This is a genomic window from Pseudarthrobacter sp. WHRI 8279, assembly GCF_040224115.2.
Lineage (GTDB): Bacteria > Actinomycetota > Actinomycetes > Actinomycetales > Micrococcaceae > Arthrobacter.
Map to the genome: position 1 here is coordinate 57,672 of NZ_CP168163.1, position 56,261 is coordinate 113,932.

A 56,261-nucleotide genomic window follows, 5' to 3' on the forward strand; every position below is an offset into this window, starting at 1 on the left:
TGTGGCGATTCGATGGACAGACAGCGCAGCGAAGCACGGCATCGACCAGAGCGATGCACTGTTCGCAATGCAGAACTTCCTCTACCGGATCGAAAAGTTTGACGAACCGCGCATAGAGGGCGGTCAACGCCCGGACCTGTTCATCAACCCGTCACGAAACCGCCAGATGATGCTTGAAGTCATGGCGATCATCACCCCGCCGGCAGACATTCTGATCTTCCATGTGATGGAAGCCCGGAGGAAAATCATCGACATTGCAGAAGAGAGGCAGTGATGACCAGGACCAACGAACCAGCACTGACCAGCCAGGAACAGGAACGCTACCACCGGCTGGCAGAGTCGGCCGAGAACATGGATACCCTGCCCGAAGGCGCCGTGATCACCAAGAGCAACGGCCCAGGAGCCGGCCAGGCACTACTGGAAGCCGCTCTCGGATCACCGGAAGCCGTGCAACGCTCCGTGGGCCGTCCTTCACTAAGCGGCAAGGCAGCCCCGGCGCCAGTGCGCTCCTACCGGCTGACGGAGGAACTACTGCGCGAGCTGGGGGAGCGGGCCGAAGCTGAACACCGCAAACCCAGCGAGATTGTGCGCGAGGCACTGCACCAGTACCTGCACCGGGCATCTTAGGAGCCAGGCCCGCTTAGCTCTCCTGCCGGTAGCAGCCCAACCATCCCCATATCTCGACACCGCCACAGTCGCTGCGGCCCGTACCGCCGAGCTGGGGGGGACCATCGAGGGAGGCCCTAGCTGTATTGACCTGAGAGGTTAGTAACACGGCTGATCGGTGGCTGACCTTTGAGTGAGGTGTGGCCTCGATGATGATTGTAGTGATGGAGCCAGCCGGCGAAAGCAGCAACACGCTCGGCCTCTGAGCGGTACGGGCGGGCGTAGGCCCATTCATCGAGCATGGTGCGGTTGTAGCGCTCGACTTTGCCGTTGGTTTGAGGCCTGTAGGGGCGGGTGCGTTTGTGGCTGATCTTCGGGCCCAGCGCGTCCTGGAACGCGTAGGACCGGTAGCAGGAGCCGTTGTCCGTCAACACCCGTTTGACGACGATTCCGTGGGATTCGAAATAAGCGTTGGCGCGGTCCCAGAACCCGGCGGCGGTGTCCTTTTTCTCATCGGCCAGGATCTCGGTGTAGGCGAGCCGGGAATGGTCATCAACGGCGTTGTGCAAGAACGCGTAGCCCGGTCGCCGGTTCGCCGCCGTTCCGGTCTTATTCCGCCTGCCGGCGGCCCTGCCCAGGCTCCGGTGACGCCGCCGTCCGGGATCCGCCCGAGTTTCTTGATGTCCACGTGGACCAGCTCCCCGGGTCTGTGGTGCTCGTACCGGCGGATCACTCTGCCGGTTGCCCTGTCCAGCCACGACAGCCTGGCCAGCCCGTACCTGGACAGGACCCGGTGCACCGTGGACGGGTGGATCCCCAGCAGGTAACCGATCCGCGCCGGACCCCAGCGGCGGTTGACCCTGATCGCGATGATCCGCCGCTCCCGCTGCGGACAGGTTCTCCGGGGTGAGGTGCGGGGCCGGCTCGACACATCCTGCATGCCCGGCTCGCCATGCTCGCGGTAGCGGGCCGCCCACCGCGCCGCAGTCGTGACGGATACTTGGAAACGCTCAGCCGCCCGACGCAGCGGCCACCCATCCTCGACGATGCACCGGGCCAGTCGGAGCATGCCCTTCGGCGTCAGGATCGCGTTAGCATGGGACATTGAAGACCTCCTTGTGGATCGGACTCTTAGACAAGCCCCACTCCACTCGGAGGTCTTCTTTTTGTCACCTATCCACGCCGCGCGTTCCTAACGTTCGTGGTCAATACACCTAGCCGGCCTCCCTGCCAAGGAGTGAGATAAGCAACGCAAACGTTCAACGCCACCGGCCCGCCGAGAGGGCAAATGGTGGGTTATCGAGATTCCAGAACTTGGGCAAACCACCCAGGCCCGGAACGTCGCAGAAATTCAAGAAATGGCAACGGACCTCGCGGCCATTATCCGAAACGTGGACCCCTCAGAGGTTCAGGTCACCGTCGGCATCAACGCTAAAGAAGCACGCACTAGATACGCCCAGGATCAACGCAGCTATCTCTCATCCGGCGCGGCAGGAGTACCCGGGCCGCCCCACACCCAGCCCTCGCGCTGGTTACTCTCATGAAACGTCAGTAGGCTGGAGGACCGCACCACCCCCATATGGTGCGAGTGATGAGGGTTGTCCGAGACTGCGGCTCTTGGTGCCGGTGCCCTTGGAAGTTGCCCCCAGCTATCCAAGTCACCGGCACCACTACGTTAAAGCCCAGCCCGGATATCTACCCGGCCCGAGGTTTACTGATCGGTGCGAATCATGATCAGCGCGGACCCTTTCGGGATCTGCGCTTCCAGAGCTTCGCGGGCCTCATCGTAGGTTGCACCGCTGGCAGTAATCCGACTTGTCTCAGTCTCGCTACCGCTGCGCACAGTTCCCGTCAGCTCCACTTTCACACTTCACCATCTACCGCATTGGCTGTTGACTGTTAGTTCAGAATGGCGGTTTTTCACAGCTTAGTTTGGCGGTTGCTCGTCCTATAAGCCGATCCTCCAATGGACACTTAGGCCGCACCACGGCCCGCACCTGATGGCTCGTTCCTTAATGCAGCGCCTTCAGTCCAACGACGCCGACGACAATCATGGCCAGAAACAAGATCTTCAGCACAGACACAGATTCCGCACCGGTGGCCATGGCATAAACGACGGTCAAAACCGCTCCGATTCCCACCCACACTGCGTACGACGTAGCGAGGGGAAGCTCTCGCATGGCATAGGCGAGGCCGCCCATACTGAGGATGAGTGCAATGGCGAAGGCGATTGAAGGGCCTGGGCGGCTGAAGCCCTCGGACTTGCCCAAGGCAGTCGCCCACACGGCCTCTAGAACACCTGAAATAACGAGCACAATCCACGGCATGACGATCTCTCGTGGGCCGTCTTGTCGCACACCGGGTACGGCACCCATCGTCCGGGAGCCTACGTTCGAGGCTCCTTTTTAAGATCGCACGCCCGGCAAGTGGGGGCAAGCCCGGTTGCACGCGGCAGGAGTCCATGTGCCGTAACCGACGGTTTCCGAGAGGCCCTTCGGCTAGTCGGGACACGCCAGAATTGACCGCCTCGTTCCCCGTGCCCGGCTGTCTCCTCGAAATCCGTCCAGTAGGCCTTGCCGATGACGGTGTCACCGTCGAGCAGCTCGTAGCGTTGGCGGGCAGGATCGTTCCGGACCGTGATGGTGGCCTGCGGTTCCATAGTCGCTCCCTAATGTGCTTGCTTTCTGAGGTGCTTACCGGGGCTGGTGGTCGGGTCAGGCGCGGGGGCGCAGTCGGACCGAGGGCATGCCCGGGGCCGGCAGCGGGGCCGGCTGGCCGCCCGGGTAGGGACCGAATCGCGGGTAGGCAGCGCCGTCGTCGTAAATGCCGGCGGCGGGCGCGGTGGCCGGTTCGACGTCGATCTCGGCCTGCCACGCCGCGCGGTAGGCGAGGACCTCCTCGTGGGTGCGCCCAACAAAGTTCCACCACATCACGATCTGCTCTCCCAGCGGCTCCCCGCCGATAAGCACCAGCCGCACCGGGTCCGGTCCGGCCTCCAGCACCAGCGACCGCTGGCCGATGGGCAGGTAAGCCAAGTGGTCCACGGGTATCGGCGAACCGTTGAGGGTTAGGTCCCCGGCATCGAGCAGCACCCCATGCTCAAAGCCCGGATCCAGGTCCAGTTCCAGCCGTGCTCCGGGCTCCAGGGTTATCGAGGCGGCCAGCAGCGGCGGGGTGTAGGTCTTGACCGGGGAAGCGGATCCGGCGAGTGAGCCCACAAAGACCCGCAGCGCCGTTCCCTCACCCGTGACCGGAGTCGGTGCATAGTGCTCGAAAGCCGGGGGCATGTGCCGGGTTGCGTCGGGCAAGGCGTACCACAGCTGAACCCCGTGCAGGAGCGTGGTCTCTGGAGTGGAAAATTCTTGATGGGAAATCCCGCGTCCGGCGATCATGAGGTTGAGCTCGCCGGGGCGAACGAGCGCCTCGGCGCCGGAGGAGTTTCGATGGGAAATTCCACCAGTGAACAGCAGGCTGACGGTAGCCAAACCGGTGTGCGGGTGCCGGGGCACCCTCATTCCGCCGGACTGAGAGATCGGGTCGGGACCATAATGGTCCAGAAAGCACCATGACCCGATCAGGCTGCGCTGACGCTGCGGCAGGGTCCGGCGCACGGTCATTGCCCGCGGCCCGCCCAGCGGCACGTCCCGGGGGACAGTAGCTCCGCGGCGAACGGCGCGGTGCTCTCCGCGCACACGATTTCCTCGGGGTTTACATCCAGGTTTGTCACGATTCTGCTCCCGCAACGGCCGGACGGGTGGAGGTATTCGCGCGGGGCCGCACGGGATGTCGGGACAGGATCGAGACCCGGTTGAACGCGTTCATGGTGACCGCTGCCCACTGCAATGCCGGCCACTGCGCATCACTGAGCTGCAGGCGGGCCGCGGCCAGCTCCCTCACGCGCGTATCAGCGTCGGGCAGGACGGTGGCGGCCTCGCCGATGGCCAGCGCGGCCCGCTCCACGTCGGTGAACACCGCGGCCTCCCGCCACGTGGGCAGCACGGCCAGCTGCTGGCCGGTGACTCCGACCTCGCCGGCGTCGCAGCTGTGCAGATACAGGCAGTAAGCACAGCCGTTGAGCTGGGAGATCCGTACATTGACCAGCTCCACCACAGACCGGGACAGCCCCGCCTCCCCGGCCGCGGCGGCGACCTTCAGTGCCAGACCATTGAGCGCCTGCCAGCTGCCGGCATCGGACTTGTCCAGGAAAAAGAGGTCACTGGTGGTCATAGTGCTCCTTGTTCGTCGCCGCAGTCCGGAAGGCCAGGGACTAGTGGGGGACTAGTGGGACACGTCCCGGTCCTGGTCGCCGATATGGCCGGGGGCGTGGGCGTCCAGGACGCGCTGAACGAACGCACCGTATTCCTCCATGTAGTGGCGCAGGAAAGCGGCCGTGCCCTCGTCCCTGACTTCACCGTCGTCCCCGAACACATCGGCGTCGAACTTCACGTACGCCTCCGGGGCACTCAGCTGAGGTGCATCGAGAAAGCTCAACACCGTGCGCATCGAGGACTGCATCACGGCGGTACCGATATTGCCCGGGGAAGCACCGATGATGCCGGTAGGTTTCCGGGCGAACGAATTGGCCCCCCACGGTCGGGATCCCCAGTCAATAGCGTTCTTCAACGCTCCTGGGATCGACCGGTTGTACTCGGGAGAGACAAATAGGATGCCGTCGGAGGCCTCGATGGACTCCTTCAACGCCCTGCCTTCCGCCGGGAAATCGGCATCAAAATCGTAGTTGTAGAGCGGGAGGTCCCTAATAGGAATCTCGGTGAACTCAAGTTCCTCTGGGGCCAGTTTGATCAGGGCCTTGGATAATGTGCGATTGATGGAGCCGCTGGCCAGGCTTCCCACGAAGTATCCGATCTTGTACGTTTTTTCTGGCACTATCTCAATCCTTTCTAGCGTCGGCATGGCGCGCCGGCCATATTAAGGCGGGAACTCGGCAGTCCCTAGCACAGTTCAGCACAGTTCAATCCTTTCCGACAGGGAACCTCAGAACCCTTCGCCAGGCTGTGAGGCTGGCCACGACGGCCATTCGCCGGCATCGCTCAACGGAGTACCTTCGGTGGCCTCAGGGGGCGGAGGCTCCGTCGGGTTGCGCTGGGTGTCGCCGAAGCTGTATACGTCGAGTTCCATGGAGCGCCCCTAGGCCTGTGATCCGGCGGCCGCGGGCAGGATCAGGCCGGTGGCGTTGTTGCGGGCACCATCAAATCGGGCGGCGGCGTCGGCCCAGTTGACGATGTTCCAGAAGGCGTTGACGTAGTCGGCCTTGACGTTGACGTAGTCGAGGTAGAAGGCGTGTTCCCACATGTCCAGCATCAGCAGCGGGGTGGTGCCGAGTGCGGTGTTGCCCTGCTGGTCGTAGAGCTGTTCGATGACGAGGTTCCCGCCGATGGGCTCGTAGGCGAGGAAGGCCCAGCCGGAACCCTGCAGGCCGAGGGAGGCGGCGCTGAAGTGGTGGCGGAAGGCGTCGAAGGAGCCGAAGGCGTCGTCGATGGCGGCCGCGAGCTCGCCTTCGGGCTTGTCGCCGCCGTCCGGGGAGAGGTTCTTCCAGAAGACGGAGTGGTTGATGTGCCCGCCGGTGTGGAACGCGAGGTCCTTGGAGAGGCGGTTGATGTTGGCGAAGTCGCCCTGCTCGCGGGCCTCGGCCAGCTGGGCGAGGGCGTTGTTGGCGCCGGCGACGTAGGTGGCGTGGTGCTTGCTGTGGTGCAGCTCCATGATCCGCGCGGAAATGTGGGGCTCCAGCGCGGCATAGTCGTAGTCAAGGTCTGGCAGTACGTAGGTGTTCATGGTTCTTCCTCGCTGTTGAGAAGCCGGGAAACGATGAGCGGGGTGAATGTGTGTCTTACTTGCCGGCCAGGAGGCGTTCGACGCGGGGTTTGACCTCGGTGGCCAGCAGGATCAGGGATTCCAGGAAGTGCTCCTGGGGCAGGCCGCCGATGTCCATTTGCAGGAAGTGGCGCATGTGTCCCATGTGGCCGTGCAGGTCCACGATGCGCTGGGCGATTTCGTCGGGGTCTCCGACGTAGTACGCGCCGGGGAAGTCTGCCTGGGCCAGGAACTGGCGCTTGTCAGGGGCGGGCCAGCCGCGGAGTTTGCCCATTACGATGTTGAGGTTGTACCAGCCGGGGTAGAAGCGTTCCAGCGCTTCTTTCTTGGTCGGGGCGATCAGCCCGAGGGTTGCCACGGAGACCTTGATATTCCCTCCGGTGTGCCCGGCCTGCGCCGCGGAAGCGCGGTAGAGGTCTGCCAGCGGGGCGAACCTGGCGGGGGCTCCGCCGATGATGCCGTAGGAGATGGGCAGGCCCAGCTTTCCGGCGCGGACCGAGGACGGGGCGCTGCCGCCGGTGGCCACCCAGACGGGCAGGGAGCCGTTGACCGGCCGTGGCACGACGGCCAGCTCGTCGAGTGAAGGCCGGACGGTTCCGGACCAGGTCACGTTTTCGGTCTTGCTGTTGTTGATGGTCATCAGCAGGTCCAGTTTTTCGGCGTAGAGCCGGTCGTAGTCGTTCAGGTCGTAGCCGAAGAGCGGGAACGTCTCCACCGAGGATCCGCGGCCGGCGGTGATTTCCACCCGGCCGCCGCCGGAGACGGCGTCGGCGATAGCGAACTGCTGGAACACCCGTACCGGGTCGTCGGTGCTGATGATACTCGCGCCGCTGCCGAGCTTGATCTGCTTCGTTGCCGCCGCGGCGGCGGCGATCACAGAACCCGGCGATGACGCAGGCATGTCCAGGGTGTGTGCTCGCCCACGCCGAAGTAATCCAGCCCGTTCTGGTCGGCCAGGACGATCGCCTCGTGGAGGTTGCTAATGGCCTCGGCGGTGGGCCGGAGGCTTCCGTCGGAGTTGCGTTGGGTGTCACCGAAGCAGATGCCGTGGTCCCTGCACAGGCGCTGGACCCTGTTCTCACCCGCCACGATGCCCATCCCCGGGAGCTCATCGGCGATAAACCGGTATCCGAAGGCCGGGTCGTCGGCGTGGATGTCCCGGGCGGCGTTGACCAGGTGCGCATCGACCCAGTCCCGTTCCGTCACCGGGCTGGCCCTCCACCGGTAATAGCCTTGCTTGCTGAATCCCAACACCCTGCAGGTCACCGCCACGGGAACACCGTCGGCGGCAAGATCCGTGACCAGCGGGTAAATCATTTTGGGTTGATGTCCCTGGCCAGATAGGCAGCAGCCCGGCGCAGAATCTCGTTCTCCTGCTCCAACAGCCGGTTCCGCTTCTTCAGCTCCCGCATCTCGGCCGACTCCGCCGCCGCCGGGCCGGTCCCGGATTCCTTCCGTTCAGCGATGGCAATCCAGCGCTTCAACGTCGTGACCGACAGCCCGAAATCCTTAGCAATCTGCGCCAGAGGCGCCTCACCCTTACGGGCCACATCAATAACATCCTGGCGGAACTCCGCCCCATAAGCCGTGGGCATAGTCAACATCCTTCCACGAGCACAAGCTCGCTAGATCAAGGAGTCAACAAAACCGGGGGCAGTCCCGATAGCCGTGGTGGAGGCTTAGGAAGGATAACGCCGCCATGGAATCCTTCTTCTCGCTGCTGCAGAAGAAGATCCTGGATCGTCAACGGTGGCTCACACGGTGGGACTGGCCGACCTGTTCCTGCGCGAACCGTTCGGGATATCCGTACTCGATCAGGTGGGGTGACATAGGAGTGTCTGAGGCTGTGCAGGGTCAGGTTCTTGTTCAGACCGACTTCGTCCCGCAGCACCACAGAACCTGCTGTCGATGTGTCGGATGGAGATCCGGAAGTGGCCGCTCAGTGATCCAGAGAGCGTCGGAGCCGTTTGGGTGAACAATGGGCGCGCCTTTTCGACCCATTGCCGCAACCGTCCAACGCCTAATCGAACTCCGGTACCGCCAGTATTGTGTGGCGGCGCGGTGGGCCGCCTTTGAAGGCTTTGGCGAACCTGACATGCAAGGTTCCGTACGTTCCCCACCGGGGGCTGTAGGGGTTTGAGTGCAGATCGGTGAGGCCGAGCATCCGGGCCTCGGCGAGACCCGCAACCCGAAGGCGTAGACCGTCTTGGAAAACTGGGCGTTCCGCAGCGCGCCCAGGGCACCTTTCTTGCCCGCCCGGGTGATGCGATCGACGGCGGCATCCGCGTGGTTGAAGAATGCCTCAAGCTACAGATATTCGACATCGAAAATCAACCGCACCCAACGCCCCACCGGCGACCCTGGAGTGTGCCTCTATGGTTTTCGCCAAGCGGCTGATGGCAGGTTTTGTGGTTCGGGGTCTTGGTAGAGGGTCCCGTCTCTGAGCATGGCGAAGAGAACGTCCGAGCGGCGGCGGGCGAGGGCGATGAGGGCTTGGTTGTGCCGTTTGCCTTCGGCCCGTTTGCGGTCGTAGTAGGCAGCGATGGCGGGTGGGTGCAGGGCCGCGAAGCGGAGAGGAACAGGGCGCGCTTGAGTTTTTGCTCCCGCGCTGGCTCGAATGCTCGCCGCGGATGGACGTGCAGGAGCGCCGGGTGACGGGCGCTATCCCTGCGTATGAGGCCAGGTGCGCGGCGCTGGCGAAGTGTTTGCCGGTCACCCGGCGAGGATTCGACCTTGTGAAGAGGCATGGTCCGGGCGTCTTCGGCGATGATTGCCGCGTCCCGGGCGTCGGTCTTGGCCTGCCCCGGTGTAGGTCGGCGATCCTGCGCATGGCCAGGCCCGGCACCGGATTCTCTGCCCGGTGGGTACATGTACGAGCCGAAGTGGCACGGCTACCTTCACTGCATCCTGCGTTCCCGATTAAACTCTCTGAACGTCGATAACGGCCAACGCGTGTGAGGGGACCGGTCGCGGTTGCCCAGAGGTTGGGTCTGGTGGGCACTGTCTGTCGAGGCCGCAGAGGGGGAGCGCTCGGTTCTTATTTTCGTCACACTGACGCTGGCGGCGATTGTTCAATTGATCATGCAGCTAACTTCGGGCAGTGAGGACTGGCCTTACTACGCGCTGACGGTTGTAGCTGGAGTGACGATGGTTGTTATGGTCCGGCGCACGGCTGTTACAAAGCAGCGACGATGAGAATCTTGGGTCTGACACTCTTCGGCGTGGGCGCCGTCTGCTTCATGGGTGTCGTGCTCTATGCTCTTGTCGACAAAATGAGGACCGGCGTGCTGTTTCGCCAGAGAAGGATCGTCATACCACTGGCGTTCGGATCATGGCTTTTGGCAGCGATTGGAATGTGGACCTTGTTCCTCTCGCAACAACCGTAGCCAGCCCGAGACAGCTGTCGGCTCGGCGAGCATTGCGGCTGGTCAGGGCCCATTGGCCGGTGCTCCTGAGGTCGGCTGAAGACTGTGGCGGCCGGCATGGCTCTCACTTCGCGCGCAAAGCGGTTTCCGCTCGAGGAGCAGCTACGGCATAGAGGAAACGTGGCGCGACTGTGGCCCCTCCGGGAGATGACTACCGCCTCACAGCCAGGCGGGCTTGCAAAGTGCAGAGAAGCAACTGTGGTCAGGCGTGAATGGGTCAAATACCTGCTGGCCAAGAAGCAGGCCCCCAAGGGCTGGCAGTACTTCACCGTCCACGCGATCACCCACCACTCCGAAACCGCCAGCGGCTACGAGGGCAAGGTCGCCGCTGAAATGGCCGGGGTGAAGTTCGAAGAATCCAATCAGTGGGCATGGAACCCGCTCAGGGACCACGTCGCCAAGACCACCACACGGCCCGAGTTCGCACTGATTGCGCTGATCTGCGCCGGGTATGAAAAGACCATTCAAAAAGACTCGTGGCGCTCACCCAGCCAAACCCACCGGGACTACCTGAACCAGCTGGTCCTCTGGGGATACACGGCATCCGAGACTGAGCAAATCATCATCGACAGCGGCGAAAAGGCTAAGACAGCCGAATAGACCACGGCTCCTGTGCCGGGCGGCGGATCCCAAACCCCGCCCGGCACAGGCCCAATCACCGTAGGAAGACCCGGAACCTTCCAGAAGTCGGGCGGTCCGCCGCCCAGGGCGAACCACAGCAACCACTCACCAGCGGCGGACCGCCGTCCTGCGCCAGGAACCAGGAACATAGAACAGGAGCCGCGCTCCAGCAATGAGGCTGGGAAAGAACGCGGCCATCACGTCAGCTAAACCGACCCATAGATTTCTTGCAGAGAAACCCGAAAGGAGCCGGCACACGCCGGCTCCTTTCCGGGTTAACGGGGGAGCCGGAGCCCCGTGTTGATTCAGCCGGGAACGTTCCGGGGATCGTTGCCGTAGCTGTTCTTGGATCCGATCTGGCCGTCCTGGTTCTTAATGACGTGCTCCACCTTGTCGGCCTGGGCCGCGTCCCGGCCTGCAGCTTCCGCTTCGTGCTTGGTGCTGTAGCCGGCGCCGAACGCGCGGTCAGCGCCCTCGCGCTTGTTCTTCCACGAACCGTCTTCGTAGTACGTCTCGATGTCGCCCTGAGCCACTGCACACTCCCTCTGCCGTTCCGGATACTGACACCCGCTGCAAAGCGCGGGTAGCGAAAAGCCCCGCAACACGATGAAGTGGCGGGGCCTCCCTGGCAACCACTCCGCCTGATGGGGGACAGGCGGAGAAGCTGACACCAACCTAATAGAAAGCATGCTTACTGTTCAAGTTGCCGTGCCCTAGAGCGTGTCTCCTAAAGCTGTCAGCCAGATGCTGATGTCCCTGAGGACTGCTCCGCCGCGGTAGGTGAGGGCGAGTTTGTCGTAACGGGTTGCCAGTGCCCGCCACTGCTTGAAGATGTTGAAGTTTCGTTCGACGACGTTGCGGCCCTTGTAGTCCTCCCTCTCAAAGGCCGGAGGTCGGCCGCCGGTGGAGCCTCGTCGTTTTCGATGGCCGATCTGATCGGATGGTTGCGGGATGACTGCGACGATGCCTCAGTCGCGCAGGTGGGTCCTGATTGTTCTGGAGGAGTAGGCCTTGTCACCGCGGACTCGGTCCGGGCGGGTGCGGGGCCTGCCCGGACCTGCGCGATTGATTTTCAGCTGGTCCATTAGGTGGGTGAACATCGGCGCGTCCCCGCCCTGGCCCGGGGCAACGAGTAGCACCAGCGGCCTGCCTTTACCGTCGACCAAGGCGTGGATCTTGGTGCTTAATCCGCCGCGGGAGCGCCCAATTGCATGATCGTCCGGCTCAGCAAACAGATTCATGTAATTCGAGCAGGCCCCCTGTGATGCGGGGAAGGTTGGTGCCGTGCTGGTGGGCACGGTTCACCGTCGAGTCGACCGAGACCGACCAATCCACCTCACCGCGGGCATCCCCCATCGTCAGCAGCGCTGCCAGGATGGTGTCCCACGTTCCGTCACCGCTGTAGCGGCGGTGCCGCTTCCAGATTGTCTGCCAAGGACCAAACTCCGCAGGCACATCCCGCCAGGCGATCCCGCACCGATACCGGTAAATGATGCCCTCGACCACCCGGCGGTCGTCCCGGAATGGACGACCCCGGCGGCCAACAGAGGACGGCAGCAACTGCACAATGCGAGCCCACTGCCCGTCAGTCAAAACAGAAGTACGAGACACCAATTAAGCATCCCGGCTAAAGGGTCCCAGATTTAGGAGACACGCCCTAGGGCCGCCCGGCGAAATTACGGCCGAGTTTCCCATGGTCGAAACCCCAACGCCGCCGACGCACCTATTTCCGGGGCCGGTGTTCTTTCAGCAGGGACGACACCAATTCACTGGGGGAGTGGGCTCTTCAGGGCGTCTCACCAAGCGGTCCCGGGAGCGGCTTTTCAGGCACATGGGGGCTGCCGCCGTGGCGAACCAGCGGGGATGACCACAGTCGCCGGCGACGAAACTCACCAACCGTTCTGTCATTTTCCGAAGCTGATTGCACAGAAGCTCCCGTGCTTATTGGAGTTGTGCAGAGGACTCTAGAGCACTGGTCTGTCGATAGTCCCCTGCAATATGGTGCTTTTGTTCGCTACTCCTGTTCAAAGGAGGAAGGCGTTGAACAGGACCAGGGTCGGATTTTTGAGGATCGGCTACAGGGCACTGCTGAGCGCCGAAGAGCTCATGGGGCCCGGGCGGTCACCGAAACTTGCCCAGGCCACAATTGCGGCAACGATGATAACCACCAGCAGAAGAGCAGCGATAAGAGTTCCGCGAGGTTTCATAATCGCAGACTAACCGGCGTCGCAGCGTAGAGGGCGTAATTTATCGCTCCCGACGTCCCGTAAGCCGATCCCTTACGCGCCAGGAACGGTTGTGCAGACGACTTCTGACATTCCGTGCAGATGACTTCGGAAAATGACACCCGTGAATCTGCAGGAAATGACCTGCGCCTAATCGTGGGGCCAGAAGGGAAGCGAAAACCCCGGAAATATGCGGTAAAAGTCCTATTCATTCAGTTGAATGATTGCTAGAATTGAGGTAGCAAGTCAGCCAGACGAACGAAACTTATTTGATACGAAATCAGGTGCTGAAAATGACTGCTTCACCCACCGCTTACACGGTCTACACCAAGCCGGACTGCCCGAACTGTGAGAAGACGAAGGACTACTTCGACTCCAGGGGCATCACCTACACGGCCGTGGACATCACCGAAGTGCTGGCAGCGCTGGAGTACATCACCGCCGAACTCGGCTACTCCCAGGCGCCCGTTGTCGTGAACAACTCCGATGACCAGGACCACTGGTCCGGCCTGCGCCGCGACAAGCTCGTCCAGGCGGCCATGAGTCACAAGGCGGCGTGAGAACCGTGACGAACTTTCGCCCGGTCGTCGGGTTCAAACTCAGCCCACGGATCCCGTTGGAGGTGGACCTGTTCCGGCAGGTCAACCCCAGCGGCAGGATCTACCCCGACGTTGTGGACCCCTACGTTGTGGAACCGGCCATTGTGGAACCCCTTATTGAGGACCTGTACGACGGCTTCTACGCCGTCGCGGACAAGGGAGGGGATGACCGGTACCTTGAGGCGATCAGCCGCGCCCCGCTCGGGGAGGGCGGTGTCTGGGACGCACACACTGCGGACCAGTACCAACCCAACGACCTCACCCACGAAGAACCGGGTGGGACTGAACCTCAGAACGAACCCACAGCACACACCGAGAACATCACCAGCACACGAGGAAAAGGAACCATCATGGCCGGCGAAACCACGATTACTGTCATTGGAAACCTGACATCGGATCCAGAGCTGCGCTTCACTCCGGTTTCCCGTGAGTTCGGGAAAACTGAAGGTACTCCGGTCGCGAACTTCACCATTGCATCAACTCCCAGGACCTTTGACGCCCAGAGTAAGGAATGGAAGGACGGGGAGACCTTGTTTCTGCGGTCTACCGTTTGGCGGGAAGCGGCAGAAAACGTCGCCGCCTCACTGGTCAAGGGCAGTCGTGTCATTGCCAGTGGCCGCCTGAAGCCCCGCACGTACGAGACGAAAGCGGGGGAGAAGCGCACGGTGATCGAATTCGAGATCGACGAAATCGGGCTGTCTCTTCGCTACGCAGCTGCGGAGGCCAAGGGCTCCCAGCCAAGAATCCCCTCCCAGGACGAAGCCCAGGTGCAGGACGAGGCGCCAGTGCAGGGTACGGCGCCGCGCATGGGCTGGAGAGATCGGGTCAAGGCGTTGAATGACGCGGCTGCCGAAGCCGGCGACAGCGGGTATGCGGACGACGATCCGTGGTTTGGCAAGAACTCCGCTGGCACGGGGAAGGCCCGGCCGGCACGCACTGCAGAATCAACGTTCTGACATTGGGGCGCGGCCCCGAGGCTCGAAGGCGGAGAATGCCGATTCCCAGGAAAACCAAGACCGTCTCCCCATACTTCACAGAAGACGATGCGGACCAAATCCGTGCCGCCGTCCAGGCTGTTGGCCACCTCGAGGGCTACGCCTCCATCACCGCACTCGTGGAAGCGGCCACTCTGCGCGAGCTGCGCCGGTTGCAGCGAAAGTACAACGGGGGGCGGAGATGGCCGGGCATCCCGGCAGGCCAGATGCGACCAGGCCAGCGAACCCGCGAGGAAATTCAACGCCAAGAGCAGGACGACTAGTTTCTCTGCCCACCTCTTCGGATGTACCTGCGTGGGGAGTCTTCCCGCTTGTCTCGCCTGGTCACCAAGCTTTGGGGCCCTGCCAGGCGGGATGTTTGCTTATTCTCAGCGTGGAAAGGTTACCGATAGGTCAGGACACCCGGAGGCTGTGCTGCTGATTCCGGGCTTCGTTGTTCCGATTGAGGAACCCTTACCGGGCATGAGGAGACGTTACGACCATTTGGTGAACGTCGAAGGGTGTTCCTGCCAAATTTGGAGCTCGCTACCCGGCGATGGCGTCGAGAGGTCGTCCGTTCTCATCGAGTGGGACACCCCTCTCGTCAACCAGGAAATCCTCGACAACTTTTCCTGAAGCTGTATCGATGATGATGATGGAGTTAGCCGGCCAGGACGGGTCAGGGGCTGGAGCGTAGTTGACGTCCGAAATGCTGGTGCTGTTAGTCGCCCGGTTGAAGGCGTCTACGACTGCGCCCGTGCGGGTGTTTACGGCCACGATTTCCTGGGGTAAGTCAGCCGTGCCGCCGTGCGCCGGCGTGGAATTCCACCACCCCTCGTAGCCGCCAATTGGACGATCGTGCACAGGCGTTCGAGCCACTGGCGATGTCTCCGCATTCGAGGAGCTTGCCTGGATGCCCACAGCAGCTCCGCCTAAAAGAATGACGGCCACACCGGCCATGCCCAATCCTAATTTCACGCTTTCCCCCTCTTTAATGTGCGACAGCAACTTGCTGCCACGGTGAAGCAACTCGTAAAACCTTGCAGTTACTGATGAACAGGCCGCTCCAACGAGCAACGACGACGCGGAGATGCCTACTTGCGGGCCGTCCCGCAAGTCCGCTTTCCATTGCTCCTCACGAACTTCCCGGAGGCGTTCTGGCGCCAGTGCCACGCACACGGCAAGGACTGCTTCGGTCATTTTCATGCGCGGAACCACTCGCCCTGAAGAATCGCCGGCGACGGCCGACTTGGCGGAGGCGAAACCTTCGCTTGGTGCGCCGCGACGTACGTTCGGGCCAGGGGGCGAGCCTCAGCCAATAGCCGGTAGTACCGCCGACGGGGGCCCTTGCGTTCCTCTGAGGAATCCCATTCCCCCTGAACCCAGCCCGCCGATTCAAGGCGATCAAGGATGGGGTAGACCGTTCCAGGCTTCTTGCCGACATCTTTCACAATCTGAAGCCCCCAAACGCTCTCGGCTGCCAACAGGGCCTCCAGGACCAGTGCGGTGGCTGGCGTGACCCGGCCCAAATTTTCCATGTACTAAATCTATCTATATAGATTTAGTAGTCAAGCGCCAGTTCGTGGTTCCTGACAGCGCCCGCGGGCCGATCCCTGTTCGGACGCCTATTCAGTTGTGAACACGCCCGGCCTGGCTTCGCCCCACTCCGCAAGCCTGTAGAAATAGTGCATGACCACGGATGAGCCTGACTACTTCCTTTTCATCGGAGACGTTGACAGCGAATCGGCCACGACGAAATTGAGATCGAGCGGTGCCACGTATCTTAAGAAGCTGCTCAGTTCGAAGCCTGAAAATTGGGCCAGGATCGTCACCATGATTACTTCGCCGCACTGTCGTGGTGTGCTGGTCGTTCTGAGACGCAACGACTACGAGGCAATGTGCCGGCCGGAATATGAAGAAGAGTCTAAGGCCCTGCTGGATGCTCTCGCCGGGCGTTCTCACGTGGTTCTCGTCCATGAAGCAGTGTTCCTCACCGACAAGCAGCGCGCGGCCAACGACGTCCCGGCAGATGAGCGTGCGAGGGAGAATGTCGTCCCTGTCGGGCTTAGCGATGAGGATCGCGCCCTCTTCGAATCTGTGAGGGAGGAATGGGAGGACCCGTTCAGAGCGATTTCCGACGCCACCCGGGAGCGCGTGAACGCCATGCTAAGGGATCGTCAACTCAACGTCTTTCCGTACCGCACGAACGTGGAACGTTCGATCATCGCGAGTGGGTTCCTGGAGGACAATGAGCGGCACTTGCTCTTCCGCTTCTACGTCCCCAGCGGTCGACTCTACGCGCAAGAGGCGGAGGCACTCCTCGGCCTCTTCCGCGAGTGGCTCGGCCAGACGGGCCACAGCCGCGTTCGTCAGGAGGGCTACAGCACCGCCGCCGGCCAGGTGTTCGAATTCTTCAGCGGGGACGGCCAGCCTGAGGGTGGCTTGAGCCGCTACTTCGAGGATTTCTCGTCCTTCCTCGGGGACTGCGTGGCCATGCCAGCGGCGGCTGTCGCCCAGCTGATCGCGAACGGCGTAGCGGAGGACGCAGCAACAATCATTGTGTCGCGGTATGCGACCAGGGCACGCCGTCTCAGCCTCGACCTCAAGCAGCGAAGGGAGGAGCGGATGCTGAGCTTAAAGCACGAACTCGAGAACATCGTCCTTGAGGTCGACGGGCTGACGAGTAGGAATGTAGAGGCTGTTTTGGACGAGATGCTTCCGCCTCCGGCAGCTATCGGGGTTATCGAGGGGCCGAGGATGAACCCAAGTCCTTCGTTGACAGTCAATAATTTCAATCCGCAGTTCATCAAAGAGGTTACGGGTTCGGTAGTCCAGAACATCGCGGGAACCGTCAACCTCGGAGTTGAAGCGAAACAGTTGCTAGAACTCATTGCGACCTTTGGCGGCCACGAGCGCGCTCAGCTGGAAACGGCGGTTCACGAGCTGGAGGACGGCGGTGCGCGAGGGGCCGACCGTGTCGCGGCGCGCGGCCGTCTCAAACGCTTCCTGGCGGACCTCGGCAACCGCGGGCTCGGCGTAGGCCTCAACGTCCTACAAAAGTACGTAGAACACAAGATCGGGGTCTCGTAAACGAAAACCTGGCACCCTTTGGAAAGATGTCCGTAAGCCACCCTTACTGCGACAACCCCCTTTTGAAGTGCAGTAGGTCCTTAGGTGTAATTGCAGAATTTAAGGTGCTGCTGGGGTAGTGGTTAGCGGTGCGAGCTCGAGTGTGTCCAGGTAGCGTTCCGCACCTTTTACGCTGAGGCCGAAGAGGTCGCAGAGGCGGCGGATGTCCTTGGTGGTGCGGGCTTCATCCAAGATGCGGTCTTCGCGGAGCGCTTGGGGGGAGAAGCCGAGGGTGGTGTTAATCCAGACGTTGCTGACTTGGGCCGTTCGCACTGCGGACTGGATGTTGATGAACAGGTGGGGGTTGATACTTCCGGGCCATTTCACGTTCCGGTAGTCCAGCCAGGCCGTGAGTGACCGGCGTGCCGGGGGTGCCAGCAGAATGGTCTGGTGGGGAAGGTAGAGCCGGCCGTCGCGGACGTCGGTCAGCAGTAGGCTACGGACCTGCTCGCTGCGTAGTGCGTGGTAGCCGATCAGCGTGGCTAAAGCCTCGCGGGCAGGGTTGTTGGATGTAAGTGCGGCCCGCATGGCTGCATCATCGATGGGCAAGGGGAAACGTGTCTCTGGCTTTCCTGTCCTGAGGTGTGTTGTTGGGTTTCCGAAGACGAGCCGTCGGGCCTTGAGAATGCGGAACAGTGATTTGAGAGCAGTCCCTGTCAAAGCACGGTCGCTGCCTTGTGCCGGCAATGCCTGGTTGATGTCGTCCCGAGTTATTTCGCGCAGGGATGTGCGTCCATCGGCGGCCCAGGTTCGGAGGACGGGAAGCAGGGACCGGACTCGGACTCGGATGGTCACATGCACGCGGGGCCGTGAACGTGGGGAGGTGGTACTTCCCTTGAGCATGACTTGGAACCAGGTATTGACTTCATCTGCCATAGCGGTCGGAAGACCTGCTGTCTGTTGGGCGTACCAAGTCACGATTGCGGGTTCCCGGTCATCCTCCAGTAGTCCTGCCGCCTCCAGTACATCCAGGATGGGCTGCCTGCTGAAGGTAACCGGATCGAGCTCGGCAACCTGGCTTGCTTTGATTGGTGCGCCGGGTGTTTCCTGAACTCGGGCGAGCACGCGGAGACCTTGTCGGGTGACGTTGAGCCGGGTTTTGCTCCAGCCGTGTAGCTCCCCGTGATCGCGGACCGCTCCCTCGAGAAACGCCGCAAAGTCGGGATCCTGTGGCTCGAACCCCGTCCGCAGTCTGCGGAGCTCCCGGGGCACGTCAACGAGTGTCAACTGGCGGTGGGCCACCGGATATTGCTGGGGGAGCCGTGCTGTTGGTGGGCGGGAGCATGCGGGCTGCCGTTTCTGCCGGGAGAAGCCGACGAAGAACAGCTGTTGTCCGTAGCGGTTCATCTCGGGAACGCTTGGTCCGGTTCCGTGGGGGCGGGCACCTACAGCATTCCTGACGCACAGACGGCAAAACCCGTCGTGGTTTACAGCCTTATCGTCGCCGCAGGAGCGGCAAGGACCGGCGTTGTTGAAGCGGCGGCGCCAGCCGCGGCAGCCTTCGCATAGCCACCCGGTTGTACGTGTGACGCCCCACCCCAGGCAGTCAAGACAGCTATCGATCGTGTGGGGTGCAAACCTGTGGCATCGTCGGCAGAGGCCGCCCGAAAAATACAGCGTGGTCGAGCCGCATTTGCGACAGGGCGGCGGAGTGAACGGCCCGCCTTCCATGCACTGGTAGCAGCGGGAGTGACGGGCCGTTGCCACCGGCCTTTCGGTACACTTCGGGCAGATCTGCGGGGCACTCACGCCGGCGGCAAGGTGCGGTTACGGCCGAGTCTGGGCGTGACCGTGCTGCCGACAGCAACGATGTTCCTCTTTACCGGGCGTCGGGCGGCGGCGGCCGCCGGTTCACGAATGAGGAGGTCGTTCGGCTCGCAGTCCAGGACATGGCAGATGATATCGAGGTCATCCAAGCGGATTGATGTGGGGTTACCGGTCCAGAGTGCCGACATCTTTCCCGCGCTGATTTCCAGGCCGGCATCAGCCAGTCGACGGCGCAGTTCTGTTGATTTCCAGACGCCTCGTTCGGCGGCTTTCATGCGCAGATTCCAACGCATCAGTTCACCTCGTTCCTGTTCCCCATCGTTGAGCCACTCGGTCGTTTGCCACGGCCCATGCTGCTTCGACATGGTTGTCGTGGACGTGGATATAGCGTGTCGTTGTGGACAGCCATTCATGGCCGAGCAGGTCCTGGATGGCCTTCAGGTCCAGTCCCCGCTCGTACATGGCCGAGGCACAGAAATGGCGCATTCCGTGCGGCGTCAGTCGCCCTGACCATTCGGGCAACCAGGTATTCACCGCCTTGGCGAATCCGGAGCGGAGCGCGTCATCGCCGGCTCGCCGGTTACGTCCCAGTTCGGGATCTCGCCGCTCACTGGGCAGCAGGGGCGCGTCCGGGTCGCTCCAATCGTCGCCGAACTGGTGCCGCACATCGATCAGCCACCAATTCAACAGATCATCAACCCCGTTTATCGCCGGGACCATGCGCGTCTTCGGTCCGCGTCCCATGCTTCCTTTTCCGAAGCGTATGTGAAGCTTTCCTTGTTCTCCCAGGTCAGGCCGCCAGTCCCGGATGTCGAGCATGACTGTTTCGTTGATCCGGAGACCCACCCGCCGCCATAGCGACGCGGCGAGGTAGTCGCGCGCCGCGGGCAAGTACTTGCGCGACTCTGGCAGAGCCTCCCGCCATTCTCTAAAGAGGGTGTCTATCTCGTTCCCGTTTGGAGGCACACGGATCATGCCGCCGTAGTCCGCCTTCGCTGGCCGGTTGAACTCGTCAACGGGCTGGACGACAACGTGGCCGGTGAGGTTGTGAATTTCGCCCTGGTACCGGGCGGAGAGGAAATCAAAGAAGCGTGCGAGCGTGCCTGCTTTGGAGTGGACCGTGCTCTTGGCCAGGCCACGGACTTTCCGTTCCCGGTTCAGAAACCTGTCGACGTCTTCCGGCGCGGCGGTCCAAACGTGGTTCCCGAGGAAACGAAGAAACGCGAAGATCACCGAACGTTCTTGAGTGATGTAGTCGTCAGTGATTCCGGAGGCGGCTGCGGCAAGAGCGAATTGGTCTACGAGCTCTTGTTCGAAGTCGTCGAGTTCTTGAGGCGACAAAGACCGGTTGGCCAATGCCGGGCGCACGACGGCAAGCTTCACCAACGTGGCCTCACTTCAGCAGGGATGAACAGAACTCAAGAAAACCATATAACCTTCAGGAATCCTGATGAAATTTCATTCTCGTCATATTCGGTTGGAAGGCCCGGGATTGCAGTTCGTTAGCGCTGGTGCGGGTAGGAGGGTGCCGTGGGAACCCGCGGCAGTTGCGACAAGTGGGTCGGCCGTAGCGAACTTCACCGTCGCTTCAACGCCCAGGACCTTCGACCGTCAGTCCAACGAGTGGAAGGACGGGGAGACGCTTTTCCTTCGGGCGTCCGTGTGGTGGGAGGCTGCGGAGAACGTGGCCGAGTCCCTGACCAAGGGCATGCGCGTGATCGTCAGCGGCCGGTTGAAGTCCCGGTCCTACGAAACCAAGGAAGGCGAAAAGCGGACCGTGATCGAGCTCGAAGTCGACGAGATCGGCCCGTCCCTGCGTTATGCGAACGCCAAGGTCAACCGCACCCAGCGCAGCAACCAGGGCGGACAGGCCGGCGGCGGCTTCGGTGGCCAGGGGAACGGCAACCAGGCATCGCAGTCAGCCCCGCAGGATGACCCTTGGGCCATCCCCGCAACCAGCAACGCAGGCAGCGGCTGGGGCAACGGCCCGGACTCCGAACCCCCGTTCTAACCAGTACACCTGTCGGAGTCAGCAGATACGCTGACCCCGACAGGCTTCACTCTTACCCTTCAATGACAGGATCCCGAATGGCCGAGAACTTGCCCACCTTTGAAGAAATGCGGGCCCGCGCTTTCGCGCTCCTGGGGGACGCCGAGGACGAGCTCCGCTCAGACTGGCAACCCGGGACCGGGCCCACCGCGGAACAAGGCAGAGCTGCCACTGAAGCCAAGCAAGCCATCGCCCAAGCCAAAGCCGCCCTCGACCGCGCCGGCCGCTGACAGACTACGAGCAAAGGACACGACAATGACGCATGCAGATAACCTCCGCGCCTGGGCAAAGGGCATGTATACGATCGAGGCGGCCACCGAGCTGCTGATCCGGGCCTTTGGGGGGAAGTTTGCTGCCCCTGGTAACCCGTGGGTCCATACAAGTGCAGAGCCGCAAGGACCCGGTCAGGTGAGTGCCTGGATCGACTTCGCAGCCATCCCGGATGAGACGGGCGTGCTCTCCGGTGGCGAGCGTCGGTTCCTGCTATTGGCCGCGTCGTTGGCTGAGGATGTCCCTGTGGTTCTGGGTGATCTGGTGCCGGGTCTTGACCGGGAAAACCTTGATCTGGTTCTGGCTGCCATTGCACACGCCGGCGGCAGTCACCAGCACTCTGATGTCCGCTTCAGCGAGGACGGTTCCATGTCGTTGGGGAAGGGTTACCTGGACAGCCTGCACCCGTGGCCGCAGGTGCTGCGTGCAGTCAAGTAACCCCGAGGTGTGGTGATGGCGAAGCCCAAGAAGATTGCGGCGTTCACGCCTTACTACACGGAAGAGCAGGCCGAGGAGGTCCGTGCCGCTTTCGTGAATGCCGGCAAGCCTGAAGAGGGTGATGCGAGCGTTTCGGACTTCATTGTCCGGGCCAGCATGCGTGAGGCGAAGCGCTTGCAGCGCAAGTACAACGGCGGCAAGCCGTGGCCTCCGGTGAAGGCCGGGGATCTGCGCCGCGGGCAGCGGACTATGGATGAGATGCAGCACCGGAACGAGGGCACCTAGCGATGGGAAAGTTGACCGAAGACATGAACCAGCCCCGCTTCCTGACTTTGGCCCAGGTCGCCGACGAGTTGAACGTGAGACAAAGCCTCGTTCAAGGTCTTATCAGGACGGGGGAGTTGCGTGCTTTTCAGGTCGGTGGAAGGGGCATGTGGCGCATTGGCCGACAGGACGTCGAAGACTACATTGACCAGGCCTACCGGCGTACCGCTGAGCGCATAGCGGCCGGCGATCTCGAAGATGGGACTGAGGCCGAGGCTCAGGAGTAGCTAGTCGGGCACATAGCGGGGCCTGATTTCTAGGCCGACGATCTGAGGTTCCCCTAGGCCAGGGCTGAAGACGGTGAAGAAATACTCGAACTCGCCGTCATTCCCCCTTGAGCTGCAGATGGCGGCGTTGCCGATGTCGTTCGATCGCCGCTTGCACGGTCGGTCCGCCTTCATCTCGAAGTCAACCCCTGATAACACTGCTGTGATGTCGTCCGCCGTGAGCTCTTTTCCAGTCTCCCAGGTCCGGTGAAGACTGGGGCATGGGTTCGTGCTGATGCACATGAACCGCTCCGGCCGGACAGTCTCCCGGGTCAGTTTCCAGTCGGCCGGGATGGCGAAGCGATCTGCCTGTGACAGCATTCGATCGGTTACTTTGTCCTCGGCGGACCGGACCACGAAGAAGGTAGTGGCAGTAAGAACCAGGATCACCGCAAAAACTAACCAGAGTTTGTGCTTCACTGAATCCCCAATCCGTGCCTGTTCCGGCCAGCCTAACCCTGTGCTTGCCCCTTCCCCAGGACACGCCCGCAGTTCTCCCGCAGAACTGCCGGTGCCTTGGCGCACCCTGGTCCCGCGGACGACCAACCCGCGCGCGTTTAGAGATAGGGAAGGCCGGCACCTATGACAGGTGGCCGGCCTTCCTCAGTTTTCTTAGGCAGACGCGCTTCTTGTGAAACCTTTTGCTGCGGCTGGTGCCGTTGCTTGGATCACGCGGGCCTGCGGTACTGGGTGGTGATGAGCGCCGCCCTGCAGCTTGTGGTTGTCACCGCCCGTTACCGGGCTGGAGGTCCCCCGAGCGCCTTACAAGCCGGCCACTGCTTGCGGTTCCGTCGCTGCCCAACCCCGCCCCGCCTGGACGGTGTGTGTCGTCCCTGCTGGAGAGACCCGACCCCTGCGATAGGTGGGTCGGCGGCGCAGGTGGTGGTCCATGGGAAAGGGCTCCGTTGGTGACTCCAGTGTTCCCAGGCTGTGCACATTCGCCGGTCCCGGCGGTGAGGTTCGTACCTTGGTGTCCTGGCGTTTGTGTGCAGCCGGTCAGGTGGGTCCCGTCGTCCACATGTGTGCGGGAAAAGCCCGAAGGTTTTAGCTTTTGCCGTGCCCATGTGGGCGAGGGGCTTAATGATCCTGCGCGGTTTCCTCGTCGGCTGAGTCGGTGTCTGCTGCGATGCCGTTGGGGGATCCGGCGGTCTTGGCCTGGGCTTTGCGGCGCCGGCCCGCGGCGGCGGGTTCGAGGCCGAGCTTTTTGAGTTCGTCAGGGCTCCAGCCGTCGCGGGTTGCTTTGACGTAGGCGCGTTTGTCGTCGCGTTCAGCGGCGGCGAGCTGGTCTTTGAGGTCGGTCACGCGCTGGCGTGCCTGGACAAGTTCTTCGACGGACTTGATGCGTGAGTTGAGCAGGGCGCGTGCCTGGTTTTTGGTCTCTTCGATGTTGATGGAAGCCATGGTGTTCGGTGTGCCTTTCGTGGTGTTGCTGTTTTAGCGTTCGAGGTCGGGGGCGCTGAGGTATGCGTGGGGTGCGCCTCCGGGTCCGGGGGAGGTGTCGCCCGCGCTGCTGTGGAGTGCGGCGCTGGGGTGTTGTGGAAAGGAGAGTTCGGCGAGTCTTATTGAGGCTGGCAGGGGCGCCTGGTCGCTGCCGATCCTTTGTTCGTGGTGCTCGATGACTTCTGCGAGTGTTACCCGGTCGCTGGAGCGGATCACGTCGGCCGTGGGCGGGATCTCCGCCGCGACCATCATGGCCAGCGTTTGGGTGTGGTGGCGTTCAAGCGGAGGGAGGGCCGCTTCGATGCTTCGCGTCAGTTCGGGAAGTATCGATTTCTGGTCCGACGTCAGCGGCGGTCCGGCATCTCGGTCGGTGTCCGGTGCGGTGCGGTGGCTGTTGTCTTCCGGGTCTGCCGGGAGGTTCACCTCGATGTTGACGGCGTGGCCGTCCTGGACGATTCGGGCGCTTGTTCCGGTTACCTGCAGGTGGCGGGTTGCGACATTGTCGATGCTCGCGCACACCTGGTCGGTGCCACCGCTGAGACGTTCTTCGGCAGCTTGCTGGCGCGCGAGGTTGACAGGGTTGAGGTCCCGGTCGACGCGGAGTTCGATATAGATGTGACTCGGGCGTGAGGCGGTCGCCTGGTGGTAGGTGGCGAGCTCAACTCGGGGTGCTGGTTCCGCCGGGTAGTCGGCTTCGGGTTCCCAAAGTTCGTCGTCTGCGTAGGGGCCGTCGTAACTGTCGACTGCTGCTAGTTCGTCTGCGATCCGCTCCTTTTCCGCGCGGGCCTTGGCAGCGGTGGTGATGGCGCCCAAGGTGTTCTGATCGGTTCGGGCTGCGTCAAGAGCTGCGATGAGTTCCGCGTCCGGAAGGAAGTCTCGGGCGACCATGTTTGCGATGTCGTCGGCGGACCAGTCTGGCCCGAATTCCACTTCCCGCGGGTTCACGACGATGCAGTGGGAGCCGTATTGGTCGGTGAGTGCGGGAATTGTCTTGTTGATGTGGTCGGAAATAGCAATGTTGGTGATGAACGGGTCGCTGTCGAGCTGCCCGTCGTTGATGGCCAGCGCCAAGTTTTCCCATGCTCTGGCCACGTCTGCGCTGTGTTCAAAGCAGCGTGTTCTTTTGGACCACCACCGGTTGGTGGGGTCGGCGTCGGCTTCGGCGTACTGCCGGCGTTGACGCGGGTCGTTCATGTCCTGAATGTAGTCCTGCCTCATTACGTCCCCCTTCGTGAATGTCGCATCGGGTTCGAGTCTATTGACTCAGGGCCGCGCGTCCGGGGTGCGACACGCGGCCGATGGCCACCGCCAACCACGCGCATTGGCGTGAAGGGCGGGAACCGCAACAGCGGCGGAGCAAGCTATACATTTACACGGGCGTAAATGGCGTGTCGCTCACAGCCCTGCGGCTGTTTGCTTGGCACACTGGCTTGTGTGGTCCCCGGTTTTGGGGTCGCTGCGCTGGGCTTTTGAAGTGCTGGGCCGTTGAGGGAATTGGGGGAGTGTGTGTCTGCCGAGAATGAGAAGCCGCGCTCCAAGCTTTCCAAGCGGCGGCGGGCGAATGCCCCGGCGGGGACGAAGAAGCGCCGCGATGTCTGGGTGACGGCGGAGGAGGAAGCGGCCTTGGTCGCGAAGGCTGCCCGGCAGAAGGTCACGGTCCCGAACCTGCTGCTGACTGCTGCGCTGTCGGAAGCCTCCGAGGCTCCAACGGAGCGCAGGGCTGCGATGGCCGAGCTGATGGCGATCCATACGTTGCTGGCGCGGGTGTCGAACAACGTGAACCAGATCGCGCGGCACGCCAACGCGGGCGATGAGTTCCCGCAGGACGCCAAGGCGGCGCTGGCGTATGTGCGCGAGGTTGCGATGCGGATTGACCGGACGATCGAGGGGCTGATGTAGGCCGATGATTCCGAACATCACCCGCGGCTCACGGATGTCCGGGCTCATGCTGTACCTGGCCTCCACCGATGCGGATAAGACGAAGAACGCGCACACCGACCCACATCTGGTGGCCGGCGACGCGGCCATCATGGCCTGGTACGACGACGGCGTCCTGGACAGGGCCGACGCGGTCGCGATCGCGAAGCATTTGGACCAGCCGCGCAAGGCCTTCGGTGTCGAGGTATTGCAGAAGGATTTCCGCTGGGACCCGGTCAAGAAGGAACGCGTACCGAACGGACACAAGCACGCCGATGTGTGGCACTGCTCCCTAAGCCTCCGCGCCGAGGAAGGTGCACTGACGGATCAGCAGTGGGGCGACATCGCGAACGACTTTGTCGACGCCATGGGCTTCACCGAGGCCATCGGAAAAGCCCAGTGCCGGTGGGTAGCGATCAACCACGGAACGAGTGAGAACGGCAACCACCACATCCACATCGCCGTGTCCCTCGTCCGCGAAGACGGCACCAAAGCCTCCACGCACGGCGACTACAAACGCGCACAACAGACCTGCCGCGAACTGGAAACCAAGTACGGGCTCGAAGAGCTCTCCAGCGTGCACGCCACGCGGGGCTACGACCGGGCAGAGAAGGCCACTGCTGTCCGGGACGAACGCGAAATGCACCGCGCATCCCTGGCCCGCAAGGTGCGCGCCAGCGCCACCGCATCCGAAAACGAAGCGGAGTTCGTCCGCCGCGCCCGGGACACGGGACTGCTGGTCCGGCCGCGGTACGCGAAGAACACTACAGATGTCATCGTCGGCTACTCAGTGGCCGAACGGCCGAAGCCGGGGGAGAGGCCTATCTGGTTCGGCGGCGGCACCCTCGCCACCGACCTGCGCCTCGGTGCGTTGCGGCAGGAATGGCCCGACACCCCGCAGGCTGCGACAGAAGCTGCCGCCGAATGGAACGCCGCCGCACGGAACAAACGGAAGGCCAACCCCCGCGGCCCGGAGAGGGGCACCCCGGATCCCCAGTTGTGGGTTGACTACACCCGCAACGCCACCGAACTGGCAGACCAGCTGCGAAGCATCCCACGGGACGATCACGCGACGTGGGCCAAAGCGGCCAGGGACGTTTCGGGCGCGTTCGCGGCATGGTCCTACCGGCTCGAACAAACCCCCGGACCACTGGCCGCCACGGCCGCGGAACTGTCCCGCACCGCGCAGCTTCGTGCACCCCGGCAGCACGGCAAGCCTGTCGCACTTCCCTCCATTGCCGGCACGGCGATGTTGTTCATGGCCGTATCGAGCAAGAACAAGACGGCAGCGCAGACCGCGCTCATGGTGCAGCTGATTAACACCGCCTTCGCGGTCTATGAAATGCATGCCCAGTCAGGCCGGACCCGGGAAGCCCAACGCATCCGTTCAGTGGTCGAGAACCAGCTGGCCCCGTTCACCGCGACCATGCCCAAAGCCATACCGGTGGGAGCAGAACAGCAGCCGGCCCGAGAGTCAGCGCCGTCCAGGGCAGTTGATATTGGACGCCGCGGCTTGGCCCCCATCCGCCCAGGATCTGTGCTGCCAACGACACCCACACCGGCCATACCCGCGAAGACCTACCAACCCAGCCGACGCGACTCCGGGCCGGGACTCGACCGATAAGAATCACACCACCAGTGCAAGGGGAACACCATGAGTGAATCAGATGGCATCGACGACATTCTCGACAACGGAATACGGCAATCCCTGATGGTCGCATCCCGCATCGCTGAGACGCTCGCCCGCCGCCGGCAAGAGGCCCAGCGGCAGCAGGAACACCAGGACATCCAAGTGGCGCACGAAGCCCGTGCGCGCGTCGCCGCCGAACGCACCGCCGCCCACGCCGCACTCGCCCCCGTGCACAATGATCAATGGTGGGACAAGGCCCAGCCGGCAGACATCGCGACGGCCCATGCCGTCGCGGAAGGTTGGAAAGACCAGGATCCCACCGCCCTGCACGCATCCGAAAAGATCCGGCAGGAAGTCCTTGCCCGGTACGGCATCGACACCCACGACGTCGGGCCGGACACGATCTCCCTCGAAACGAGGATCCAAGCCACCTCAACTGGACCGCGGAACCAAGGCAACGACGACCACCAAGGCCAGCTCGCACAGGCCACCGCCTGGGCCGCTAAACACCAACCAGAATTCTTTGCAGACTGGCAGCGGCGCAAAAACTTCACCGACACCGTGGACGCTGAGCGCTCCGCTGAATCGGAGCTGATCCGCCACTGGCAAACGGCCACCGGCGAAGCCGCCCGGCCAGCCAATGCTGACCAGGTCCCGGCACAAGCCCAGGACGACCATCAGGTGCAGCTGGCCCAGGCCCGCGCATGGGCCGCAGAACACGACCCGGATTTCTTTGATGACTGGAAAAGGCGCCACGGCTTTGCGGATTCCGTCGCCGATGAGCACCGCGACGAGAGGAATCTGATCCAGCGCTGGCACAACGCCGTCGCCCAGGAAGACACGCGCAAGGCAGCCATCGAACATGAAAAGGCCATGCAGTTGCTCGCAGCTGCCCGCGCAGAAGAACTCCGCACCCAGGCCAAGACACTGGCACCTGAAATGGAGCGCCACCACGTCCCGGAGGAGTACCTCGCCAACCACGAGCTGGCAAAGGCTCTGCAGAAAGCCCACAACGCGAAAACCCCTGCAGCTGTGACAGCAGCCGACGCTGAAATCCAGGAGCGCATGTTCCTTATCGGCAAGGACGGTATCAACGGCCCCGACATCGACCAACTGCGCCACGAGACCACCGCGAACGTCAACGGCGTGCGGGACGCCCACTTCAAGGATCCCGCGTTCGTGCAAGCTGCCAAGGAGATGCACGAAGCCAGGCTCCTGGCCGAGGGCGGCTTCAAAGGCACCACGTTCTCCGCACCGGAACAACGATACGAACAAGCCGAAAAGGAACTCTTCACCCGCCTCGAGGGCCTCGGCCGCGACATCGAGAACCGCGTCACCGGCAACAACAACCGGCTCAAAGACCAAGGCCTCAAGGCGGAAACCGCGCCGGAGGCCGGCTACGGCTCCGCTGAGCACCACGAAAAATTCGCCGACTCCCTGGAAAACACCGGAGCGAATGAAACCCAGATCCGCGGGCGCCTTGCCGCAGCCCGCAGCGAGGGCACACACCCCAGCTCAGCGGTAACCCCGGGCAAGGGCGCAACCAAAGCGAGAAAGTCCCGCCGAGGCGCCACGGTAGGGGCAGAACGGGGCAAGAACGGGTTGAGCCGATAGCAAAGGAAAAGAGGATCACGGACACCCTGTAACCATTTACGGCTGTTTGGTTTAGGGTCCCGGCGGCGACGGGGCGTGAGACCTGCGCGGGCACCAGCAGGGCAAGAAGCCGTTCTGCAGCGACGCTTGGCACTGCTTCTTATGAAGGAAATCATATGACGCGAGAGTCTGGACCCAAATCCGGTACCGAGGACAGGCTCTGGCACATACTGCGGACTTTAGCGTGATGACCTAAGGCCCGATAACGCACGGGTAAGCCAGCTCCCTTAATTGTCCAGACGGTGTCTGGACAATTAAGGGAGGCGGTCGGAACCTCCGGCTACTGTGGAAGCCATGACGCAGCTCGACCCCGAACTTCCCGGAGATTACGCGGCCGCATTGGCGGCCTTGAAAAGCCTCGTACGGGAAGCTCAACACCGGGCTCAACGCGTGGTCAACGCAGCCATGATTGAGCTCTACTGGAACATCGGACGCACAATTCTGGACAGACAGCAGAACGAGCCGTGGGGGAGCAAGGTCCTCGAACGGCTCGCGCGCGACCTGCGGGCCGAGTTTCCCCACATGAAGGGTTTTTCCCGCACCAACGTTTACAACATGCGTGCCTTCGCCGCGGCTTGGAACGGCCCGGAACCAATTGTCCAGACACCGTCTGGACAATTGAGCTGGAGCCACAACGTTGCACTCCTGAACAAGCTCCCGGAGCACGAACTCCGACGATGGTACGCCTCTAAAGCTGTGGAGCACGGCTGGTCGGTAGCCGTTTTGGAACACCAGATTCTTACCAAACTCCACCACCGCACAGGTGCAGCACTGAACAACCTCGAGGCGAGACTGCCAGGTGAGGGAACCGCCTTGGCGCGGGAAGTGGCCAAGGACCCACTGGTGCTCGACTTCTTAGGGCTCACAGAAGAGGCCGAGGAACTCGCCATCGAGGAAGCCATGACGCTGCGCATGTCCCAAACACTGGCAGAGTTTGGTAAGGGCTTTGCCTTCTATGGTCGGCAGTACCACCTCGATGTAGGCGAAGGCTTCTACATCGACCTCCTCCTGGTGCACGTACCCAGCAACAGGTTCGTCGTCGTTGAACTGAAGGCCGGCAAATTCAAGCCGGAACATTTGGGTCAACTCAACTTCTACGTATCGGCCGTCAACGACCTCGTGAAGTTCCCCGGGATGGCACCCACCGTAGGCATCCTGGTCTGTGGATCCAAACACGAGCCCACAGTCCGCTACGCGCTGGACGGATCCTCACAGCCCATCGCCGTCGCCTCATATACCTATGACACCCTGCCCCCGGAGGAACGAGAAGCGCTCCCCTCACCAGAAGCAATCACGGCCGCGCTCGATCAACGTGCCAGCGAAGAGTCACCCGACGGCGAGTGACCTTCAGCCGCGTCGGCCTGATATTTTCTGGTGTTCCTGAGCGGTCAAACCGCAGGGTAAGGGTGTCCGGTTGAAACCTAAGACCCTCTCGCCTGCGTGTGCGGAATCGTCCGTTTGGCCCCTATCCTGACGGCCCTGCCAGGATCAATCTGACGTCCGGTTGGGGTGTGCCCAATGCTGGCAGAAGTAGGCGGCGGGAGCATCGTGGACTGAGGCGAAGCATTCGGGGAATTCCGGACCGTATTTCAGGGTCTTGAACAGCGCCTCGCTGTTATTCCGAATTCTTATCTGGGGTTCGTTTTGCCCTGTACGTAACGGCGGTAAGAATCCTTTTCTTGCTCTAGCCATATCCACTCAGCCTCGCCGGACGCGCACTGGCCTTTGGTTTGCTCGTGGTCAGCGTCGACTTGCTCACCGGGATAATGGGTATGGCTTCGCTTGGTCAAGTGGCCTACTTTGGGGCTGGCGCTTATACAGCCGGCCTAGTTGGCATTTATGTCTCAGACAGCGGCCTGGTTCAGCTAAGTGTGGGCGCTGCGACCGGAGTCGTATTGGCGCTACTGACGGGTGCCGTCGCGGTGCGTACTGCGGGCACGGTGTTTCTTATGATCACCCTAGCTATCGGCGAGGTCGCCCACATCGGTGCTGAATCCCTCGATGTGGTCGGCGCGAGCAACGGCCTGGCTGGTATCCCTCCGATCAGCGTACTCCCCGGTGGGGCGCCGCTGGCCTTACCTGGTCACGTCTACTGGTGGATTTTGGCAGTCTTTCTCGTCGGTTACTGCGTCGCCACAGTCGTCAGCCGCTCGCCTCTGGGTCGATCGATGCGTGGAGTGCGGGACGGGGAACTCCGGTTAGGCGCGTTGGGTCAGACCTCTTACCCTGTCAAGCTGCTCGGTTACACCATTGCGGGTGGTGTTGCGGGCGCCGCCGGGACAGCATGGGTCGCCCAGACAAATTTCATGTCTCCGGACGACATGGGTTTCGAAATTGCTGCCTTGGCGCTTCTCTGTGTCGTGCTCGGTGGAGCCGGGAGCCTCTGGGGACCGGTGATAGGCGCATGCCTTGTCATTTTCGTGCGTGACTGGCTGGGCGGATATCTTGAGGGCCGGGGCACACTTCTGCTCGGGATTATCTTTGTCGTCGCCGTGTACTTGTTGCCAAAGGGCTTCGCTGGCATCAGGTTGCGCAGACTGCAAAGAAAGGGAGATCGGTCATGACGAGTACTTCAGACAGCGCCATACTCGATATTCGGGATCTTACGCTCAGCTTCGGATCCCTCACGGCCGTCGATGCGGTCACGTTACGTGTTTACCCAGGTGCGCGCCACGCGCTTATCGGGCCCAACGGCGCGGGTAAATCTACGCTCTTTGGTGTCATTGCTGGCCGTCTTCGTCCCACGAGCGGGAAGGTTTTTTTCAACGGCCAAGACGTCACTGGGCTGCGGGAGGCGGGTCGGGCACGGGCCGGTCTGCTGCGCACGTTTCAACATTCCAGCCTCTTTTTAGCCATGAGTGTTCTGGATAACGTGCGCCTCGCGGTGGAACGGGCGACTGGCCAGCCCCGGCGCCCCTGGCCCAACCCATTTGCGGATCTTGCTGTCACTGAGGCTGCTATGACGCATTTGGAGACTGTGGGGCTGGCATATCGGTCTGCTTCGCTATGTGGCGTGTTGTCCCACGGTGAACGACGTCAAGTTGAGGTGGCCATGGTGCTCGCTTGCAACCCCCGGATGGTCCTTTTTGATGAGCCAACAGCAGGAATGTCGGTGGCGGAGACTAACCGTTTCGCTGAGATCGTGGAGTCATTGCCTAGAGAGGTCACTGTGGTTGTCGTTGAACATGACTTGGACATCGTCTTTCGTCTGGCTGAACGCGTCAGCGTGCTCGCAGCCGGACGGCTCATCGCAGATGGAACACCGGAGCAAGTGCGCGCAGATGACGGCGTGCAGGAAGCCTATCTTGGTCGAAACAGCAGAACCGCCCTGTTCGGAGCGGCCTCATGAATGGCGGGCCGCTGCTGGAGGTCAAGGACTTGGTGTCCGGTTATGCGGGCAGTCGGGTACTCGATGGGATCTCTCTAACGGTGAATGCGGGCGATGCTGTGGCCATTCTGGGTCGCAATGGAGCAGGCAAGACCACCCTCTTGGAAACAATTATGGGGATGGTAAGTGCCTCGGGTGGCCACGTTCGGGTAAATGGCAAAGACGTAACCGCCAAGGCTCCAAACGTGGTCTCACGGGCCGGTGTGGGGATAGTTCCACAAGGGCGGCGCGTCTTCGCACCATTGACCGTGGAGGAAAACTTGGAGATAGCGCTGCGCAAGCGCTCGGGGGATTGGTCGATTGAGCGGGTCTATGATCTCATGCCACGCCTTCGGGAGCGCCGGACGAACCTCGGCTCACAGCTATCTGGTGGCGAGCAGCAGATGCTCGCCATCGGTCGAGCGCTGCTGGGTTCTCCTCGACTAATGCTGCTCGATGAGCCTTCCGACGGGCTGGCTCCCACGGTTGTCGAACAGGTCGGGCAGATTATTGTCGACTTGGCCAGCTCCGGAATGGCCATTCTGATCGTGGAACAGGATCTCCGACTTGCCTTTGCTGTCTCCGAAGACATTGCAATCATGCGCAAGGGAGAGATCGTCCACCGGAGTAGCGTGGCGGATTTTCGGAGGGACGAACGACTTGCACAGAATCTTCTGGGGGTGGGCTGAGAAGCGTCGGAACCGTGGGATTTGGTCCACTATTCGATCCCTCGGTCGAATCGAGGCGAGGCGTTCGGCCACGAGCTCGGAGATTGCTTCCAAAGATTGATTCGCGGATGTGCGTGAGTTGAGTTGCACCGGCGAATGAAGCCGCAAGAGAACGTGCAGGTGCTGAAGAACTAAGCCTCGTGTCTCATTAGAGCCCTCCCCGAGAGTTCGACTCATTTTCCGAAACATAGACCTCACGACGTCAGTGCTCTTCGCGAGAAACTGGCCACCACTCCGCACAGTGATCACGCCGCCTGGGCGCGCAGGGCAGCCGCATTTGGTGTGTGGTCCAGGCGCATCGAACAGACCCCGGGGCCGCTGGATGACGCCGCACGTGAGCTGTCCAAATCAGCCCAGCTTCGCCGCTGCCCGGGGCGGCCGGCGGTCGCGCTCCCGTCTGCACGGGGCGCGACAATGATCCTGCCGGCTGCCAGCTCAAAGAGTGAACGGGCAGCCTACGCCCTGATGTTCCGGCAGCTCGCCCAGACAGCGCGGGCCATCCACGACATCCACAAAGCCACCGACGACCTGCGACGCGTCCGCGGCCTTGCCGCAGCGGTGATCAAAGTCGTTGAAGCCAGCGCCCCGACACAGACCATCAAGGCGCAGCCCTCACTATGGAAGCATTGCGGGAACAGCACCCGGGAGCCCGCGAAGAAGCCTTCCGGGCGCGGCTCATCGCCGAATGGTCACGGGGCGGTAGGGGACTGTATCAGGGATGCAGGGGTCCATGGAGGCCTGTCGCGGACCTTGATTTCGATGCGTTCCGCATCCTGGATCTTCATGACTTGCTCACCTTGCTGGGACGGATAGGTAGGGCGGTATAGTCCTGCGCTTTTTCATACAGGGTTCGAGGTTCGACGCCATAGGCTTCCAGCCAGAGAGCGTCCGCAGTAACGGCCATGTCCTTGACATATCCGGTCCGGATGGTTCGGCCTTCTTTCTGAACCTGGACCTGCCTGCCGGCTAAATCCTTCCAATCTGTCAGCGGCCATTAGGAATTGCCCACGGGCGGCCAGAGGCCTGCCCGCCGATGGCCACCTCGACTGCCCGCCGGCGGTCACCAATAGACCGTCGTATTGGCCGCCTGTGGGCAGGACGCTCTTGAGCCAGGCGCCATAATCTGCGGCTCGGCCGGAGAAGCACCGTGCCTACACACCAGTGGAGCCGCGTTAACGAACGGGATGGGCCCCAGGGCGTCTCCCGGGGATCATTGGGCCCGACCGGACGGAAGGGCGGGAACAGTCTCCGCAGACCGTCAGGCGGTTTGGCGTCGGGAATCGAGCTGAACCGTGTAGCCAAAGGGGACTTCATTGCTGAGGCCGACGACGAAGTGCCCGTCTTCGAGCCGGGTCACGAGGATGCCGTGCGTCCGTTGCCGCCTGGCGCTCTCGATCATCCGGTCGACCGCCGCAGCGATGCAGCGGTCCATGGAGGCCCGGTCGCGGACCTTGATTTCGATGGGTTCCACATCCTGCATGTTCATGACTTGCTCACTTCGCTGGGTCGGACGGGTAGGGCGGTATAGCCCTGCGCTTTTTCATACAGGGTTCGAGGTTCGGCGCCGCAGGCTTCCAGCCAGAGAGCGTCCGCAGTAACGGCTACGTCCTTGACATACCCGGTCCGGATAGTCCGGCCTTCTTTCTGAACCTGGACCTGCCTGCCGGCTAAATCCTTCCAATCTGAATGGTCTCCCATGGATCTGCCTTTCGTATCGCAATTCATTGTCTTGCTTGTGCCTGCGGCCTATTGCCCGCGCGCGCTCCGAGGGTGCGCTCCAGCCACGCCAATTGGGAGACGCAACTTAGGCCTGCGCGCTCTCCCACCTCGAGTACTCGCTCGAAGTTGTCGGACGATGGTGGCGGCGCCGAGTGTTCGCGGGGTTTCCGACCCTCACAGAGTGTGTTTTGGCTGGCCGTCTGCGGGCATCTTTGATGTCCATGACCGGGCAAACCGCGTGGCCGCCACCGTGCACCGAACTGGCCGCATGTGGGTAGTTTTTCATGGCCGCTAACACCAATCTGCATGGTCTCCCATGGAGTTGCCTTTCGTATCGCAATTCAATGTTTTGCTCGTGCCTGCGGCTTATTCCCCGGGAATTCCCACCCATCGGTCGACTCGGACCAGCATCTGCGGTCCGAACCAGGAAGCATCTCGCCGTCACAAACGGGCATGTCGTGCGCTCCACGGGTGCGATCCAGCTACGCCAATTGGGAGACGCACCCTAGTACTACAGCCGCGCTTATTGTCGCGCTTGTCGTTTCCGGTAGTGGTGTTCGCGTGCGCTTATCTTCAGCTAGCTCCAGTTCGCCGGGTTCCCCGGGATTCTCGGACGGCAGCGGAGCGGGCTGGGAATTTTGTTAGGTCCTGTTAACCGCCCTTGGCGCCCGGCCTTTCCAGTCGGGCGCCAAAGGTTGACGATGATCTGAGCTGCCATGGAACCACGGCGGATTTTTTTGGGTTGTCGCCTTCCCGGTCCGCAGGACTTCCTATCTGTGAAGCAGCCCGCCATTGACAGAGATTGTTTGTCCAGTGATGTAGCTGCTCTCGTCGGAGAGGAGGAAGGCGGCAAGGCTGGTCATGTCGTCGGGACCGGCTGTGCGGTGCAGAGCTTGGCGAGCCATCATTGCCTCTTTTTGGGAGGAGGATACGGTGTCCCGCGATACTTCTGTGTAAACCGGACCCGGTGACAAGGTGTTGACCCTGATGCCGAATTCGCCCAACTCATGGGACAGTGAGAATGTCATGCCTGCCACCCCGCCTTTGCTTGCGACGTAATGCAGATAGCCCTGTCGTCCCATGGCGACGGCATCGGATCCGATGTTGATTATGCTCGCCCCTGCCGAGGCGCGCAGCAGCGGCAGGAGAGCTTTGGTCAGCAGCCAGGGGCCCTTGAGATTGACGTCCATGAGCCGGTCCCATTCGTCTGTGGATATTTCCCAGAACGGCTTCATGGTAATGGTCGAGAAGATCGCGGCGTTGTTGACCAGCCCGTCAACGCGACCGAATTCCTTCGTCAGCGATTCGGCAAGCTCAGCGCAGCTGTTGGCTGAGGCGACGTCGGTTGCAAAGGCAATTGCTTTTCCCTTGCTGCCGTTCTCGTTGAGGGCAGCTGCTGCCTTTTCCACGCTGTCTGCCGCACGGTCAGCGAGCACAACCGTTGCGCCTTCGTCCACTAACTTGCGCGTGTAGGCGAGGCCGATGCCTTGTGCCGCGCCTGTTACGACGACGACCTTGCCGGCCAAATCTGTATAGCTCATGAAAGTACCCATTCCCTGTATGTCTTTTCGTCTGCCGGAACAATCTCAGTGGAGAGGCACACGAGGCAGCCGGGGCAAAAGCTCTGCCTGATGACGATCGGTCTGTCGGTGAACAGTGCCGGGTCCGCCCTCACGCCCGGACCGGCCGCGATTGAGGGGCGTTCGTTCCGGATCGCACGGGTCATGGACGCTTGGACGGAGTCTCCGACTGTGGCCCCGCAGTGGCGGCATGCGACGGTGCCGGTGTCGGTCACTGCCAGGTTTGTATCGATGTTCATGCCGGTGCTCCAGTCTTTACTTCGTGCTCTGACAAGCCGGCGCGTTCGAGCCGGAGAATTTGCCGTTGGCGGGTGGTGGCGTCCAAGTCAACGGTGCCGGTTTCGTCGACTGCCACGCCGTAAACGCCCATGGCCGCCGGTTGTGAGACCTTGCCCTTGAGTACGTCCGATGCCACGTTCTGGGGTTCGCGCAGCAGCGGATCGCCGAGGCCGCCACCGCCCTGCCAGTGGGTGTAGTACACGTCCCCGACGCCCAGATCGGTCTCGAGGTGCGGCGGCACCGTGTGGCCTTCACCTCCGAGGTCTCCCAGGGAGGAGGGCATTTCACCGGTCTTGAATTGCTCCGGGACATTGGATCCGCGCACGAGAACGTCATATTGGGTGGCTGCGGGGTATCCGCCGGCGAGGCCGGGCGCCTGCGGCACCGCCTTGCCGGGGGCTGAGACAACTATGTGGACCGCACCGACCGGTGAGTCGTGTGGGATGAAGCAGCTTGAGCCTCCAACGCCGCCACGGTATTTCCCGGGTCCGCCAGAGTCTTCTTCTTCGCGGCGCCACAGGTACAGAATCGGAAAGCTGAATTCGTTAATTTCGACGTCCGCGACCCTGCCCATCGGGATGCAGTTCAGACCGCCGGTATCGACACCGTCGCCGTCGACTTTGGCGCCGAGGCCCCCGGCCATTGCGTCGCAAAGCATGGTGACGAATCCGCCGCCGCGCTGGTCGACGCCTGCGAGAACGGTAAGGTCCCAGGATCCGCAGCACACACTCATGAGGTGCTCGGAATGTTCCGGGTGGGTGGAGAGCATGCTGGCAATCGTTTCGGAGACTGCGTTCTGGGTCGACCAGGCGGAGGCGACCGAGCCCTTGCCGATCCCGGCCGGGAAGGTGCAGTTATTGATGGTGCCGGGTTCGCTGATGATCTCGATGGTGCGGTAGATTCCGCCGGGGGCCCACGGGATGTCAGGGCAGAGCATGCTCAGCACGATCGGCATGATCCCGCCGCGCAGGCCGGCCAGGGTGCAGTTGATGATGCCCTCTACCTGCGGATCGGTACCGGTGAAGTCAAAGATAAGCCGGTCACCGGTCTTGGTCATGTTCAGGACGATCTTGTAGACGTTCCGGTCTCCTGCCCGCCCACCGTCCTGGTGGGCCACGGCACCCCAGGTGCCGTCCGGGAGGTCCAGGAGTTTGGCGCGGAGTCTTGACTCGGAGTCATTCATCATGCGTTTCATGACGGCCTTGACGGTGTCGCGTCCGTATTTGTTGATAAGCGCGGTCAGCCGGTCGTGGGCGACGTTGTTGGCCCCGATCTTGGCGCGCAGATCCAGTGCCACGAGTTTGGGGACACGGGAGCGGCGCAGGTAGACGTCTTCAACGTCGGCGCGGACGGCGCCGTTTTCGACGATCTTGATCGGCGGTGTGGGCAAGGATTCCCAGAACACGTCCATGCCGTCGACCGACCAGCTGCCCGGAGAGACGCCGCCGAGGTCGACCTGGTGCGCTACTGCGCCGGTCCATCCGAAGAGCTCTCCGTCGTGGAAGAGCGGTGCGAGGACGGTGACGTCGTTCTGGTGCAGACCGCCGCCGACCCAGGGGTCATTGCACAGGAACATGTCGCCGGGGTTAATGCCCGGGTTGGCGCTGCGGTTCTCCAGTGTCCACTTCGCCGCCATGTCCAGTGAGGAGGCCAGCTGCATGTTGTATAGGCCGACCTGGACGGTATCTCCGGCTTCATCCATGATGGCGGCCCCGAAGTCGTTGCAGTCGGTCACGACGACCGATCCGCTCATCCGTTTGATTGCATCGCCCATCTCCTCCGTGATGGCCGCCAGACGGTGACGTATGACTTCGTAGGTGAGGGGATCCAGGCCACCCACGGTCGCGTCGTCGACGATGTGGAGGGACAGTGAGCCGATTCGGCGCTGATCGGTGCGAAGCGGGGCGGGCTGAAGCGCGAACTTTTCAGACCCGGAAATGGGAACGATAGGCATGATCAGTTCTCCTTGTCAGTTGAAGTGGTGGCGTAACGGATGACGAGATTGCCCAGACGGTCGACGGTCGCAGTCGTGCCTCGCGGCAGGGCAACCGTTGTTGTCGGTGCTTCCACGACGGCCGGTCCGGAGATCTCGTGACTCGCGCCGAGATCGCTGTAGTCGTAGATGTCGGCGGGTTCGAGTCCGTTGACGATGTCCAGGAAAACGTCCCTTGTCCCTGTTGGTGCAGGGGGAGTCTCTAGGACCGGGTGCTCGGGAAGTTCCGGCCGGATGGGCAGTGAGCCGACGGCCCGGACCCGGTAGGTGATGACCTGCAGTCCGGCCTCGCGGAAGCCGGATCCCTTTCCGTAGATGTTTTCGTAGAGCTGTTCAAACCGTTCGCCGACCGCTCCGATCTGGTCTGCGTCAAGAGTCCCAGAGGGAACGGGGGTGGAGACCTCCGCCATCTGCATGGTGTAGCGGATGTCGGCTTCTCGTTCGTACTGGATTTCTGAGAATTCCAGTCCTTGGTCAATCAGGCGTGAGCGCAGTTCCGTCTCGAGCCCGGCGAACGTTTCGTTGACGAGGTCGGCATCCGGCGGGAAATTGTGCGGTTGTGAGCGTTCCAGGGTCAAAACGATGTCCGACGCGGCGAGGCCATAAGCGGAGAAGACCGCTGCAGTCGAGCCCAGGGGAACCACGACTTCCTTGACGCCGAGGTCTGCCGAGTAGCTGGCGGCATGGACCGGCCCCGCTCCGCCGAAGGAGTACAGGACGAAGTCGCGGGGATCCTGACCGGAGTTGACCACGACCTTGCGGACGAGGTCTGCGGTCTGGGCGTTTTGAATTGCATAGATGGCTTGGGCCGCGTCGCTTACGGACAGGCCCAGAGGCTCCGCGATGTGCTTCCGGATGGCCTCGACCGAGAGCTCCTTGTCCAGTTTCTTGCGGCCGCCGAGGAAGTTGTTTGGGTTGATGATGCCGAGCACCATGTCCGCGTCCGTGACGGTCGGTTCGAATCCCCCTTCCCCGTAGCAGGCCGGTCCGGGCCGTGCGCCGGCGCTGCGGGGTCCGACTCGGAGGTTGCCTCCGGCGTCGACCCAGGCAATCGCCCCGCCGCCTGCACCGATCGTGTGCACGTCCACCATGGGGGTGCTGATTGTGTACTGGTTCAGGACGGTGCTGGTTGCCGTGACGGGCTTGCCGTCAGAAACCAGCCCGACCAGGAACGTGGTGCCGCCCATGTCGGTGGAGATGACGTTCCGGTGTCCCAGGGCTGCGGCCATTCGGGTGCAGCCGACGATGCCGCCGGTGAGGACCGATCCGATCGTGGATACGGCATGTTTGGGTGCCTCGTGCGCCGACACGCAGCCGCCGGATCCCTGCATGATGAGCAGGGAGCCTGCGAACCCGCGGTTTTTCAGCTCCTGCTCGAGCGGGCGCAGGTATGCGTCCAGCCTGGGGCCGACCTGGGTATTCATGATGGTGGTCGCGCTGCGGGCGTACTCCCGAATCCGTGGGCTGACTTCGCTGGAGAGCGCAACGTACATGTCGGGCTGTTCTTCGTGGACTATTTCGCGGATCCGCTGTTCGTGCGCGGGGTTGCGGAAGGACCAGAGCAGGGAGACGGCAATGGCTTCGACACCGTCGGAAAGCATCTGACGAACCGCTGTCCGAACTCCGGACTCGTCCAGGGCAACGAGTACGTCACCCTTGTAGTCAATTCGTTCGTTGATCTCATGGATCTGCTCGGAAGGAACGAGGGGTGCCGGCTTGGCAGTGCGCGCCATATCCTGGACCTCGTCGGTGCCCAGACCCGCGTATCGTCCCTCCAGGTTCATGATTGAAATCGAGTCGCCGTGGCCCTGGGTAGTCAGGAATCCGACCTTTGCGACGTCTCCGGTCACGAGCGCGTTCAGCGTTGAGGTCGTCCCGTGCACGATGTATTCGGTGTCGCCGAGGAGCTGGGATGTCGTCAATTCCAGTTCGAGCGCAAGATCGTCGATGGAGTTGAGAAACCCCTGGGCGAAATCCGGTGGTGTTGAAGGTGTCTTGGCCGCCGCGATCCTGTCCTGGTGGTCGGCGACAAAAGCGTCGGTGAAGGTTCCGCCGGTGTCGATGCCGATGACATACGTCATATGAATTCTCCCGAAAAGATAGATGAATGCCACGAACTTAGTCACGGCGAAGGGTGATCAGTTGTAGCTGCATTGGTGTTGGTGGCGCGCTGACGCCTGCCTGCAGGCGAAGTCTGGATGTTGTGATGAAGGGGTCTGCTTAGCAGGGTTACAGCATGATGTTTACGGTTTTTAGCTCGGTGTAGCTCAGTAGTTCTTCGATGCTTTCTTCGCGGCCTATGCCAGAAGCCTTGTACCCGCCGTAGGGGACATTGGGGAAGTGGCGAGAGGATCCGTTGATCCAGGTGAATCCGGCCTCCAGCTCACCGATGACGCGATGCGCGCGGGTGATATTTTCGGTCCAGACGCTGGCTGTCAGGCCATAGTCGACGCTGTTGGCGATCGTTATGGCTTCGTCCTCCGTGCTGAAGGTCAGGATGGACAGCACGGGGCCGAAGACTTCTTCACGGGCTATCCGGGTTTCCGGGCCCACGTCAGTGAGAACGGTGGGGGAGACATAGAAGCCCCGTTCGAACCCGTCCGGCCGGCCTCCGCCGGTCAGTACGGTCGCGCCCTCTGATTTGGCGATGTCGATGTAGTCGAGTGCTTTTTGGTACTGGGCGCGGGAAATCATCGTGCCCTGGTCGCATGTTTCGTCCAGTGGGTTGCCGATCGTGAGCGCGTTGACGATCTTGACCACCTTGGCGGTCACCTCGTCCGCTATGCTCTCGTGCACGAGGAGCCGGGAGTTTGACCCGCAGGATTGCCCTGACCAAGTGAAGTTCATTCCGGCGACGGCGCCGGCAGCGGCCTTGTCCAGATCGGCGTCGGGGAAGACCAGCATGGCGTTTTTTCCGCCGAGTTCGAGTGTGACCTCCTTGACGCCCGCCTCTGCGGCCTCGCGCTGGATTGACCGGCCTGTGGACTCGCTGCCGATGAAACCGATCCGACGCACCTTTGGATGCCGTACGATCGCACGGGGAACCTCGGAGCCGTTGCCGACCAGAATGGACAGAACGCCTTCGGGAAATACGTCAGCGGCGAGTTCTCCCAGGCGCAGGGAAGACAGTGGTGCGACGTCAGGGGCTTTGAGGATCACACAGTTTCCCGCGACGAGCGGTGCGGCAATCTTGCAGGCAAACATCAGCGGGTGATTGAAGGGCACGATGCGTGCCACGATCCCGATGGGCTCACGGAGGGTCATGTGGATGTTGCTGCTGGCAGGGATGGTTGTCCCCTTCATCTCCAGGGCAAACGATGCGAACATCCGCAGGTGAGCTACCGCCATGGCAACGTCGTTGCGGGCATTATTGATGGGAGACCCGGCATCTATCGCATCCAGGAGAGCAAGTTCTTCCGCGTGGGCCTCGATGGCGTCGGCCAGTCGCTGCACCATGGCCGCACGATCGGCCGGTATGGTCCTGCGCCAGGCCTTTCTCGCCGCTTCTGCGGCAGTGACGGCCGCTTCCACGTCATCAGTGCCGGCGTCCGGAACCTGCGCGATTACAGTTTCGGTCACCGGACTCAGAACCTCATATGAGGCGCCGGACAGAGCCGGAACCAGCCGGCCGCCAACCAGAAGCTGGAATTGGCGATTGAGTACGGCTTCAACCTTGGGCGGTATCAATTCATCCGTGTGTGTGGTCATCGTCATTGATGGAGCCTTTCCAAATTATTTCCCTCCGCCGTGGCCTTCGTGGGCAGAACCTGCAGGGGTGTTTTCAGTGCGATAGTTCGCTACAACAGCTGTAATTTGTGGCCGGAATTTCCTGGCCATCGCTCGTGCAACATGTGTTTCACACTAATGTGACTGCAACCACAAGGCCCTAAGATTCTTCTATGAAGAACAAACCGCCGTATCCTTTGTCCTCGGTGGATAACGCGCTGGTGCTTCTGCACCTGCTGCGCGACCAGGGCCAGTTGGGTGTCACCGAGGCCGCTGAGACTCTGGGCGTGGTGCGGTCGACCGCCCACCGGCTGCTTTCCATGCTCGTCTACCGCGACTTCGCCATTCGCGATGAGTCACACAGGTACCGGCCCGGCCCGTCGCTCTTCGTGTCGGCTGTAGAGCACAGGCCCACCTCGGAACTGACCAGAATCATGTTGCCCCTCATGCACGAATTGCGTAATCGCAGCAATGAGTCGGTCTATTTGGCGATTCGTAGCGGGAGATGGACGCGGTTCATCGCAACTGTCGAATGCACGCAATATCTTCGGGTCGGCGACCGCCGGGGCACTGCGTTGCCTGCACGCGCCGCTTCGGGAGGCAGAGCCCTGCTGGCAGAACTAACCGATCAACAGCTGCACGACCTCTACTACGTAGGCGAAGAGGCCGGCCCCGCACCGGACGATGAGGCCCGACTTCCGCAGGGGGAGTGGAATGCGCTGGCCCACTCACTGGCACTCATACGAATGAAAGGGTATGCCGTCAGCCTCCCGGACACGGAATCCGGGGTGCGTGCCGTGTCCGTGGCGCTGCACAACGAGATCGGTGACGCGGTGGGCGCCCTCTCCATAGCGGGGCCCACGAGCCGCATGAACAGCGGAACGATCGAGAAGTTGGCCGCCGATTTGTTGGCCGTCGCCCAATGGGCCACCAGCGACCTCACCGGATATCGGGAGAATTGAGAACCGCGGAAGCTTGACGTTTCAGGAAGGCTCCTCCACGATCTGTTCCTCATAAAAGAATCCTCTCGAATGGAAGAATCGAACGGCGCATTATGATTCGAAGCCCATGCCGGTGTAGCCGGGCCGCGACAACGACTGACGTCAGCAGCCAACTCATTGAGGAGAACTGGAAGATGAACAGCGGAACTGCAATGAAGCGGGAACACACGAGCCGGGCCGGGCAGCTGACTGACCTCGTCGATGCCAATCACATATTGTTCGATCAGGGCGTACTGGACGCGTTCGGTCATGTCAGCACACGCGTCGCGGACAGGTATGACAGCTTTCTTCTCTCCCGGAACCTCGCCCCGGCGCTCGTCAGTGAAGACGACATCCTCGAGTTTAATCTCGACGGCGAAACCTTGGATCCGCGACCGATATACCTGGAGCGCTTCATCCACGGCGAGATCTACAAGGCCCGTCCTGACGTGCTGGCCATCGTCCACAGCCACTCACCGGCCGTCGTTCCATTCAGCGTCGTGGACACCCCGCTGCGGGCAGTGATGCACATGGCCGGCTTCCTGGCTTCGCCAACACCCGTATTCGAAATCCGTAACGTCATCGGCGCCGCATCGGATCTACTCATTCGAACGGCCGAATCCGGCAAAGCCCTGGCGACGTCCCTGGCACAATCACCGGTCCTGCTGATGCGCGGCCACGGTTCGGTGGCTGTCGGAATGTCATTGAAGGATGCCGTCTACCGCGCCATCTACACCGAAATCAATGCCAGGACCCAAGCAGAGGCGCTCCGTCTGGGATCCTGCACATATCTCACGGAAGAAGAAGGGGCGGCAACAGTCCCGACCATGAACTCGCAAATCGAGCGCGCATGGGGCATCTGGCGGTCACAGGCCAAGGCGCGCGTGCAGTTCGGAAGCGACTGAACAGCAGCGATGGCAGTGCCCGCAATCCTCCGGTAGGCGGCGGCGACGCCGGCTTGCCAGGCAGCCCCATCAACGGCAAACCATGCTCCCGCCCGGCACTAAAAGCGTCCTGAGCATCAGCGCGACGGTGCCGATCTCGTCCGCCCTCGGACCCTTACGGCCGTAGTGCACGTGTGAGAGAGTCACCACTTGGTGTTGCAGTTCATCTCTAGACCAACCGTCCCTGGAGATCCTCGGCCGCAGCCCTGTAGGATCGTTCCCAGGTCGCTGCGTAGCTCCTCTGACATGCGGTGGGCCGGCACGGAAGCATTGATTCCATAGATAGTGCCGCTTGGACCGGTAAGCGGCGTCCGTGCCGACGTCGTGGGTGTCGATGCCGTAGCGGCTGAGCACTTCCTGACGGATCTTCTCCGAAGCGGCGAGTGCGGTGGGGTCGTGGTCTTTCCAGCCTTCAGCGACGGCGTGCGCCGTGGCAATGTCGTAGGGCTGCGCCTTGTCCCACCACTGGTCCTTCTCCACAGGGGCCAGCGCTGCGTGAGCGGCGCTGCGTTCGGCGGCGAGACGTGCCTGTGCTTCGTGCGCCACCTGAGCGCGTTGGTGTTCCTGCTGCCGCTGGGATTCCTGCCGACGCCGGGCCAGCGTTTCGGTAATGCGTGAGGCGATCATCAGCGACTGCCGCAGCCCACCGTCCACAACGTCATCCATTCCATATGATTCAGTCATCGTGTTCCCCTTGCACGTAAGCCTTGGCCGGCGTCGCCGGTGTTGGCGTTGAGGGCACTACTATTCCCGGGCGGATGGGGACCATGCCGCACCGAGCAATGTCGATCGCCCTCGGCGGCACTGCCGCCTCGGTGGTTGCACCTACCGGTACAGCCTTCGGCATGGTCCTGGTGAAAGGGGCCAGCTGGTTCTCGACCACCGAGCGGATGCGCTGGGCCTCACGGGTGCGGCCTGACTTCCGGTGCATCTCATACACCGCAAACGCGGTGTTTATCAGCTGAACCATGAGTGCAGTTTGGGCGGCCGTCTTGTTCTTGCTGGATGCGGCCATGAACAGCATGGCAGCGCCGGCAATGGACGGCAGGGCGACGGGCGTTAACAACTGTGTTCCCGCGGTGCCCGGAGTTGGGCGGTGCGGGAGAGTTCGGCGGCGGTGGCCGCGAGCGGACCCGGGGTCGGTTCGAGCCGGTGGGACCATGCCGCGAACGCGCCGGATACTTCCCTCGCTGCTTTCGCCCAGGTGGCGTGATCATCACGGGGCAGTGTGAGCAGCTACTCAACCAGTGCGGTCGCGTTCCGGGTGTACTCGACCCACATTTCCGCCGGCGGTGTTCCGTTCTCGGGACCGGTCCTGGACACGGTGCGCCTGTTACGACCGCTGCGTTCCATTCCGCTGCAGCCTCAGTTGCCAGATGCGGTGAGTCCACGCTTCACGCAATGCACCCAGCTTCAGGTCGGATGCGCCGTCTGGACGGCGGCATGAACTCTCATTCCCGGGATTCAATTCCCCATGAACCGTGAAGAGCCAATAAGCGCAACAGGAATTTGGGTCGCCACGACTTATAGCGGCGACGTTAGAGACGCTTCATCGAAGCCCCTTAGTAGACCAGGACGAAGCAGGGCTACGAAATTAGGATCAGAGCTGCCTCGGCACAACCAAGTCAGGGAGTGGTCTTGGCAAGGGCGGAAAGCTCTCAGTCGCGACAGATGCCCACTGACGTACAAAACATCCTGTCGCTAACCAATTAGATTCGAAAGACGACTGGCGGCCTCCGAAAGAGCTTGAGCCGTCGGCTTGACGCTCTTGACTGGTAGTCGGTGCACAGGGGCAGAGGCGTTGATTGCTAGGCGGGCGTGCCCGGTATGTGTAGGAACTACTACGGCGACGGACGCCACGCCATCTTCGCTTTCCTCACGGTTCACGGCATATCCATCTTTGCGGATCTTAGCGAGTTGCTTTTCCAGTTCACTGCGGCGGCTAAGGGAGTGAGGCGTAACTTGCGTAAGAGACTCACTAGGAAATATTCGATGGAGTTCTTCCGCGGCTAACTCGCTTAGGAGCACTTTTCCCGTGGATGTGCAATGGGCAGGTAAGGATTTTCCAATTCTTGACGCAACCCGAACAGCAACGGATGGTTCCGAGACAGCGAGAAAGCGAGTGAGGTGCCCTTCGAGGCTTCCAAGATGGACAGTCTCACCTAGAGAAGCGCTCAGTTCGTCGAGGATCGGTTGAGCTAGCCTTGGCACATCCATGCGCTGCATGATTGAGAAGGTGATGCTTGTCAGGGCAGGTCCGGGAACATATGTCTTCGTCCGTTTGTCCTGGCGCACGAATCCACGCCATTGGAGCATGGCAAGAAGGCGATGTGCCGTAGATGAAGCAACACCTAGATGCCGGCTGACTTCAGTTAGACGTAGCTCAGCGGTGTCCCCCAAGAGCAGAAGCAATTTTAAGGCGTTATCCACCGACTCAATAGGATACTGGGGCGCGTTAGGGTCCCTAGAGGGTGAGTCAGGCGAAGGTTTCTGCACACCAGAAATTCTACCAGAAACTTCGTTTCCGCAAACGATCGGCCGGGCCCGAGAAGGCTGGCACATGCACGCCGGGACATAATAGATAGCAGTGACCAGAATATTCTGGCGCATCGGTCACGGAGCCGGTTGTATCAAACTATATCCTCGTTGAATACTGAGGACTTGAACACCCAAACGGTGGCTCGGTTTTTTAAGGTGCCGCAGGAACACCTGCTAATCGCACCAAGCGCCGTATCGACCCTCGCGGATGCTAGTCGAACCCGGGCGCGTTGAGCGTACAACAATGTCATGGTGTTTATGGTAGATCCGCCCTACCCCCACGCCGTCCCGACCGGCTACTCTCAGAGGGCTGCGGCTGTTGAGGCCGGGGCTAAGAGAATTTGTATAGGACCAGTTGGAGAACCTTCTGGTGTATTCCGAGCGACAGGACCGCCGAATATTCCTGGCTCGTACAGGTTTTCTCCCCGATGTAGTCACACCACCGCTACCCCGTAGACGTGAAAGGCATGATGTCAACCTACCGGCTGTTACGGTTCACTAGACACCTGCGGTGGAGGCCCTGCCGTCCCGGGGAAACTTCTTCAGTCGGCCCATCGAACATAGGTCGGAGCAGGCTAAAGGAGAAGGTCTTGCAGATTTTCAGCGGCGGCACGAACTATGTCACTGAGTTCGAATCGCAGCCGGTCCGACATCCGATGGGCCGGTACCGAAACGTTAATCCCGAAAAGCGACCCGGACGGGCCCGTAATAGCCACGGCGACCGACGTAACTCCGTCTTCACTTTCCTCTCTGCTCGTGGCGTATCCCGCTCGGCGGATCTCATCAAGCTCGGCTTCGAGGTTTGTTCTTGTCTTGATTGAGTTTTCCGTCAGCACGGGGAGTTCCTTATTCGGGTAGAGGGCCCGTAGCTGCTCCTGAGTGAGGCGGCTCAGCATCGCTTTTCCTGTTGCAGTGCAGTTGGCTGGCAGAGTGATGCCTTGGCGGGACCCCACCCGCACTGCCCTCGAGCTTTCAATGGCATCCACGAATTGAATGTCTGAGCTTTCGAGCCTGGCGAAGTGGACCGTTTCCCCGGTCTGTTGGAACAGTAGTTCGAGGACAGGACGAGCGAGCGTTCTTATGTCCACCTGGCGTCTGACGGCGAAGGCGATGGAACTCAGCGCCTGGCCTGGCTCATAGGCGCGAGTAGCCGGGTTTTGCCGCACAAAGCCTCGGTAAAGCAACATCCCCATAAGCCTGTGCGCTGTCGACGACGCGACACGGAGATAGTTGCTCGCATCTGTTAACCGGATGCTGGGCTGGGTTTCGAATAGGAGGAGCAGTCGCAATGCATTGTCAACAGATTCGATGGGGTACTGTGGCGGCGGACCGTACTTGGACGCGGCGTCCGTATCTGTAGATTGCATGCCTGATATCGTACCCAGCATGGGTGGGGGTGTCTGTATTCTCCTGTCGGCCAGCTTCACCATGCAGCGTTCATCCGAGCCAGTTCGTGTCTCCATGCCGTTTGCGTGTTGAACGACCCGCCGAGGTCTGGCAGTTCCGCCATGTCCGAGTCCGGAAGGTCTTTGAGGGTACCCCCCGCTGCCGTGACCTGAAGCGACAATCCTGCCAGAATATCCACGCTGATTGCCTGAAGCACTGCTTGCTCTACTGTCTCCGCGGCGCTGGTCAGCCCGTGTCCGCGGAGCAGCACCACAGGGCGGTCACCCATAGCGTGGAGCATTTCCGTCGCCAACTGGCGGTTCCTGACCAGCACCCCTCGGGGATACACGGGTACCCCGCCTGCTGCCAGGCGGGTGCCGGGAATATCGAAGGCTCCGACGATCGGGCGGACGCCAAGCCCGGCGAGGTCAGCTGCGACGACCCGCGGCGGGTGCGCGTGGACGACCGAGTTGATGTCTGGGCGTTGTCGTAACAGCTCGGTGTGTAGGGGAAGCTCGTTGGGTACGGTGTAGCCCTCTTCCAGTTCGCCTTCAGCAGCGGGATTGCCGTCAAGGTCCACCAAGCGGATGTCGTCGGCTTCGGTGAATGCCAATCCCCGCTCCTGGGGACCCCTGCAGCGGACGAGCAATTTATTCTCGCCGATTCGAAGGCTGATATGGCCGAGGATGCCGTCTGCCAGGCCACGGTGTGCCAGCACACGGCATGCCAAAGCAATCGCTTCCCTCTCCCCTGCATGTGTCAGGGGTGGCTGACTCTGATCCATCATGATGCCGTCAGGGGCTGGGGGTTCAGCATTGGTTCGAGTTTTTCCCGCAGTTCCTGGACTGTGACTCCCGTACCCATCCCACGGCGGCAGGCCAGAAGCGCCTTAGGCCAGTTGACGATGGCGGCACCGCTCAAGTTGATACCGTCGACCGTATAGAGAGCGGCGAAGCGTCCGTGAACTTCCGGATGCCCGATGATAACGTGTTCAGCGTTTCCGCCTACCCGGCCGACCACCTGGATCTTCCAATCGTGTTGGTCGCTCCAGACGTATTCGACGGGAGTGTAGGCGCGGGGAGTCTCTGGATGGGTGATGTTGTAAGCTACGCACGCGGCCTGCTCGACGGCGTTTGTCCAGTGCTCGATTCGGATATCTTCGCCATGTTTTTGGTGCCGCCATCGTGCAACGTCGCCGACGCCATAGACATGCGGGGCGTCCACGGTGCGGCAGTATTCGTCGAGCACCAGACCGTTGTCCACGAGCAGACCCGAAGAACCGAGCCAGGCGTCGTTGGGAACGGCGCCAATGCCGACCAGAATTGTGGCGGCCTCCAGGTTCTGACCGTTGGTAAGCCGCAGGGTGAAAGAGCCCTGTTCGCCGTCGATGGCCTCGACTCCGGTACCAAAGATTGTCTTCACGCCATTGCTACTGTGAAGGTCTCCGAACCACTGTCCGACTTCCGCGTTGAAGATGCGGCTCATAGGGATCGGGAGTGGGTCAATAACTGTCACTTCCAGACCAAGCGCCCGCGCTGTCGCCGCGGCTTCGGCGCCGATGAAACCTGCGCCGACAACGGCCAGATGTCCGCCCTTTGCGAGGTCCGCACGGAGGCTCCGGCCGTCGTCGAGAGTGCGAAGAACATGGATGCCAGGCCGCTGCCCCCACGGCGATGGGCGGGCGGAGGCGCCTGTGGCTATGACCAGGTTGTCGAAGTGCAGAGCTTCCTGACCTTGCAGATTCAGCAGGTTTCCTGCGATGTCGATCCCGGTTGCTGCACGTCCAAGTTGCAGCTCTATTCCTAATTCCTGGGCTTGGCCGCGGTCCAGTAGGCAGATGGAGGCTTCAGTTGCTGTACCTGCCAGGACAGTCTTAGACAACGGCGGCTTGTCGTAGGGCAGTTCCGTTTCTTCACCGACGAGAACGATACGTCCTTCGTATCCCTCCAGGCGTAGGGACTGTGCCGTCCGCACACCCCCGATGGAGGAGCCCACGATGACAGTTACTGTATTCAATTAGTCCTCCACTATCAGGGCGGAAACGGGGCAGCTGCGGGCTGCCTCCACGACCCGGGCTCGGTCAGCCTCGGGTACTTCAGTCTTGAGGAGAACTACGATCCCGTCGTCATCCAGATCAAAATAATCGGTCGCCCCGACAACGCAGTTGGCGTACCCCTGGCAGGCTGCTAGGTCTGCTTTTACGACTGGCATGCTCAAACTCCTTGGCCTAAGTGTTGCTGTTCTTCTTGAATTGGGGCGGTCGTTCATCCTCGGCGATGAGCGGACCGAATGGATTTCCGATCATGGCCGAAAACGTTGCCGGCGCCTGCCATGTCAGCGCCTCGAGTTCCAGCGGGCACAAAGAAACCCACTGCGCGGAGCGCGGGGATTTGATCATCAGCCGGGAGCCATTGCGGGTCTCCACCCTTGTGATATGCACCTCGGCAAACTCATTGGCAATCACGATCGGAGCGCCAGTGGCATGCGCTTCCAGCCGGACGCGTTCCTCTGCCGCGCGAATGGCGGCAAGGCGGTCTTCTTCCTCGCCTTCCCAACCAATTTTCATAGGAATATGGCCAGATTCTGCATGCGGATAACCGACTCATCCACCATGATGGTCCGACGCGCCAGCTCCCATCCGGTACCGGTGCGGCGCAGAAGGTCCTCACGTCCAGCGGACACCGTAGCGGCCTCCCGCACATCGCCCCGGCTGCGGAAGAGCAGCACCGCCGAATCAACGATGATTTCGTTCGGATTGTCTGTGCGGAACGTCCGAACGTTCGTGATGTAGTGGCGCAACCGTGAGGGAGGGTCTTCAGTCCAGGCATGCTCTGTGGCAAACCGGGCCACCCGCCGGCTGAGCGAGTACCTGTTTTCATCAAGATGGGCCATACCGGGGGACGTGCTGTAACCGGCACCCAGGGCGGTAGTCACCCGGACGGGCATCAGATAATGCACGTCTTCAGCAATCCGTGCCATCCATGCGTCATAGTCCTGGGCGTCCAGGAGGTAGGCTTCGTCAACCAGCCAACGGTGCGCCTGAAGGTGGAGCGCATCATCGAACGGGAGGGATTCCCCTATCCTCTGGGTGCGTGGGGCATGGCCACCGAGAACAGACTGCTCCGAAAGGGTCTTGCCGTTGCGATCGGTTTCAACGCTCATGGCCTAGGCCTCCTTTGTGAGGATCTGGTCGGCCGGCATGGCTGTGCTCCCGACGGCGGCCCGTGAAGGATCCGACTCGGCAGCCGCGGGTGCCTGAATAGGATCGGTTCCGACGTGCAGCTGGGCCGCTTTCTCCATCGGTCGTTCGAGGTGATCAGCCCACCGCAGCAGGAGTTCACGCTGGTTGTATTCGCTGTAGCCGACCCGCGTGGAACCTGGTCCAGAATACTCATCGGAGGTCAGGGGTTCTACGACGTTCTGCCCGTTTTCCAGCATGCCCATCCGGCTGTTGAGCAGCAGACGGCGGGCCATAGGGCCGCCCGCCGTGCTGGTCAGCGAGACCCAGTTTTCAACGTCGTCTTGTTCAAACATGCCGCCGCTGCCAAAGCACATGAGATATGCCTTGTACGACAGGGCCTTGAACTCTTCAGAGGCGTTCTTGTCCACGGCAAACCACGAGACGATCTCGGTCTCGTCCTCGCTGATGGGCTGCCACTGGCGGATGGAGATAAACGGCAGGACTTCGTCGGAGTCTTCCTCTACGCGGGGCCAGTTGTGGACGAAGCTCATGTTTGGGAAGACCGATGCGGCCGAGACCATGAATCCGTCCTTGCCGACTACATCGAGCTGCTCCTGGCTCCATTGCTCCTTCATCCGAGCGATCATGTCGTCGGGGTAGCCGACATAGCGAAGCCGTTCCTCCAAGGTCCCCTCGGGGAGCTTGTAGGTGGTACCGCCGCCGTTGCCGGCCCAGTAGGTTGTTCCATCCTTGCGCTTCTCAGCCTTGGGTTCGCGGAAGAGACCGATTTCAACAACGGACGTGTGCGTTTGGGGAGTGTGGTACATGTCGCCGGCGAAGTTTTCGGCGCCGATCTTCCAGTTCGCTTTGACCCGCCACCGCTGGGGGCCCCGGAGTTCGATGCCGTCAGCGCTTTGCTTGGTGTAGTAATCCATGTAGAACTTGAAGTCGCCCAGGAAGTCCTCGAGAGGTTCCGCGTCAGGGTCAAGGCTGATGAAAATCAGCCCGTTGTATATGCCCAGTGAAGGAGCCGGGAGCAGGGTCTGCCCTTTTTTCTTGAAGCCTTCTTCCCCACCGTAGGCCTCTTTATGGAAGGGCAGACCCACGATGCGTCCATCGTTGCGGTAGGACCAGCCGTGGTAGGGGCAGCGGAAATGCGAGGCGTTTCCCATCTCGGCCCGGCACACCTGCATGCCCCGGTGGAGGCACATATTGAAAAGAGCACGGATCTCGCCCTTTTCGTCTCGGGAAATGATGAATGAATCCTCGAGTACACGGCGCACAACGTAGTCGCCGGCTTCGGGCACCTCGGACTCGTGGGCAACGAAGAGCCAACTCCGGCCAAAAAGGCGCTCCTTTTCGAGCTCGAAGATCTCCTTATCGTTGTAAATGTGCGCAGGAATCATGCCGCGCTGCACGTCCTGGATAACGCTTGTCTGGTCTGTCATGGAAGGTCTCCTTCGTAGGGCCCGCATGTCACTTCTCTGTTTTGCAGAGAATGTTTCTGTATTCAAGAGGATGTCGCAAAATGTGAGGTTCGTCAACCCCTCTCAATTCCTATGACGAGGCATCGTGCTGATCAGGTCGGCGCCGAAGACGATGCCAGCTGAGTCGTTGACCACTTCTTCGGTAATCGGGTAACGAAGGGCCTTGCCGAGGGCGGCAGCCTCCCGCACCCATTCGTCATACTCGCGACGAGTAATCGACGTCCTTGTCATAAGATCCTCCGGGGCAGTCGTCCAGCGACGACGTTGGACAATGATGAACCGGTTCATTTTTGAACCGGTTCGATTTTCCGTCGTGCCATGCCGGTTTGTCAAACGTGATGAAAAGCACGCGTAGATGTTGTCGAAGTCGGATGCAGGTCTCACCCAAGAAACGCTGGTATCTGGGGCCACTACGTGCAGACGTGCGCACCGCGTACCACAAGGCCTTAAACGTCGGGATCGATACTGTCCTACTGAGGCACGCACAACCCTTAGGCGGGCATCTTAAAGTCGGTCGTTACATGCTGGCCCGAGGCGCCGGCCCGGTCGACTGGCGCACTATGAGCGACGGCGTCAGGAGCTCCCGCTCGCCACCGTCGCGGGCAGCACCACTCAGGAGCATCTGTCCGGCGATCACTCCGACCTCAAAGGAGGGCTGCCGGACTGTAGTCAGCGACGGGCGCAGCGCTTCGACGAACTCAACGTCGTCATATCCGATCAACGACACGTCCTCCGGCACTCTCAGCCCGCGGCGTTGCAGCGACAGCAGAGCGCCGAGCGCGACGAGGTCATTCGCGCACATGACGGCCGTCGGCTGGTACACGCCCCACAGGTTGTCGGTCGCGGTCAATCCATTCGCCGACGTCAGGTCGGCCACTTCGACTTCGATCAGCACCTCGCTCGCCTTCAGGCCGGCTGCTTGAATGCCGGCGAGCACGCCTTCGCGTCGCTCGACGCACCAGGGAACGCTTCGAGGCCCGTTGATGAACACGACCGAACGATGCCCCAGTTCGAGAAGGTGCGTAATGGCTTGACGAGCTCCGCCAACGTTGTCGAGGCTGATGCTGCTTCCGACGTCGGGCTCGGCGCCACTTTCCAGGGCGACTACCCCGAGCCGGCGGTCTCCGAACGGCTCCCAGCTGCGGAGCTTGTCGATGGGGGCGACGAGCAGTCCGTCAACACCTTGTTGTGTGAGCGCTCTGAGTAGCCTACTTTGTCGCGACGGGTCTTGGTGAGTCGATCCGACGACGAGGGTAAGGTCCTGACGCTCGAGCACGGATTCAACGCCGCGCAGGACGTCCGCCCAGTAGGGGTTCCCGACGTCCGGTAGAACGACGCCGACGAGGCCGCTCTTCCTACTGCGGAGCTGGCCGGCGGCGCGCGAGCCGACGAAGCCGAGTTCGCTCATGGCCTTTTCTACGCGCGCCCGTGTACGAGGCCGAACGCTATCTGGAGTGTTAATCACGTTCGAGACGGTTCCGAGAGAGACTTGGGCCCTCTTCGCGACGTCCCGCACTCCGACAGTCCGTCGGACATCGGAGTCCTTGGTTGCGTCGCTTGGATCGGCTCCGGTCGCCAGTACCATATTTCTCCTTCGGCTTTCGGTCCCTTCCGCGCCCGCCCTCATGGACGTCCCTGTCCGACGTCCGTCGCCGCCGCCAAAAGGACACGATACGATTCTAGCGAACTCTGAACCGGTTCATAGGTGCAGTGCTGTAAGTCGAAGTCACGCTGCCCCTTCCAAAGGGCATAAGTGATTGCATAGTCCTAATTCTTATGAGTTCATCAGGGACTGATTCTTGATTCGTGCCATAACGATCGGAGATCATGCCCACGAAATTGAGCTGCTGCAGGGTCTGGTTACGAGTGCGCAAGACAGTTGAGGCCTTTTGGATGGCATGACAGGCTTCGCGGCAGCAGTGATGACGCGATCCTGCTCGACGGCATCGGGCAACGCCAAGGGGGACGGGCTCGGAACGGACGTCCCGCAGATAGCGGGTAAGCGAGGCGGATTTGATCGCGCATCGTTTTGACGTGTCGTCAGTCACAGCCTACAGTTCCTTGTGGTCTGACCACACTAGAGCGTTGGACACCATTCGATTCCCGAAGGAAACATCCTTGACGACCACCACATCCCCAGAAAAGTTGAAGAGCGAAGACAGGCTGAACTATCGAGTGCTGTTTGCAAGCCTTATTGGCAGCGTCATTGAGTGGTTTGATTTCCTTGTGTACGGCACCGTTGCCGCACTGGTTTTCAACAAGCTCTTCTTCCCGAGCGACGACCCATTCATATCGACTCTGCTGGCCTACACCTCGTTCTCTCTCACCTTCTTTTTCCGCCCCTTGGGCGGCATTATCTTCTCTCACATCGGCGATCGCATTGGTCGGAAAAAGACTCTATTCATCACCCTCATGCTTATGGGAGGCGGAACGGTCGCCATCGGACTACTGCCTGATTATGCTGCAATCGGCATAGCCGCGCCGATCCTGCTCATACTGTGCCGCATCCTCCAGGGGCTGGGCATTGGTGGCGAATGGGGCGGTGCGCTTCTCCTCGCCTATGAGTATGCGCCCAAGAACCGCCGTGGCCTTTATGGTGCCGTGCCACAGATGGGGATCAGCCTGGGCATGCTGCTCGCTGCCGGTGTTGTTGCTCTCCTCACCCTTCTCCCGGATGGTCAGTTCTATGTTTGGGGCTGGCGCGTCCCATTCATTGCCAGTGTTGTTCTCGTCTTCGTCGGCCTCTGGATTCGTAACGGCCTGGACGAGACTCCCGAGTTCAAGCGCGTGCGAGAAGCGGGCGCCCAATTGCGCCTGCCCTTTAAGGAGGTCATTACCAAGCACCGGGGTGCCGTGCTCGTCTCGATCGGCGCGAAGGCCGCGGAGACAGGTCCGTTCTACATCTTCGGCACTTACATCATTGCCTACGCTACGGATGTTTTGGGAGCACGCCAGAACGTGGTGCTCCTCGCCGTCGCTGCTGCGGCGATCGTGGCAACAATTTGGATGCCCGTCTTCGGCCGCATATCGGACAACATTCCGCGCGCGGCGCTCTACCGCTGGTCGGCAACAGCAACACTCCTTCTGGTCGTGCCCTACTACTTCGTCCTCAACACAGGGGCGACCTGGGGGCTGTTCGCAGCCACCATTGTCGGTTTTGGTCTCCTCTGGGGCAGCGTCAACGCAA

The 56,261-nt window shown here is 61.6% G+C and carries 52 protein-coding genes, 7 pseudogenes and 1 riboswitch (1 of these 60 only partly in view); of the genes and pseudogenes, 22 read left to right on the top strand and 37 right to left on the bottom strand.

Features of this window, described 5'->3' with window-relative positions:
* The first annotated feature begins 1 nt into the window (after position 1).
* Together ABRP28_RS20290 and ABRP28_RS20295 are read left to right on the top strand one after the other, a co-directional pair.
* The gene (locus tag ABRP28_RS20290; RefSeq protein WP_041652101.1) at positions 2-274 is read left to right on the top strand and encodes a hypothetical protein; all 273 of its coding nucleotides are present in this window, start codon (positions 2-4) and stop codon (positions 272-274) included.
* The gene (locus ABRP28_RS20295) at positions 274-627 is read left to right on the top strand and encodes a ribbon-helix-helix domain-containing protein (RefSeq protein ID WP_350005433.1); all 354 of its coding nucleotides are present in this window, start codon (positions 274-276) and stop codon (positions 625-627) included. The genes ABRP28_RS20290 and ABRP28_RS20295 overlap by 1 nt, the downstream gene beginning before the upstream one ends.
* A gap of 116 nt (positions 628-743) precedes the next feature.
* Here ABRP28_RS20295 and ABRP28_RS20300 read toward each other — a convergent pair.
* The 10 genes and pseudogenes from ABRP28_RS20300 to ABRP28_RS20345 all read right to left on the bottom strand — a co-directional run.
* A pseudogene (locus ABRP28_RS20300) lies at positions 744-1,711 on the bottom strand (IS481 family transposase).
* Positions 1,712-2,618: 907 nt separating this feature from the next.
* Positions 2,619-2,933 (bottom strand): multidrug efflux SMR transporter, encoded by a 315-nt coding sequence (locus ABRP28_RS20305; protein WP_350005435.1) that lies wholly within the window; start codon positions 2,931-2,933, stop codon positions 2,619-2,621.
* A 10-nt stretch (positions 2,934-2,943) separates the two neighbouring features.
* Positions 2,944-3,010, bottom strand: a riboswitch (guanidine-III (ykkC-III) riboswitch).
* A 310-nt stretch (positions 3,011-3,320) separates the two neighbouring features.
* Positions 3,321-4,333: pseudogene (locus ABRP28_RS20310) on the bottom strand (pirin family protein).
* Positions 4,330-4,833 (bottom strand): carboxymuconolactone decarboxylase family protein, encoded by a 504-nt coding sequence (locus ABRP28_RS20315; protein ID WP_350005439.1) that lies wholly within the window; start codon positions 4,831-4,833, stop codon positions 4,330-4,332. Before ABRP28_RS20315 ends, ABRP28_RS20310 begins: the two are co-directional and overlap by 4 nt.
* A gap of 51 nt (positions 4,834-4,884) precedes the next feature.
* Positions 4,885-5,493 (bottom strand): NADPH-dependent FMN reductase, encoded by a 609-nt coding sequence (locus tag ABRP28_RS20320; RefSeq protein ID WP_350005441.1) that lies wholly within the window; start codon positions 5,491-5,493, stop codon positions 4,885-4,887.
* A gap of 108 nt (positions 5,494-5,601) precedes the next feature.
* Positions 5,602-5,745: a hypothetical protein gene (locus ABRP28_RS20325; RefSeq protein WP_350005443.1), complete on the bottom strand. Its 144-nt coding sequence runs from the start codon at positions 5,743-5,745 to the stop codon at positions 5,602-5,604.
* Between the two features lie 9 nt (positions 5,746-5,754).
* Positions 5,755-6,399 carry a superoxide dismutase gene (locus tag ABRP28_RS20330; protein ID WP_350005445.1) on the bottom strand — a complete coding sequence of 215 codons (645 nt, stop codon included), beginning with the start codon at positions 6,397-6,399 and terminating at the stop codon, positions 5,755-5,757.
* A gap of 55 nt (positions 6,400-6,454) precedes the next feature.
* Positions 6,455-7,339 carry an LLM class flavin-dependent oxidoreductase gene (locus ABRP28_RS20335; RefSeq protein ID WP_350005448.1) on the bottom strand — a complete coding sequence of 295 codons (885 nt, stop codon included), beginning with the start codon at positions 7,337-7,339 and terminating at the stop codon, positions 6,455-6,457.
* 140 nt (positions 7,340-7,479) lie between these two features.
* Positions 7,480-8,033: pseudogene (locus ABRP28_RS20340) on the bottom strand (transposase); the annotation flags it as partial.
* A gap of 778 nt (positions 8,034-8,811) precedes the next feature.
* A pseudogene (locus tag ABRP28_RS20345) lies at positions 8,812-9,154 on the bottom strand (transposase); the annotation flags it as partial.
* Positions 9,155-10,049: 895 nt separating this feature from the next.
* Between ABRP28_RS20345 and ABRP28_RS20350 the strand changes: the two are divergent.
* Positions 10,050-10,463, top strand: a pseudogene (locus tag ABRP28_RS20350) (chromosome partitioning protein ParB); the annotation flags it as partial.
* Between the two features lie 326 nt (positions 10,464-10,789).
* On the opposite strand, the gene ABRP28_RS20355 reads toward ABRP28_RS20350, so the two are convergent.
* Entirely contained in the window at positions 10,790-11,017 is a 228-nt protein-coding gene (locus ABRP28_RS20355) for a DUF2188 domain-containing protein (protein WP_350005450.1), read from the bottom strand.
* Between the two features lie 180 nt (positions 11,018-11,197).
* Positions 11,198-12,095 (bottom strand): annotated as a pseudogene (locus ABRP28_RS20360) (IS5 family transposase).
* Positions 12,096-13,002: 907 nt separating this feature from the next.
* Between ABRP28_RS20360 and ABRP28_RS20365 the strand changes: the two are divergent.
* From ABRP28_RS20365 to ABRP28_RS20375, 3 genes are read left to right on the top strand one after another with little or no spacing between them, the layout of a single operon-like run.
* A complete protein-coding gene (locus ABRP28_RS20365; RefSeq protein ID WP_350005454.1) occupies positions 13,003-13,269 on the top strand; it encodes a glutaredoxin family protein in 267 nt (88 codons plus the stop codon).
* A gap of 5 nt (positions 13,270-13,274) precedes the next feature.
* Complete coding sequence (locus ABRP28_RS20370) at positions 13,275-14,264, top strand: single-stranded DNA-binding protein (RefSeq protein WP_350005456.1); 990 nt, start codon at positions 13,275-13,277, stop codon at positions 14,262-14,264.
* 35 nt (positions 14,265-14,299) lie between these two features.
* Entirely contained in the window at positions 14,300-14,566 is a 267-nt protein-coding gene (locus ABRP28_RS20375; RefSeq protein ID WP_350005458.1) for a hypothetical protein, read from the top strand.
* 262 nt (positions 14,567-14,828) lie between these two features.
* Here the strand turns inward: ABRP28_RS20375 and ABRP28_RS20380 are convergent, their stop codons facing one another.
* A complete protein-coding gene (locus ABRP28_RS20380) occupies positions 14,829-15,488 on the bottom strand; it encodes a hypothetical protein (RefSeq protein WP_350005459.1) in 660 nt (219 codons plus the stop codon).
* Positions 15,485-15,820 (bottom strand): helix-turn-helix transcriptional regulator, encoded by a 336-nt coding sequence (locus ABRP28_RS20385; protein ID WP_350005460.1) that lies wholly within the window; start codon positions 15,818-15,820, stop codon positions 15,485-15,487. Before ABRP28_RS20385 ends, ABRP28_RS20380 begins: the two co-directional genes overlap by 4 nt.
* A 151-nt stretch (positions 15,821-15,971) precedes the next feature.
* Between ABRP28_RS20385 and ABRP28_RS20390 the strand changes: the two genes are divergently transcribed.
* Complete coding sequence (locus ABRP28_RS20390) at positions 15,972-17,372, top strand: hypothetical protein (RefSeq protein WP_350005462.1); 1,401 nt, start codon at positions 15,972-15,974, stop codon at positions 17,370-17,372.
* A gap of 99 nt (positions 17,373-17,471) precedes the next feature.
* On the opposite strand, the gene ABRP28_RS20395 is transcribed toward ABRP28_RS20390, so the two are convergent.
* The 3 genes from ABRP28_RS20395 to ABRP28_RS20405 all read right to left on the bottom strand — a co-directional run bounded on the left by ABRP28_RS20395 (position 17,472) and on the right by ABRP28_RS20405 (position 20,561).
* The gene (locus ABRP28_RS20395; RefSeq protein ID WP_350005464.1) at positions 17,472-17,939 is read right to left on the bottom strand and encodes a hypothetical protein; all 468 of its coding nucleotides are present in this window, start codon (positions 17,937-17,939) and stop codon (positions 17,472-17,474) included.
* A 1,217-nt stretch (positions 17,940-19,156) separates the two neighbouring features.
* Entirely contained in the window at positions 19,157-19,471 is a 315-nt protein-coding gene (locus tag ABRP28_RS20400; protein WP_374153017.1) for a helix-turn-helix domain-containing protein, read from the bottom strand.
* A gap of 4 nt (positions 19,472-19,475) precedes the next feature.
* Positions 19,476-20,561: a tyrosine-type recombinase/integrase gene (locus ABRP28_RS20405; RefSeq protein ID WP_350005467.1), complete on the bottom strand. Its 1,086-nt coding sequence runs from the start codon at positions 20,559-20,561 to the stop codon at positions 19,476-19,478.
* Positions 20,562-20,703: 142 nt separating this feature from the next.
* On the opposite strand from ABRP28_RS20405, the gene ABRP28_RS20410 reads away from it, so the two are divergent.
* The 5 genes from ABRP28_RS20410 to ABRP28_RS20430 all read left to right on the top strand — a co-directional run bounded on the left by ABRP28_RS20410 (position 20,704) and on the right by ABRP28_RS20430 (position 22,487).
* Positions 20,704-21,189, top strand: a complete 486-nt coding sequence (locus tag ABRP28_RS20410; RefSeq protein ID WP_350005469.1) for a single-stranded DNA-binding protein — start codon at positions 20,704-20,706, stop codon at positions 21,187-21,189.
* A gap of 77 nt (positions 21,190-21,266) precedes the next feature.
* Complete coding sequence (locus tag ABRP28_RS20415) at positions 21,267-21,458, top strand: hypothetical protein (protein WP_350005471.1); 192 nt, start codon at positions 21,267-21,269, stop codon at positions 21,456-21,458.
* Between the two features lie 64 nt (positions 21,459-21,522).
* On the top strand, positions 21,523-21,936 hold the full coding sequence (locus ABRP28_RS20420; protein WP_350005473.1) for a hypothetical protein: 414 nt from the start codon (positions 21,523-21,525) through the stop codon (positions 21,934-21,936).
* Positions 21,937-21,951: 15 nt separating this feature from the next.
* Positions 21,952-22,221, top strand: coding sequence for a hypothetical protein (locus ABRP28_RS20425; protein WP_350005475.1), 270 nt, complete (start codon positions 21,952-21,954; stop codon positions 22,219-22,221).
* A 2-nt stretch (positions 22,222-22,223) separates the two neighbouring features.
* On the top strand, positions 22,224-22,487 hold the full coding sequence (locus ABRP28_RS20430; RefSeq protein ID WP_350005477.1) for a helix-turn-helix domain-containing protein: 264 nt from the start codon (positions 22,224-22,226) through the stop codon (positions 22,485-22,487).
* Here ABRP28_RS20430 and ABRP28_RS20435 read toward each other — a convergent pair whose 3' ends face one another.
* The 3 genes from ABRP28_RS20435 to ABRP28_RS20445 all read right to left on the bottom strand — a co-directional run bounded on the left by ABRP28_RS20435 (position 22,488) and on the right by ABRP28_RS20445 (position 25,184).
* A complete protein-coding gene (locus ABRP28_RS20435; RefSeq protein ID WP_350005479.1) occupies positions 22,488-22,946 on the bottom strand; it encodes a hypothetical protein in 459 nt (152 codons plus the stop codon).
* A 657-nt stretch (positions 22,947-23,603) separates the two neighbouring features.
* Positions 23,604-23,927, bottom strand: coding sequence for a hypothetical protein (locus ABRP28_RS20440; protein ID WP_350005481.1), 324 nt, complete (start codon positions 23,925-23,927; stop codon positions 23,604-23,606).
* A 33-nt stretch (positions 23,928-23,960) separates the two neighbouring features.
* The gene (locus ABRP28_RS20445) at positions 23,961-25,184 is read right to left on the bottom strand and encodes a hypothetical protein (RefSeq protein WP_374153018.1); all 1,224 of its coding nucleotides are present in this window, start codon (positions 25,182-25,184) and stop codon (positions 23,961-23,963) included.
* Between the two features lie 288 nt (positions 25,185-25,472).
* On the opposite strand from ABRP28_RS20445, the gene ABRP28_RS20450 reads away from it, so the two are divergent.
* The 7 genes and pseudogenes from ABRP28_RS20450 to ABRP28_RS20480 all read left to right on the top strand — a co-directional run bounded on the left by ABRP28_RS20450 (position 25,473) and on the right by ABRP28_RS20480 (position 33,222).
* Entirely contained in the window at positions 25,473-25,865 is a 393-nt protein-coding gene (locus ABRP28_RS20450) for a MobC family plasmid mobilization relaxosome protein (protein WP_350005485.1), read from the top strand.
* Between the two features lie 4 nt (positions 25,866-25,869).
* Positions 25,870-27,507 (top strand): relaxase/mobilization nuclease domain-containing protein, encoded by a 1,638-nt coding sequence (locus tag ABRP28_RS20455; RefSeq protein ID WP_350005487.1) that lies wholly within the window; start codon positions 25,870-25,872, stop codon positions 27,505-27,507.
* A gap of 30 nt (positions 27,508-27,537) precedes the next feature.
* Positions 27,538-29,127 (top strand): hypothetical protein, encoded by a 1,590-nt coding sequence (locus tag ABRP28_RS20460; protein WP_350005489.1) that lies wholly within the window; start codon positions 27,538-27,540, stop codon positions 29,125-29,127.
* Between the two features lie 333 nt (positions 29,128-29,460).
* Entirely contained in the window at positions 29,461-30,510 is a 1,050-nt protein-coding gene (locus tag ABRP28_RS20465) for a PDDEXK nuclease domain-containing protein (RefSeq protein WP_350005490.1), read from the top strand.
* A gap of 365 nt (positions 30,511-30,875) precedes the next feature.
* Positions 30,876-31,730: pseudogene (locus tag ABRP28_RS20470) on the top strand (branched-chain amino acid ABC transporter permease); the annotation flags it as partial.
* Entirely contained in the window at positions 31,727-32,515 is a 789-nt protein-coding gene (locus ABRP28_RS20475) for an ABC transporter ATP-binding protein (protein WP_350005492.1), read from the top strand. The pseudogene ABRP28_RS20470 and the gene ABRP28_RS20475, both read left to right, overlap by 4 nt.
* Complete coding sequence (locus ABRP28_RS20480; RefSeq protein ID WP_350005494.1) at positions 32,512-33,222, top strand: ABC transporter ATP-binding protein; 711 nt, start codon at positions 32,512-32,514, stop codon at positions 33,220-33,222. Before ABRP28_RS20475 ends, ABRP28_RS20480 begins: the two co-directional genes overlap by 4 nt.
* Before the next feature lie 1,297 nt (positions 33,223-34,519).
* Here the strand turns inward: ABRP28_RS20480 and ABRP28_RS20485 are convergent.
* The 5 genes from ABRP28_RS20485 to ABRP28_RS20505 form a co-directional block, all read right to left on the bottom strand.
* The gene (locus ABRP28_RS20485) at positions 34,520-34,747 is read right to left on the bottom strand and encodes a hypothetical protein (protein ID WP_350005496.1); all 228 of its coding nucleotides are present in this window, start codon (positions 34,745-34,747) and stop codon (positions 34,520-34,522) included.
* A 1,003-nt stretch (positions 34,748-35,750) separates the two neighbouring features.
* The gene (locus ABRP28_RS20490) at positions 35,751-36,521 is read right to left on the bottom strand and encodes an SDR family NAD(P)-dependent oxidoreductase (protein ID WP_374153019.1); all 771 of its coding nucleotides are present in this window, start codon (positions 36,519-36,521) and stop codon (positions 35,751-35,753) included.
* 274 nt (positions 36,522-36,795) lie between these two features.
* Positions 36,796-38,793, bottom strand: a complete 1,998-nt coding sequence (locus ABRP28_RS20495; protein ID WP_350005500.1) for a hydantoinase B/oxoprolinase family protein — start codon at positions 38,791-38,793, stop codon at positions 36,796-36,798.
* Positions 38,794-38,795: 2 nt separating this feature from the next.
* Positions 38,796-40,913, bottom strand: a complete 2,118-nt coding sequence (locus ABRP28_RS20500; RefSeq protein ID WP_350005501.1) for a hydantoinase/oxoprolinase family protein — start codon at positions 40,911-40,913, stop codon at positions 38,796-38,798.
* Between the two features lie 148 nt (positions 40,914-41,061).
* Positions 41,062-42,546 carry an aldehyde dehydrogenase family protein gene (locus ABRP28_RS20505; protein ID WP_350005503.1) on the bottom strand — a complete coding sequence of 495 codons (1,485 nt, stop codon included), beginning with the start codon at positions 42,544-42,546 and terminating at the stop codon, positions 41,062-41,064.
* Between the two features lie 185 nt (positions 42,547-42,731).
* Here ABRP28_RS20505 and ABRP28_RS20510 point away from each other — a divergent pair, with 185 nt between their 5' ends.
* Both ABRP28_RS20510 and ABRP28_RS20515 read left to right on the top strand, forming a co-directional pair.
* On the top strand, positions 42,732-43,520 hold the full coding sequence (locus tag ABRP28_RS20510; RefSeq protein WP_350005506.1) for an IclR family transcriptional regulator: 789 nt from the start codon (positions 42,732-42,734) through the stop codon (positions 43,518-43,520).
* 173 nt (positions 43,521-43,693) lie between these two features.
* Positions 43,694-44,443: a class II aldolase/adducin family protein gene (locus tag ABRP28_RS20515; protein WP_350005508.1), complete on the top strand. Its 750-nt coding sequence runs from the start codon at positions 43,694-43,696 to the stop codon at positions 44,441-44,443.
* Between the two features lie 69 nt (positions 44,444-44,512).
* Here the strand turns inward: ABRP28_RS20515 and ABRP28_RS20520 are convergent, their stop codons facing one another.
* The 12 genes from ABRP28_RS20520 to ABRP28_RS20575 form a co-directional block, all read right to left on the bottom strand.
* Positions 44,513-45,166 (bottom strand): hypothetical protein, encoded by a 654-nt coding sequence (locus tag ABRP28_RS20520; protein ID WP_350005510.1) that lies wholly within the window; start codon positions 45,164-45,166, stop codon positions 44,513-44,515.
* Positions 45,159-45,548, bottom strand: a complete 390-nt coding sequence (locus ABRP28_RS20525) for a hypothetical protein (protein ID WP_350005512.1) — start codon at positions 45,546-45,548, stop codon at positions 45,159-45,161. The genes ABRP28_RS20520 and ABRP28_RS20525 overlap by 8 nt, the downstream gene beginning before the upstream one ends.
* Positions 45,549-46,183: 635 nt before the next feature.
* Positions 46,184-46,978 carry an IclR family transcriptional regulator gene (locus ABRP28_RS20530; RefSeq protein WP_374153020.1) on the bottom strand — a complete coding sequence of 265 codons (795 nt, stop codon included), beginning with the start codon at positions 46,976-46,978 and terminating at the stop codon, positions 46,184-46,186.
* 617 nt (positions 46,979-47,595) lie between these two features.
* Entirely contained in the window at positions 47,596-48,408 is an 813-nt protein-coding gene (locus ABRP28_RS20535; RefSeq protein ID WP_374153021.1) for an IclR family transcriptional regulator, read from the bottom strand.
* A gap of 35 nt (positions 48,409-48,443) precedes the next feature.
* On the bottom strand, positions 48,444-49,190 hold the full coding sequence (locus ABRP28_RS20540) for a class II aldolase/adducin family protein (RefSeq protein WP_374153022.1): 747 nt from the start codon (positions 49,188-49,190) through the stop codon (positions 48,444-48,446).
* Positions 49,190-50,422 (bottom strand): FAD-dependent oxidoreductase, encoded by a 1,233-nt coding sequence (locus tag ABRP28_RS20545; RefSeq protein ID WP_350006231.1) that lies wholly within the window; start codon positions 50,420-50,422, stop codon positions 49,190-49,192. The genes ABRP28_RS20540 and ABRP28_RS20545 overlap by 1 nt, the downstream gene beginning before the upstream one ends.
* Positions 50,423-50,617, bottom strand: coding sequence for a ferredoxin (locus ABRP28_RS20550; protein WP_013603014.1), 195 nt, complete (start codon positions 50,615-50,617; stop codon positions 50,423-50,425).
* 16 nt (positions 50,618-50,633) lie between these two features.
* Positions 50,634-50,972: a hypothetical protein gene (locus ABRP28_RS20555; protein ID WP_013603013.1), complete on the bottom strand. Its 339-nt coding sequence runs from the start codon at positions 50,970-50,972 to the stop codon at positions 50,634-50,636.
* On the bottom strand, positions 50,969-51,568 hold the full coding sequence (locus tag ABRP28_RS20560; protein ID WP_013603012.1) for a 3-phenylpropionate/cinnamic acid dioxygenase subunit beta: 600 nt from the start codon (positions 51,566-51,568) through the stop codon (positions 50,969-50,971). Before ABRP28_RS20560 ends, ABRP28_RS20555 begins: the two co-directional genes overlap by 4 nt.
* A 3-nt stretch (positions 51,569-51,571) precedes the next feature.
* Positions 51,572-53,035 (bottom strand): Rieske 2Fe-2S domain-containing protein, encoded by a 1,464-nt coding sequence (locus ABRP28_RS20565; RefSeq protein WP_350006229.1) that lies wholly within the window; start codon positions 53,033-53,035, stop codon positions 51,572-51,574.
* 102 nt (positions 53,036-53,137) lie between these two features.
* A complete protein-coding gene (locus ABRP28_RS20570) occupies positions 53,138-53,458 on the bottom strand; it encodes a hypothetical protein (protein WP_350006247.1) in 321 nt (106 codons plus the stop codon).
* 133 nt (positions 53,459-53,591) lie between these two features.
* Positions 53,592-54,701 (bottom strand): LacI family DNA-binding transcriptional regulator, encoded by a 1,110-nt coding sequence (locus ABRP28_RS20575; RefSeq protein ID WP_374153000.1) that lies wholly within the window; start codon positions 54,699-54,701, stop codon positions 53,592-53,594.
* Positions 54,702-55,192: 491 nt separating this feature from the next.
* On the opposite strand from ABRP28_RS20575, the gene ABRP28_RS20580 reads away from it, so the two are divergent.
* Positions 55,193-56,261, top strand: partial view of an MFS transporter gene (locus tag ABRP28_RS20580; protein ID WP_350006243.1) — the 5' portion only. Its footprint extends 293 nt past the window's final position; only the first 1,069 of its 1,362 coding nucleotides appear in the window; its start codon is at positions 55,193-55,195; its stop codon lies beyond the right edge, outside the window.

What these genes read in the sequence shown, in the direction of transcription:
- ABRP28_RS20295 (WP_350005433.1), top strand. Translation starts at nt 274, where the DNA reads ATGACCAGGACCAACGAACCAGCACTGACCAGCCAGGAACAGGAACGC.
- ABRP28_RS20305 (WP_350005435.1), bottom strand. Translation starts at nt 2,933, where the DNA reads ATGCCGTGGATTGTGCTCGTTATTTCAGGTGTTCTAGAGGCCGTGTGG.
- ABRP28_RS20315 (WP_350005439.1), bottom strand. Translation starts at nt 4,833, where the DNA reads ATGACCACCAGTGACCTCTTTTTCCTGGACAAGTCCGATGCCGGCAGC.
- ABRP28_RS20325 (WP_350005443.1), bottom strand. Translation starts at nt 5,745, where the DNA reads ATGGAACTCGACGTATACAGCTTCGGCGACACCCAGCGCAACCCGACG.
- ABRP28_RS20330 (WP_350005445.1), bottom strand. Translation starts at nt 6,399, where the DNA reads ATGAACACCTACGTACTGCCAGACCTTGACTACGACTATGCCGCGCTG.
- ABRP28_RS20335 (WP_350005448.1), bottom strand. Translation starts at nt 7,339, where the DNA reads ATGCCTGCGTCATCGCCGGGTTCTGTGATCGCCGCCGCCGCGGCGGCA.
- ABRP28_RS20365 (WP_350005454.1), top strand. Translation starts at nt 13,003, where the DNA reads ATGACTGCTTCACCCACCGCTTACACGGTCTACACCAAGCCGGACTGC.
- ABRP28_RS20375 (WP_350005458.1), top strand. Translation starts at nt 14,300, where the DNA reads ATGCCGATTCCCAGGAAAACCAAGACCGTCTCCCCATACTTCACAGAA.
- ABRP28_RS20380 (WP_350005459.1), bottom strand. Translation starts at nt 15,488, where the DNA reads ATGAAAATGACCGAAGCAGTCCTTGCCGTGTGCGTGGCACTGGCGCCA.
- ABRP28_RS20385 (WP_350005460.1), bottom strand. Translation starts at nt 15,820, where the DNA reads ATGGAAAATTTGGGCCGGGTCACGCCAGCCACCGCACTGGTCCTGGAG.
- ABRP28_RS20390 (WP_350005462.1), top strand. Translation starts at nt 15,972, where the DNA reads ATGACCACGGATGAGCCTGACTACTTCCTTTTCATCGGAGACGTTGAC.
- ABRP28_RS20395 (WP_350005464.1), bottom strand. Translation starts at nt 17,939, where the DNA reads ATGCGGGCCGCACTTACATCCAACAACCCTGCCCGCGAGGCTTTAGCC.
- ABRP28_RS20400 (WP_374153017.1), bottom strand. Translation starts at nt 19,471, where the DNA reads ATGCGTTGGAATCTGCGCATGAAAGCCGCCGAACGAGGCGTCTGGAAA.
- ABRP28_RS20415 (WP_350005471.1), top strand. Translation starts at nt 21,267, where the DNA reads ATGGCCGAGAACTTGCCCACCTTTGAAGAAATGCGGGCCCGCGCTTTC.
- ABRP28_RS20420 (WP_350005473.1), top strand. Translation starts at nt 21,523, where the DNA reads ATGTATACGATCGAGGCGGCCACCGAGCTGCTGATCCGGGCCTTTGGG.
- ABRP28_RS20425 (WP_350005475.1), top strand. Translation starts at nt 21,952, where the DNA reads ATGGCGAAGCCCAAGAAGATTGCGGCGTTCACGCCTTACTACACGGAA.
- ABRP28_RS20430 (WP_350005477.1), top strand. Translation starts at nt 22,224, where the DNA reads ATGGGAAAGTTGACCGAAGACATGAACCAGCCCCGCTTCCTGACTTTG.
- ABRP28_RS20440 (WP_350005481.1), bottom strand. Translation starts at nt 23,927, where the DNA reads ATGGCTTCCATCAACATCGAAGAGACCAAAAACCAGGCACGCGCCCTG.
- ABRP28_RS20445 (WP_374153018.1), bottom strand. Translation starts at nt 25,184, where the DNA reads ATGAGGCAGGACTACATTCAGGACATGAACGACCCGCGTCAACGCCGG.
- ABRP28_RS20455 (WP_350005487.1), top strand. Translation starts at nt 25,870, where the DNA reads ATGATTCCGAACATCACCCGCGGCTCACGGATGTCCGGGCTCATGCTG.
- ABRP28_RS20460 (WP_350005489.1), top strand. Translation starts at nt 27,538, where the DNA reads ATGAGTGAATCAGATGGCATCGACGACATTCTCGACAACGGAATACGG.
- ABRP28_RS20465 (WP_350005490.1), top strand. Translation starts at nt 29,461, where the DNA reads ATGACGCAGCTCGACCCCGAACTTCCCGGAGATTACGCGGCCGCATTG.
- ABRP28_RS20475 (WP_350005492.1), top strand. Translation starts at nt 31,727, where the DNA reads ATGACGAGTACTTCAGACAGCGCCATACTCGATATTCGGGATCTTACG.
- ABRP28_RS20480 (WP_350005494.1), top strand. Translation starts at nt 32,512, where the DNA reads ATGAATGGCGGGCCGCTGCTGGAGGTCAAGGACTTGGTGTCCGGTTAT.
- ABRP28_RS20485 (WP_350005496.1), bottom strand. Translation starts at nt 34,747, where the DNA reads ATGAACATGCAGGATGTGGAACCCATCGAAATCAAGGTCCGCGACCGG.
- ABRP28_RS20490 (WP_374153019.1), bottom strand. Translation starts at nt 36,521, where the DNA reads ATGAGCTATACAGATTTGGCCGGCAAGGTCGTCGTCGTAACAGGCGCG.
- ABRP28_RS20495 (WP_350005500.1), bottom strand. Translation starts at nt 38,793, where the DNA reads ATGCCTATCGTTCCCATTTCCGGGTCTGAAAAGTTCGCGCTTCAGCCC.
- ABRP28_RS20500 (WP_350005501.1), bottom strand. Translation starts at nt 40,913, where the DNA reads ATGACGTATGTCATCGGCATCGACACCGGCGGAACCTTCACCGACGCT.
- ABRP28_RS20505 (WP_350005503.1), bottom strand. Translation starts at nt 42,546, where the DNA reads ATGACGATGACCACACACACGGATGAATTGATACCGCCCAAGGTTGAA.
- ABRP28_RS20510 (WP_350005506.1), top strand. Translation starts at nt 42,732, where the DNA reads ATGAAGAACAAACCGCCGTATCCTTTGTCCTCGGTGGATAACGCGCTG.
- ABRP28_RS20515 (WP_350005508.1), top strand. Translation starts at nt 43,694, where the DNA reads ATGAACAGCGGAACTGCAATGAAGCGGGAACACACGAGCCGGGCCGGG.
- ABRP28_RS20520 (WP_350005510.1), bottom strand. Translation starts at nt 45,166, where the DNA reads ATGACTGAATCATATGGAATGGATGACGTTGTGGACGGTGGGCTGCGG.
- ABRP28_RS20535 (WP_374153021.1), bottom strand. Translation starts at nt 48,408, where the DNA reads ATGCTGGGTACGATATCAGGCATGCAATCTACAGATACGGACGCCGCG.
- ABRP28_RS20540 (WP_374153022.1), bottom strand. Translation starts at nt 49,190, where the DNA reads ATGGATCAGAGTCAGCCACCCCTGACACATGCAGGGGAGAGGGAAGCG.
- ABRP28_RS20550 (WP_013603014.1), bottom strand. Translation starts at nt 50,617, where the DNA reads ATGCCAGTCGTAAAAGCAGACCTAGCAGCCTGCCAGGGGTACGCCAAC.
- ABRP28_RS20555 (WP_013603013.1), bottom strand. Translation starts at nt 50,972, where the DNA reads ATGAAAATTGGTTGGGAAGGCGAGGAAGAAGACCGCCTTGCCGCCATT.
- ABRP28_RS20560 (WP_013603012.1), bottom strand. Translation starts at nt 51,568, where the DNA reads ATGAGCGTTGAAACCGATCGCAACGGCAAGACCCTTTCGGAGCAGTCT.
- ABRP28_RS20565 (WP_350006229.1), bottom strand. Translation starts at nt 53,035, where the DNA reads ATGACAGACCAGACAAGCGTTATCCAGGACGTGCAGCGCGGCATGATT.
- ABRP28_RS20575 (WP_374153000.1), bottom strand. Translation starts at nt 54,701, where the DNA reads ATGAGGGCGGGCGCGGAAGGGACCGAAAGCCGAAGGAGAAATATGGTA.